Source organism: uncultured Algoriphagus sp. (assembly GCF_963974365.1).
GTDB lineage: Bacteria > Bacteroidota > Bacteroidia > Cytophagales > Cyclobacteriaceae > Algoriphagus.
The window spans coordinates 1-57,671 of the sequence record NZ_CAXBBX010000006.1 but is presented as its reverse complement, the minus strand read 5'-3'; the positions used below and the strand labels follow the sequence as shown (position 1 = coordinate 57,671).

Annotated in this window: 57 protein-coding genes (1 of these 57 running past the window's edge); 25 read left to right on the top strand and 32 right to left on the bottom strand. The window is 40.7% G+C overall.

From position 1 onward, the window contains the following. The 4 genes from AACZ87_RS09535 to pdhA all read right to left on the bottom strand — a co-directional run. Positions 1-231, bottom strand: partial view of an aspartate kinase gene (locus AACZ87_RS09535; protein ID WP_339866699.1) — the beginning only. Its footprint begins 1,089 nt before the window's first position; the window shows 231 of its 1,320 coding nt (coding positions 1-231); it begins with the start codon at positions 229-231; its stop codon lies beyond the left edge, outside the window. A gap of 28 nt (positions 232-259) precedes the next feature. Next, a complete protein-coding gene (ribH, locus tag AACZ87_RS09530) occupies positions 260-736 on the bottom strand; it encodes a 6,7-dimethyl-8-ribityllumazine synthase (RefSeq protein WP_339866698.1) in 477 nt (158 codons plus the stop codon). Positions 737-820: 84 nt separating this feature from the next. Beyond that, positions 821-1,534: a tetratricopeptide repeat protein gene (locus tag AACZ87_RS09525; protein WP_339866697.1), complete on the bottom strand. Its 714-nt coding sequence runs from the start codon at positions 1,532-1,534 to the stop codon at positions 821-823. A 115-nt stretch (positions 1,535-1,649) separates the two neighbouring features. After that, complete coding sequence (gene pdhA, locus AACZ87_RS09520; protein ID WP_339866696.1) at positions 1,650-2,669, bottom strand: pyruvate dehydrogenase (acetyl-transferring) E1 component subunit alpha; 1,020 nt, start codon at positions 2,667-2,669, stop codon at positions 1,650-1,652. Positions 2,670-2,761: 92 nt separating this feature from the next. On the opposite strand from pdhA, the gene recF reads away from it, so the two are divergent. Next, positions 2,762-3,871: a DNA replication and repair protein RecF gene (recF, locus tag AACZ87_RS09515; protein ID WP_339866695.1), complete on the top strand. Its 1,110-nt coding sequence runs from the start codon at positions 2,762-2,764 to the stop codon at positions 3,869-3,871. Between the two features lie 25 nt (positions 3,872-3,896). Here the strand turns inward: recF and AACZ87_RS09510 are convergent, their stop codons facing one another. Then, positions 3,897-4,802, bottom strand: a complete 906-nt coding sequence (locus AACZ87_RS09510) for a sugar phosphate nucleotidyltransferase (protein ID WP_339866694.1) — start codon at positions 4,800-4,802, stop codon at positions 3,897-3,899. 275 nt (positions 4,803-5,077) lie between these two features. On the opposite strand from AACZ87_RS09510, the gene AACZ87_RS09505 reads away from it, so the two are divergent. Together AACZ87_RS09505 and amt are read left to right on the top strand one after the other, a co-directional pair. After that, positions 5,078-5,416 (top strand): P-II family nitrogen regulator, encoded by a 339-nt coding sequence (locus AACZ87_RS09505; protein ID WP_339866693.1) that lies wholly within the window; start codon positions 5,078-5,080, stop codon positions 5,414-5,416. Positions 5,417-5,451: 35 nt separating this feature from the next. Beyond that, the gene (gene amt / locus AACZ87_RS09500; protein WP_339866691.1) at positions 5,452-6,681 is read left to right on the top strand and encodes an ammonium transporter; all 1,230 of its coding nucleotides are present in this window, start codon (positions 5,452-5,454) and stop codon (positions 6,679-6,681) included. Between the two features lie 64 nt (positions 6,682-6,745). Here the strand turns inward: amt and AACZ87_RS09495 are convergent, their stop codons facing one another. After that, positions 6,746-6,934 (bottom strand): hypothetical protein, encoded by a 189-nt coding sequence (locus AACZ87_RS09495; RefSeq protein WP_283412256.1) that lies wholly within the window; start codon positions 6,932-6,934, stop codon positions 6,746-6,748. A gap of 113 nt (positions 6,935-7,047) precedes the next feature. Between AACZ87_RS09495 and AACZ87_RS09490 the strand changes: the two genes are divergently transcribed. From AACZ87_RS09490 to AACZ87_RS09470, 5 genes are all read left to right on the top strand, one after another. Continuing rightward, positions 7,048-8,496: a BatD family protein gene (locus AACZ87_RS09490; protein WP_339866688.1), complete on the top strand. Its 1,449-nt coding sequence runs from the start codon at positions 7,048-7,050 to the stop codon at positions 8,494-8,496. Beyond that, positions 8,496-9,581, top strand: a complete 1,086-nt coding sequence (gene aroC / locus AACZ87_RS09485) for a chorismate synthase (RefSeq protein ID WP_339866686.1) — start codon at positions 8,496-8,498, stop codon at positions 9,579-9,581. The genes AACZ87_RS09490 and aroC overlap by 1 nt, the downstream gene beginning before the upstream one ends. A 10-nt stretch (positions 9,582-9,591) precedes the next feature. After that, on the top strand, positions 9,592-10,920 hold the full coding sequence (locus AACZ87_RS09480; protein ID WP_339866685.1) for a dicarboxylate/amino acid:cation symporter: 1,329 nt from the start codon (positions 9,592-9,594) through the stop codon (positions 10,918-10,920). Between the two features lie 182 nt (positions 10,921-11,102). After that, positions 11,103-11,312 (top strand): hypothetical protein, encoded by a 210-nt coding sequence (locus AACZ87_RS09475; protein WP_339866684.1) that lies wholly within the window; start codon positions 11,103-11,105, stop codon positions 11,310-11,312. Positions 11,313-11,314: 2 nt separating this feature from the next. Next, a complete protein-coding gene (locus tag AACZ87_RS09470) occupies positions 11,315-11,644 on the top strand; it encodes a type II toxin-antitoxin system RelE/ParE family toxin (protein ID WP_339866682.1) in 330 nt (109 codons plus the stop codon). A gap of 71 nt (positions 11,645-11,715) precedes the next feature. Here AACZ87_RS09470 and fumC read toward each other — a convergent pair whose 3' ends face one another. From fumC to mazG, 4 genes are all read right to left on the bottom strand, one after another. Further along, positions 11,716-13,116: a class II fumarate hydratase gene (gene fumC, locus AACZ87_RS09465; RefSeq protein ID WP_339866680.1), complete on the bottom strand. Its 1,401-nt coding sequence runs from the start codon at positions 13,114-13,116 to the stop codon at positions 11,716-11,718. Between the two features lie 74 nt (positions 13,117-13,190). Then, the gene (locus AACZ87_RS09460) at positions 13,191-13,676 is read right to left on the bottom strand and encodes a hypothetical protein (protein ID WP_339866678.1); all 486 of its coding nucleotides are present in this window, start codon (positions 13,674-13,676) and stop codon (positions 13,191-13,193) included. Between the two features lie 3 nt (positions 13,677-13,679). After that, entirely contained in the window at positions 13,680-14,060 is a 381-nt protein-coding gene (locus AACZ87_RS09455) for a RidA family protein (protein WP_339866676.1), read from the bottom strand. 82 nt (positions 14,061-14,142) lie between these two features. Continuing rightward, on the bottom strand, positions 14,143-14,946 hold the full coding sequence (gene mazG, locus AACZ87_RS09450; RefSeq protein WP_339866674.1) for a nucleoside triphosphate pyrophosphohydrolase: 804 nt from the start codon (positions 14,944-14,946) through the stop codon (positions 14,143-14,145). Between the two features lie 72 nt (positions 14,947-15,018). Here mazG and AACZ87_RS09445 point away from each other — a divergent pair, with 72 nt between their 5' ends. From AACZ87_RS09445 to AACZ87_RS09435, 3 genes are all read left to right on the top strand, one after another. Then, positions 15,019-15,249, top strand: coding sequence for a hypothetical protein (locus tag AACZ87_RS09445; RefSeq protein WP_339866672.1), 231 nt, complete (start codon positions 15,019-15,021; stop codon positions 15,247-15,249). A 58-nt stretch (positions 15,250-15,307) separates the two neighbouring features. Further along, positions 15,308-16,702, top strand: coding sequence for a phosphoglucosamine mutase (gene glmM, locus AACZ87_RS09440; protein ID WP_339866671.1), 1,395 nt, complete (start codon positions 15,308-15,310; stop codon positions 16,700-16,702). A gap of 170 nt (positions 16,703-16,872) precedes the next feature. After that, complete coding sequence (locus AACZ87_RS09435) at positions 16,873-18,015, top strand: cysteine desulfurase family protein (RefSeq protein ID WP_339866670.1); 1,143 nt, start codon at positions 16,873-16,875, stop codon at positions 18,013-18,015. A 65-nt stretch (positions 18,016-18,080) separates the two neighbouring features. On the opposite strand, the gene AACZ87_RS09430 is transcribed toward AACZ87_RS09435, so the two are convergent. Beyond that, a complete protein-coding gene (locus tag AACZ87_RS09430; protein ID WP_339866668.1) occupies positions 18,081-18,824 on the bottom strand; it encodes a hypothetical protein in 744 nt (247 codons plus the stop codon). A gap of 129 nt (positions 18,825-18,953) precedes the next feature. Between AACZ87_RS09430 and AACZ87_RS09425 the strand changes: the two genes are divergently transcribed. The 3 genes from AACZ87_RS09425 to AACZ87_RS09415 all read left to right on the top strand — a co-directional run bounded on the left by AACZ87_RS09425 (position 18,954) and on the right by AACZ87_RS09415 (position 22,931). After that, entirely contained in the window at positions 18,954-19,280 is a 327-nt protein-coding gene (locus AACZ87_RS09425) for a Rieske 2Fe-2S domain-containing protein (RefSeq protein WP_339866667.1), read from the top strand. A gap of 101 nt (positions 19,281-19,381) precedes the next feature. Then, positions 19,382-20,650, top strand: a complete 1,269-nt coding sequence (locus AACZ87_RS09420; protein WP_339866665.1) for an APC family permease — start codon at positions 19,382-19,384, stop codon at positions 20,648-20,650. 163 nt (positions 20,651-20,813) lie between these two features. Then, the gene (locus AACZ87_RS09415; protein ID WP_339866664.1) at positions 20,814-22,931 is read left to right on the top strand and encodes a PQQ-binding-like beta-propeller repeat protein; all 2,118 of its coding nucleotides are present in this window, start codon (positions 20,814-20,816) and stop codon (positions 22,929-22,931) included. 9 nt (positions 22,932-22,940) lie between these two features. Here AACZ87_RS09415 and AACZ87_RS09410 read toward each other — a convergent pair whose 3' ends face one another. The 10 genes from AACZ87_RS09410 to AACZ87_RS09365 all read right to left on the bottom strand — a co-directional run bounded on the left by AACZ87_RS09410 (position 22,941) and on the right by AACZ87_RS09365 (position 34,020). Further along, positions 22,941-23,351, bottom strand: a complete 411-nt coding sequence (locus tag AACZ87_RS09410) for a DoxX family protein (RefSeq protein ID WP_339866663.1) — start codon at positions 23,349-23,351, stop codon at positions 22,941-22,943. A gap of 155 nt (positions 23,352-23,506) precedes the next feature. Next, complete coding sequence (locus AACZ87_RS09405) at positions 23,507-24,226, bottom strand: sugar transferase (protein ID WP_339866662.1); 720 nt, start codon at positions 24,224-24,226, stop codon at positions 23,507-23,509. A gap of 167 nt (positions 24,227-24,393) precedes the next feature. Continuing rightward, on the bottom strand, positions 24,394-25,311 hold the full coding sequence (locus tag AACZ87_RS09400) for a glycosyltransferase family A protein (protein WP_339866660.1): 918 nt from the start codon (positions 25,309-25,311) through the stop codon (positions 24,394-24,396). 3 nt (positions 25,312-25,314) lie between these two features. Then, positions 25,315-27,015 (bottom strand): right-handed parallel beta-helix repeat-containing protein, encoded by a 1,701-nt coding sequence (locus AACZ87_RS09395; RefSeq protein ID WP_339866659.1) that lies wholly within the window; start codon positions 27,013-27,015, stop codon positions 25,315-25,317. Between the two features lie 8 nt (positions 27,016-27,023). Next, a complete protein-coding gene (locus AACZ87_RS09390) occupies positions 27,024-28,016 on the bottom strand; it encodes a glycosyltransferase family 1 protein (RefSeq protein ID WP_339866657.1) in 993 nt (330 codons plus the stop codon). Further along, entirely contained in the window at positions 28,013-29,230 is a 1,218-nt protein-coding gene (locus tag AACZ87_RS09385) for an O-antigen ligase family protein (protein ID WP_339866655.1), read from the bottom strand. The genes AACZ87_RS09390 and AACZ87_RS09385 overlap by 4 nt, the downstream gene beginning before the upstream one ends. Beyond that, positions 29,227-30,438, bottom strand: coding sequence for a glycosyltransferase family 4 protein (locus AACZ87_RS09380; protein WP_339866654.1), 1,212 nt, complete (start codon positions 30,436-30,438; stop codon positions 29,227-29,229). The genes AACZ87_RS09385 and AACZ87_RS09380 overlap by 4 nt, the downstream gene beginning before the upstream one ends. 27 nt (positions 30,439-30,465) lie before the next feature. Then, positions 30,466-31,536 carry a glycosyltransferase gene (locus AACZ87_RS09375; RefSeq protein WP_339866653.1) on the bottom strand — a complete coding sequence of 357 codons (1,071 nt, stop codon included), beginning with the start codon at positions 31,534-31,536 and terminating at the stop codon, positions 30,466-30,468. 5 nt (positions 31,537-31,541) lie between these two features. Next, positions 31,542-32,486 carry a glycosyltransferase family 2 protein gene (locus AACZ87_RS09370; RefSeq protein ID WP_339866652.1) on the bottom strand — a complete coding sequence of 315 codons (945 nt, stop codon included), beginning with the start codon at positions 32,484-32,486 and terminating at the stop codon, positions 31,542-31,544. After that, positions 32,473-34,020: a hypothetical protein gene (locus tag AACZ87_RS09365; protein ID WP_339866650.1), complete on the bottom strand. Its 1,548-nt coding sequence runs from the start codon at positions 34,018-34,020 to the stop codon at positions 32,473-32,475. Before AACZ87_RS09365 ends, AACZ87_RS09370 begins: the two co-directional genes overlap by 14 nt. 226 nt (positions 34,021-34,246) lie before the next feature. Here AACZ87_RS09365 and AACZ87_RS09360 point away from each other — a divergent pair, with 226 nt between their 5' ends. The 6 genes from AACZ87_RS09360 (at position 34,247) to argJ (ending at position 41,399) form a co-directional block, all read left to right on the top strand. Continuing rightward, on the top strand, positions 34,247-35,440 hold the full coding sequence (locus AACZ87_RS09360; protein WP_339866648.1) for a polysaccharide pyruvyl transferase family protein: 1,194 nt from the start codon (positions 34,247-34,249) through the stop codon (positions 35,438-35,440). 137 nt (positions 35,441-35,577) lie between these two features. After that, positions 35,578-36,723, top strand: coding sequence for an ATP-binding protein (locus AACZ87_RS09355; RefSeq protein ID WP_339866647.1), 1,146 nt, complete (start codon positions 35,578-35,580; stop codon positions 36,721-36,723). Between the two features lie 294 nt (positions 36,724-37,017). After that, on the top strand, positions 37,018-37,830 hold the full coding sequence (gene argB / locus AACZ87_RS09350; RefSeq protein WP_339866646.1) for an acetylglutamate kinase: 813 nt from the start codon (positions 37,018-37,020) through the stop codon (positions 37,828-37,830). 6 nt (positions 37,831-37,836) lie between these two features. Then, on the top strand, positions 37,837-39,030 hold the full coding sequence (locus AACZ87_RS09345; protein WP_339866645.1) for an aspartate aminotransferase family protein: 1,194 nt from the start codon (positions 37,837-37,839) through the stop codon (positions 39,028-39,030). A 1-nt stretch (position 39,031) separates the two neighbouring features. Further along, entirely contained in the window at positions 39,032-40,075 is a 1,044-nt protein-coding gene (gene argC, locus AACZ87_RS09340) for an N-acetyl-gamma-glutamyl-phosphate reductase (protein ID WP_339866644.1), read from the top strand. Between the two features lie 112 nt (positions 40,076-40,187). Further along, complete coding sequence (gene argJ, locus AACZ87_RS09335) at positions 40,188-41,399, top strand: bifunctional glutamate N-acetyltransferase/amino-acid acetyltransferase ArgJ (RefSeq protein ID WP_339866642.1); 1,212 nt, start codon at positions 40,188-40,190, stop codon at positions 41,397-41,399. A 66-nt stretch (positions 41,400-41,465) separates the two neighbouring features. Here the strand turns inward: argJ and AACZ87_RS09330 are convergent, their stop codons facing one another. From AACZ87_RS09330 to AACZ87_RS09310, 5 genes are all read right to left on the bottom strand, one after another. Beyond that, positions 41,466-42,074: a Uma2 family endonuclease gene (locus tag AACZ87_RS09330; RefSeq protein ID WP_339866641.1), complete on the bottom strand. Its 609-nt coding sequence runs from the start codon at positions 42,072-42,074 to the stop codon at positions 41,466-41,468. Between the two features lie 76 nt (positions 42,075-42,150). Further along, complete coding sequence (locus AACZ87_RS09325; protein ID WP_339866640.1) at positions 42,151-43,398, bottom strand: FAD-dependent oxidoreductase; 1,248 nt, start codon at positions 43,396-43,398, stop codon at positions 42,151-42,153. Positions 43,399-43,519: 121 nt separating this feature from the next. After that, entirely contained in the window at positions 43,520-44,524 is a 1,005-nt protein-coding gene (locus tag AACZ87_RS09320) for a 4-hydroxyproline epimerase (protein ID WP_339866639.1), read from the bottom strand. 150 nt (positions 44,525-44,674) lie between these two features. Next, a complete protein-coding gene (locus AACZ87_RS09315) occupies positions 44,675-46,129 on the bottom strand; it encodes an aldehyde dehydrogenase (NADP(+)) (RefSeq protein ID WP_339866638.1) in 1,455 nt (484 codons plus the stop codon). A 77-nt stretch (positions 46,130-46,206) separates the two neighbouring features. Next, entirely contained in the window at positions 46,207-47,097 is an 891-nt protein-coding gene (locus AACZ87_RS09310) for a dihydrodipicolinate synthase family protein (RefSeq protein WP_339866637.1), read from the bottom strand. Between the two features lie 130 nt (positions 47,098-47,227). On the opposite strand from AACZ87_RS09310, the gene AACZ87_RS09305 reads away from it, so the two are divergent. The 3 genes from AACZ87_RS09305 to AACZ87_RS09295 all read left to right on the top strand — a co-directional run bounded on the left by AACZ87_RS09305 (position 47,228) and on the right by AACZ87_RS09295 (position 49,053). Next, positions 47,228-48,094: an AraC family transcriptional regulator gene (locus AACZ87_RS09305; RefSeq protein ID WP_339866636.1), complete on the top strand. Its 867-nt coding sequence runs from the start codon at positions 47,228-47,230 to the stop codon at positions 48,092-48,094. A gap of 202 nt (positions 48,095-48,296) precedes the next feature. Next, entirely contained in the window at positions 48,297-48,830 is a 534-nt protein-coding gene (locus AACZ87_RS09300) for a hypothetical protein (RefSeq protein ID WP_339866635.1), read from the top strand. A gap of 13 nt (positions 48,831-48,843) precedes the next feature. Next, a complete protein-coding gene (locus AACZ87_RS09295; protein WP_339866634.1) occupies positions 48,844-49,053 on the top strand; it encodes a hypothetical protein in 210 nt (69 codons plus the stop codon). 132 nt (positions 49,054-49,185) lie between these two features. Here AACZ87_RS09295 and AACZ87_RS09290 read toward each other — a convergent pair whose 3' ends face one another. Further along, entirely contained in the window at positions 49,186-49,812 is a 627-nt protein-coding gene (locus AACZ87_RS09290) for a response regulator transcription factor (protein WP_339866633.1), read from the bottom strand. A gap of 90 nt (positions 49,813-49,902) precedes the next feature. Further along, positions 49,903-51,897: a sensor histidine kinase gene (locus AACZ87_RS09285; protein ID WP_339866632.1), complete on the bottom strand. Its 1,995-nt coding sequence runs from the start codon at positions 51,895-51,897 to the stop codon at positions 49,903-49,905. 121 nt (positions 51,898-52,018) lie between these two features. Here AACZ87_RS09285 and AACZ87_RS09280 point away from each other — a divergent pair, with 121 nt between their 5' ends. Together AACZ87_RS09280 and AACZ87_RS09275 are read left to right on the top strand one after the other, a co-directional pair. After that, positions 52,019-53,017, top strand: a complete 999-nt coding sequence (locus tag AACZ87_RS09280) for a hypothetical protein (RefSeq protein WP_339866631.1) — start codon at positions 52,019-52,021, stop codon at positions 53,015-53,017. Between the two features lie 363 nt (positions 53,018-53,380). After that, entirely contained in the window at positions 53,381-55,063 is a 1,683-nt protein-coding gene (locus AACZ87_RS09275) for a DUF885 family protein (protein WP_339866630.1), read from the top strand. Between the two features lie 92 nt (positions 55,064-55,155). On the opposite strand, the gene AACZ87_RS09270 is transcribed toward AACZ87_RS09275, so the two are convergent. The 4 genes from AACZ87_RS09270 to AACZ87_RS09255 form a co-directional block, all read right to left on the bottom strand. Then, entirely contained in the window at positions 55,156-55,950 is a 795-nt protein-coding gene (locus tag AACZ87_RS09270; protein WP_339866628.1) for a periplasmic heavy metal sensor, read from the bottom strand. An 8-nt stretch (positions 55,951-55,958) separates the two neighbouring features. Beyond that, on the bottom strand, positions 55,959-56,270 hold the full coding sequence (locus tag AACZ87_RS09265; protein ID WP_339866627.1) for a hypothetical protein: 312 nt from the start codon (positions 56,268-56,270) through the stop codon (positions 55,959-55,961). Continuing rightward, the gene (locus AACZ87_RS09260) at positions 56,260-56,754 is read right to left on the bottom strand and encodes an RNA polymerase sigma factor (protein ID WP_339866626.1); all 495 of its coding nucleotides are present in this window, start codon (positions 56,752-56,754) and stop codon (positions 56,260-56,262) included. The genes AACZ87_RS09265 and AACZ87_RS09260 overlap by 11 nt, the downstream gene beginning before the upstream one ends. Before the next feature lie 102 nt (positions 56,755-56,856). Next, the gene (locus AACZ87_RS09255; RefSeq protein WP_339866625.1) at positions 56,857-57,531 is read right to left on the bottom strand and encodes an outer membrane beta-barrel protein; all 675 of its coding nucleotides are present in this window, start codon (positions 57,529-57,531) and stop codon (positions 56,857-56,859) included. Positions 57,532-57,671 lie beyond the last annotated feature (140 nt).

Here is a 57,671-nt window from a genome sequence, read left to right as displayed (position 1 = left end):
TTTTGGATAAAAGTCATTGTAATGTGCATGAAGCTCATCTATCCTTGATTTAGCCAGCACTTTATCAGCTGAAGCCAGAGCCTCTCCGATACTTACCAACGAATTGGTTGTGCCAGAAAGAGCAGAAAGAACTACGATTTTCGATTCATCACCACGGGTGATCAGGTCTTTTACCTGATGCATGCGTTCTGGACGGCCCACAGAGGTGCCTCCAAATTTCATGATTTTCATATACTTAAAAGGTTAATAGGTTTTTGTCTTAGAATCCAAGCATTTTGACAGCGGTGATAGCCGCTTCGTCGCCTTTGTTACCATGCTTTCCTCCAGCACGATCCATGGCTTGCTGCTGAGTATTTGGGGTCAATACTCCAAAAATCACTGGCTTATTGTATTTCAAACTCACATTGGTAATACCATGAGCAACCGCGTCACAAATAAAATCAAAATGCTTAGTCTCACCTTGGATTACGCATCCGAGACAGATTACTGCATCAATGCTTTCTTCCTGAGCTAGCCATTGAGCAGCAAGAGTAAGCTCAAATGAACCAGGGACATTCTTGCGGATAATATTTTCTTTTTTCGCTCCGTTTTCGATAAGAGTCTGATAAGCACCAGAATAGAGTGCTTCAGTTACGTCTTCGTTCCATTCGGATACGATGATTCCAAATGTTTTATCGCTGATGTCCTGAACGTTTTTGGGGGAATGTGCACTAAGGCTTTTAAGTGAAGTTGCCATTGATAGGTTCTTTATAAAGTGTTGTAAACAAAAAAAGAGTAAGACCGCAGGGCCTTACTCTTCTAGTATGCTATAGAAAAAGCATTACTTAGAGGCAAGACCTTCTAAGCGAGCTTTATGTTTTCGTGCTGAAGAAAATTCGAAAGACTCGAAATACTTGTCTTCGATCTCACCATAGGCAGCAATTGCTTCAGGAATGTTGCCTGCAGCTTCGTATGCGATAGCCAATTTAGTCAAATACTTAGGTGTGAAATACTTATTTTCATCGTATTCAGCCGCTTTTTTGTAATTAGCGATAGCCTTATCAGTATTGCCAAGCTCCATATTTGCATCTCCGATTAGAGAATAAGCTTTAGCCTGTACCAAGAAATCATCTGCTGAGAATTGCTCCAATTCTGTAATTGCTTCTTCGTATTTTCTCTCAGAAAGGTAGATAGAGCCAATGTAGAAATGTGCAAGATTTGCTGCATCTGTTCTTGGGTAGTCATCTACAATGTTAAGTAAGCCAGCATTAATACCGTCACCTTCTAAAGCAAGTTGTACACTGTCTTGTTCGAAGAAATACACTGCCTGGAACATTTCCTTCTGTGCTTTCTCATTTTGGTTTTGATTATTGATTTGGAAAAATAGAATTCCACCGATCAAAATCACTGCTGCGATCAATACGCCAGCTAGTACCTTACTATTCTGCTTTAAAAAAGCCTCACCTTTACCTAATCTTGATGCTATCTCGGAAGGATCTTCCAAAAGATCATTGTGGTGGTCTGGGTGTACTCTTTTAGTTTGTTTCGTTGCCATGCTACTCAAATTTCAGCCGCAAATATACGGTTTTTATAATTTCTACAAAGCCCAATAAAAAAGCCATGAAAGCTTTCTGTCTTCATGGCTTTTAAGTGGTTATGTAATTATTGATTTATTCCATTACAAATGGATAGTCTTCCTGGATGTAAACATCCTTGAAAGCATCCTGTCCGTCAGGCCAAGGGGATTCTTCAGCGAATTTCACCGCATCGGTTACTTTTTGTTTTACGCCTTTTACGATTTCTTCTATCTCTTCTTCTGTAAGAATATTATTTTCTTTGATGGTAGCAAGCACTTGCTCCATTGGATCACGCTGCTTGTATTCTTCTACTTCCTCTTTGGTTCTGTATTTCTGAGGATCAGACATCGAGTGTCCTTTGTATCTGTAAGTTCTCATTTCAAGCAAGGTCGGCCCATCGCCTCTTCTTGCTCTATCAGCAGCTTCAGCTACTGCTTCGTGAACTGCTTCGACGTTCATTCCATCCACTGCGAATGATGGCATGTCATAAGATTCTCCCAAGGTAGAAAGATCCTCAACGTTGGATGATCTCTTTACAGCAGTGCCCATTGCATAGCCATTGTTTTCAATGACGAAAATCACAGGAGTCTTGTAAAGCATAGCCAAATTCAATGCTTCGTGAAAAGCACCTTGACGTACAGCACCATCGCCCATGTAGCAAATTGCTAGGTTTTTGGTGCCTTTATATTTTTCCGCGAAGCCCATTCCAAGCCCCATAGGAATTTGTGCTCCTACGATTCCGTGACCTCCCATAAAGTTTTTCTCTTTATCGAAAATGTGCATGGAACCACCTTTTCCTTTGGTAGTACCCGTTGCTTTACCGAAAAGCTCAGCCATTACAGCACCTGGATCAGTACCCAATCCAAGTGGGTGAGCGTGACAACGATAAGCTGTGATCCACTTGTCGTCTGGGGTCAAAGCTGAAATAGCTCCAGAAGCACATGCTTCCTGACCGATATATAAATGACAGAATCCTCTGATTTTTTGCTGACCGTAAAGTTGTCCAGCTTTCTCCTCGAACCTCCTCATTAAGAGCATGCTCTCGTACCAAAAGGTATAAGTTTCTTTTGAATATTTTACTTTAGACTTAGTCGCTGCAGTTTTCTTTGCCATATCGTAATGATGAAAATATGCTAATTTTAGGATCCAAATATAATCATCCCGCCCTAAATAACAGGCTCCCTTCGAAATAATTACCCAATCTCATGCACCTGAAGTCTCTCGAACTCTTACAATTTAAAAACCATGAGAAGACCCGACTCCAATTTTCCAGCGAGATCAATTGCTTTGTAGGCTTGAATGGAAGTGGAAAAACCAATGTGCTGGATGGGATACACTATCTGTCTTTGACCAAAAGCGCCGTGCAATCCAGCGATAGTCTGAATGTGCAGCATGAGAAAGATTTCTTTGCGATCAAGGGGCAATTTGAACTGGCAGAAGAAAAGCAGTTGGAGGTGAGATGCACGGTAGAATTGGGGAAAAAGAAGCAGATTTATCAAAATGGAAAGGCACTTGCCAAAACTTCGGAGCATGTAGGTCTGATTCCTTTGGTCCTCATAGCTCCTGATGACACGGAGTTGATCAAAGGTGGAAGCGACGGACGCAGAAAGTTTTTTGATGGATTGATTTCGCAGCTTGATCATACCTACCTCGATCAATTGATTAGATACCATCATTTTTTAAAGCAGCGAAATGCCTTGCTGAAGAAGTTTGCCGAAACTGGAAGACGTGATTTGACACTTTTGGACAATTACGATTCTGAGTTAATTGAACTAAGTATTGTCCTTGCTGCTAGAAGAAATGAGCTTCTGGCGGAAATGGCTCCCTTATTACAAAGTCATTATTCCGAAATTTCCCAAGGACAGGAATTGGTTAGTGTGATTTATGAAACCGAAGCTTTGCGACCGGACTTCGAAGATTATTTCAAAAGCCTTCGGAAAAAAGACCTGATCACCAAAAACAGTAATGCAGGAATTCATAAAGATGATTTTGGCTTTATGATTGGTGAGCACCCTATTCGAAAGATCGGTAGCCAAGGACAGCAGAAATCATACATCATAGCCCTGAAGCTTGCTCAATTCCAGATTTTCGAAAAAGAGAAGGGTGAAAAGCCAATTCTGCTACTGGATGATATCTTTGATAAGCTAGATGATCTGAGGATTGCCCAAATGATGCAGCTAATATCTCAGCATACCTTTGGGCAGATATTTTTGACCGATGCGCGACCTGAAAGGTCAAAGAAGATACTTTCAAAGTTGGATTCTGCAGTTTCTTTCTTTTCGTTGAAAGAAGGAGTTGTTTCTATCGAGACATAAAAAAAGGAGCCGAAGCTCCTTTATCTTATTTCCATAACTCAGCTGGATATTCTCCAGCATCATGTAGTTTCTTAAGTGAATCGATCACCACAGGTTTATCCTCTGTGTAGGTGACACCAAACCAAGTTTTCCCACCTTCTAAGATGTCAAAGGCAGCTTCATCTGCTTGAATGAGATTATTAGCTACCGTAGGAATGTAGAATTCAGATTTCAGGTTTTCGCGATTTGCAGGAAGAAACTCATTCCACATCTTCTCGATGTCAGCAAAAACATCTTGATGGAAGCCCCAGAAGTTCATACTTACTGGAGTTCCTTCAGCGATTTCCAAAACATCGTCTTCTCCTTTACTTAGGATTTTTCCGTTTTCGCGAGCAATAGAAGTTCTTTCTACCATTCCGATTAGATGACCTTTTTCATTGGTTTCGCAGACACCTCGACTTACAGTGCCGTTTTCAGAAAGTACATTTTGAACAGCATACCCAACCATTGCATGAAGGTCGGACTTGACTTCAGTTGTGAGAAATTTCCCGATCGCTTCAAAAGCTTCTTTTCCATAAAAATCATCTGCGTTGATCACCGCAAAAGGCTCTTTGATTACATCTTTGGCACAGAGCATAGCATGAGCTGTTCCGAATGGCTTCTTGCGATCTGCTTGCTTCAATTCGGCAGGCACAAAGCTATCAAGTGACTGAATCACAAAGTCAACTTCGATTTTACCTTCCAGTTTCGGGAGGAATTTCTCCTTTGCTACTTCAAGAATTTCTTCCCGCACGATAAAGACAACTTTGCCGAAGCCGGCTCTAATAGCATCAAAAATGGAATATTCAAGAATAGTCTCTCCGTTTGGGCCAAATCCATCGATTTGCTTATTTCCACCATATCGGCTTCCCATTCCTGCTGCAAGTAATAAAAGTGTTGGTCTCTGGTTCATAGTAGGTTTAATAAATCGTTGGCAAAAATAAGTTTTTATGTCAGGACGACAAGAGAACTATGCAGTTTTGCAAATAGCCTTTGGTTTTCAAAAGAACTAATAAATTGAAGGAGGTAGGAGATTTTTGGAAAATAAGGATTTTTTAATACTGAAATTTTAAATCAAAACTGTATTGAATAGAAACTATGGGTAAAATTTTACCCTATATATCAATTATTTTAATTTTCTGTTTAGTTTTATGCCATAATCTCAAAAAACCATGACCCATTGAAAAAATGAAAAAAATTGAAGCGATTATCAGAACTTCCCGCTTTGACCAGATCCACAGTTGTGTGGCAGCGCTTGGGGTGAAGTTTCTAACATTTTATGAAGTGAAAGGCATGGGCCTGGAGCATGCCAGACTTGAAATGTACCGTGGTGTTCCTTATGAGCCGGCATACATTCCAAGGACTAAAATCGAAATAGTCACTGTAGAAGAATTAGTGGAACCTGTGATTAACTGCATTCTTACTGAAGGCAAGACGGGTCAGGTAGGTGATGGGAAAATCTTCGTCTATGACGTATTGGAAGCCTACCGTGTCAGAAATACAGACACTGGCGAGCAGGCACTCTAATCTTATTCATTCAATCATCGAACCTATTCAAAAAAATGCAGGACTTATTTACCGTCAATAATTTATGGATGATGATCGCCACCACAATGGTTTTCATCATGCACTTGGGCTTTGCCAGCTTGGAAGCTGGGCTTACACGCTCAAAAAATACCGTTAACATTCTATTCAAAAACACTATTATCCCAGCGATTGGGCTTTTGACTTACGCCTTTGTAGGTTTCAACTTAATGTATCCAGGTGCAGAATATGCAGGTTCCTTCTTTGGATTTGCAGGTTTTGGTCTTAGCCTTCCAGAAGGCTGGGATACTAGTGAGTACAACGCAGGTTATACTTTCTTTACAGATTTTATTTTCCAGGCAATGTTTGCTGCTACGGCTGCAACGATTGTTTCTGGTGCTGTAGCTGAGCGAGTGAAGCTTGGGCCATTCATCTTTTTCTCCTTCTTATATGTAGGGATTTGTTATCCTATCGTAGGGATGTGGAAATGGGGCGGAGGATTCCTTAATACGTTGGAAACACCGTTCTATGATTTTGCTGGATCTACGATTGTCCACTCTGTAGGAGGCTGGGGAGCATTAATTGGAGCTGCACTTTTAGGCCCAAGAATCGGAAAATATACTTCTAGAGGTATGACTGCGATTCCTGGTCACAATATTCCACTAGCTACGCTTGGCGTGTTCTTGCTGTGGTTTGGATGGTTTGGTTTCAATGGCGGATCAGTGCTTAGCGCCGATCCTGGATTGGTTTCCAAAGTATTTGTAACTACTTCTATGGCCGCAGCTGCTGGCGCTTTTGGTGCATTGATCGTTTCCTATTTAATGTTTAAAACCTACGATATCACGATGGTATTGAACGGTATTTTGGCAGGCTTAGTGGGAATCACTGCTGGTGCTGACCAAATGGGCGTCAATTCTTCAATTATTATTGGCCTGATCGGTGGTGGATTAATTGTCCTTGCAGTTGTATTCTTTGACAAAATCAAAATTGATGATCCAGTTGGAGCAATTTCAGTTCACTTAGTAGGCGGTATCTGGGGTACTTTAGCAGTTGGTATTTTCGGAGATCTTGCTGGCGTAGGTCAGTTTGTTTCTCAGTTGATAGGAGTGGTTGCTGTGGGAGTGTTCTGTGTGATTTTCGCAGGTGTGATATTCTTTGTGATGAAAAAAACCATTGGAATCCGAGTGGATGAGGCTGAAGAAACGGAAGGTTTGGATATTAACGAACACAGCATGCGTGCATATCCGGATTTTGCGACAAAAGATTAATTAAAGACAACCAACTACCATAAATGAAAAAGCCCCGATCCAAATTTTGGTCGGGGCTTTTAGTTTAATATGCTGGCTCGAAATATCTATTGAGAATCACATGGTGGATTTTACCAAACATCTGGTAGCACCAGTCTTTGAATTCCTGAATTTCTGTGGGTGAAATTAATCTTAATCCTTTTCTCAGCTCACGTTCAAACAAATATTTTGAAAAGCTGACCTTTTGTAAGATAGTCTTCACATATTCGATCATAGTCTAAAGAGTTTAAGGTTTTAACTGATTTTAAGTTTCAATACGGAGGCATTTCTCCATATGTTGCGTTATTTTAGAAATCAAAGAGTAGAATATTCCCTATTTTCGCAACCATGATTAAAACGCTTGCCCGATTCATTTTCGTATGTGGCCTGTTCCTATTTTCTGGATTGGCTGTGGCTCAAGATGTTCAGATTGAGCTTGGACCTGCTGAGATCGGTTTGAATGAAACATTCACTATCAAAGTAACTCTCAGCAACGAGAAAATCAAATCTTACGATCAATTTCCCGAGATACCAAGTTTCCAAAAACAAGGAATCTCTCAATCTTCCTCGATGAACCTCATCAATGGACAGATGAGCAGTTCTAATAGCATCATCCAATACTATAAACCAAGTAAGAAGGGAGATTTTACTTTACCATCTTTTGAGCTTTCAATTAATGGTCAAGCATATTCTTCAGCGGGCAAAAAAATCACAGTCGGAGACGCATCAAGCTCTAATGGCGGTAGAAATGCCGCTGCTGATCCTTTCGCAGATTTCTTTGGAAGATCTGCAGTAGAAGATCCGGAGTATGTGGAGCTCGAGGATGATGCGTTTTTCTCAGTATCCGTGGATAAAGAAGAGGTTTACCAAGGTGAAGGAGTTAATGTTAGTTTAGCATTTTACATGTCTGAATCTAACCAAGCTCCTTTTAATTTTCATGAACCAGGTAGGCAGCTAGATGACATTTTGAAGAAAATAAAGCCTAGCAATGCCTGGGAAGAAAACTTTAACATCAGCAACATAGATCCGGAGCAAGTGACCATCAATGGTAAAAGATGGACAAAGTTTAAAGTATATGAAGCTACTTTCTTCCCTTTTTCCGAAGGAGAAATAGTTATTCCCAGAATTCCTTGGGAGATGATTAAGTATAAAATAGCTAAGAACCCGACTTTTTTTGGAGCTAATAGGCAAGAGGACTTCAAGACTTTCTATTCCAATCCAAAGACTATTAAGGTCAAGCCTCTTCCTCCCCATCCATTGAAAAATGAGGTTAGCGTTGGTCAATTTCAGCTAAGAGAGAATATCAAAAATATAGAAGTTGAGACTGGTCAGGGCTTTGATTATAATTTTGGTGTTAGCGGTGTGGGAAATATAAATGCGGTGTCTGCTCCAAAGAGGATTCCAATGGCCAATCTGAATACCTATGACCCAAATGTCCGACAGCAGATAAATCGAGGATATGGTAGAGTTTCAGGAATAAAAGAATTCAATTATTACATCACGATCAACGAAGCAGGAGAAGTAGACCTTGGGAAGAATTTTGAATGGGTTTATTTTGACCCGGACCGTGCGGTGTATGATACATTGAGACCGCAGGCTAAAATAACCGTGGTAGGAGAAAGTAAAGCAAATCAGGCGATTTCCTCTCAAAGATTAGGAGGGCTTTACGACCGCATTTCTACGGAGGATAATCGGTTTTTAAACGAGAAATATAAATACTATTTTACAATCGCAATCAACGTGTTGTTGCTGATAGCAGTGGCATTACTGGCTGTTTTGATAATTAGAAAGAGATAATGGGCAATTCATTTGGGAAGCTATTCAAGATCACCACATTCGGTGAATCACATGGGCTAGCTTTAGGGGTAATCATTGAAGGGTGCCCAGCAGGACTGAGAATAGATGAGGCAAAACTTATTGCAGAGATGCAACGCAGGAAGCCAGGACAGTCCAAAATCACCACACAACGTAAGGAAGAGGACGAATTTGAGATTAAATCCGGAGTTTTTGAAGGAGTAACGACAGGAACTCCAATCGGGATAGTGATCAATAATTCGGATCAAAAGAGTAAGGATTACTCTCATATCTCAGACAAATTCCGGCCTTCGCATGCGGACTTCACCTACTTTGAGAAGTATGGATTGAGAGATTATCGTGGAGGTGGGAGAAGTTCTGCCAGAGAAACTGCCGCACGTGTAGTAGCTGGAGCTATCGCAAAACAACTTTTAGAAACAAAAGGAATTGCTATCCAGGCTTATGTATCTCAGGTTGGTGATTTGAAGTTGAATAAAAGCCATGAAGAGCTTGACTTGTCAAAAGCAGAGGAGAATATTGTGAGATGTCCAGATCCAGTTGTTGCGGAGGAGATGATTGAATTGATCGATTCGGTACGGAAGGATCGTGATACTATCGGCGGTGTTGTAAGCTGTGTGATTAAAAATACTCCAGTAGGGATCGGAGAACCAGTATTTGACAGACTTCATGCAGAGCTAGGAAAAGCTATGCTGAGTATCAATGCTGTGAAAGGTTTTGAATACGGATCTGGCTTCGAGGGAGTGAAAATGCGTGGCTCTAAGCATAATGATGTGTTTTTCCAAGAAGGAGATAAAGTCAAAACCAAAACGAATTATTCTGGTGGAATCCAAGGCGGTATTTCCAACGGAGAAGATATTTATTTCAATGTGGCATTTAAGCCGGTAGCAACTATCATGACAGATCAGGCATCAGTGAATGAGGCTGGAGAAGAAGTAGTGGTTTCCGGAAAAGGACGCCATGACCCATGTGTAGTGCCTAGAGCAGTACCGATTGTGGAAGCAATGGCTGCATTAGTCATAGCTGATTATATTTTGTTAGCAAAAAGTAATAAACTGCAAGACTTCTAAACCAATTCCTATGTTTAAAAAGATACCCTTACATACCCAAATTATCATCGGACTTGTTCTGGGGTTGATTTTTGGTTTAGTAGTTATTAAAACTTCCATCCCCAATTCTGTTACTATTGATTACATCAAGCCATTTGGGACGATTTTCATTAATGGCTTGAAAATGATCGCTGTACCTCTGGTATTGGCCTCATTGATAGTAGGGGTTTCAAACTTGGGTGATGTTTCCAAGCTGAGTAGAATTGGTGGAAAGACGATAGGTACTTATCTGGTTACAACCGTTCTGGCTGTGACAATTGGTCTTTTGCTTGTGAATGTTTTTAAGCCAGGAAAAAGCCTACCTCCGGAGACTAGGGAAAATCTAATGAGTTTGTATGAAGGTGATGCGGGATCAAGAGTTGGTCAAGCTGCTGAACTTCAGAAACAAAGCCCTTTGCAACCTTTAGTGGACATAGTTCCTGATAACGTATTTAGAGCGACAACTGACAATGCAGCCATGCTACAGGTTGTTTTCTTCGCTATTCTCGTAGGAATTGCGCTTTTGCAAGTGCAAAAAAGTAAAGCGGCTCCTGTGATCGCGTTTTTCGACGGAATGAATGATGTAATTATCCAGATCGTGAATTACATCATGATGATTGCTCCTTTTGGAGTTTTTGCGCTCATGGCTTCCTTAATCGTGGAGATTGCCGGTGAAAATCCAGATTCTGCAGTCCAGTTATTAATGGCTTTGTTGAAATATAGCTTGGTAGTATTGGGAGGGTTATTTACCATGATCTTGGTTGTATATCCATTGATATTGATGGCATTCACTAAAGTGAAATACAAGGATTTTTTCAAGGCAATTAGACCGGCGCAATTGTTGGCTTTTTCCACAAGCTCAAGTTCTGCTACACTTCCTGTTACGATGAAACAAGTGGAGGAAGAGCTAGGGGTTTCTGAGGAGATATCCAGCTTCGTCCTACCATTGGGAGCTACCGTGAATATGGATGGGACTAGCCTTTACCAAGGGGTAGCAGCAGTATTTATTGCGCAAGCTTTAGGAATGGAATTGAGTTTGACACAGCAATTGATGATCGTATTAACCGCTACGCTTGCTTCAATCGGTTCTGCTGGTGTTCCTGGTGCTGGATTGATTATGTTGATTATTGTACTGGAATCAATTGGTGTTCCTGCGGCTGGTATCGCATTGATTATTGCTCCGGATCGTATTTTGGATATGTTCCGAACAGTGGTGAATGTCACTGGGGATGCCACTGTGTGTACAATTGTAGCAAGTACTGAAGGGGAGTTGCCGGATGGATTGATTAGAAAATCAAACCCATTGACGCCAAACGAATAGAAATAGAATTTTGGTTTTACATAAAAAGATGGTTTCGTCATTCTTGACGGAACCATCTTTTGGTTAGATAGGATTCTATTTTAAAAAATTTCCAATGATATTGGAATCGACTAAAGTTTACGATTCGTTGAATGTAATGAAGTAATTATTCAATACATCAAATTATTATTTAACTTAATAGCATGGAAACCATTGTAATAGAAGTGGAAAGTAGCGAGCGATCCAAGGAAATCAAGTCAGCTCTAAAGGCATTGAATGTGAAGTTTATTACATCCGAAGGAGTCGAAGAATCAAAGGAAATCGCAGAAAGTGTAGCTCAGGGCTATAAAGAAATGCTTGATGTAAAATCAGGCAAATTGAAAGCTAAAAATGCTAGAGATATAATTGACTGATTGTGACCTATAAAGTCAAATCTGTTCCTGAATTTGAGAAAGAGCTTAAAAAGCTTCTTAAGAAATATCATTCCCTACGATCAGAATATATAAAGCTCATCGAAAAACTTGAAATAAACCCAACCGAAGGAACCCCACTTTTTAAGAATTGCTACAAAATAAGATTGTCAATAGCTTCAAAGGGGAAAGGGAAGTCCGGCGGTGCGAGAGTAATAACTAACTTTGCTATTTCTGATGATACTGTTTATTTACTTTCCATCTATGATAAATCAGATCAAGAGAATATTACAGATTCCTACATAAAATCTTTACTTAGAGACCTTGATCAATGAAATTTCAGATCATAAAAAAATGGTCCCGTCATCTCTGACAGGACCATTTTTTCTTTTCAGGAAGCTAAATCTTACTTCAAGCTTCCTGTCATCTCTTCTGGTTTCACCCATTCGTCAAACTGCTCAGAAGTCAATAAGTTAAGCGCAATCGCAGCTTCTCTTAAACTTGTACCTTCCTTATGTGCTTTCTTAGCAATTGCAGCAGCATTTTCATAGCCGATATGTGGATTCAAAGCGGTCACGAGCATCAATGAATTCTCCAAATGTCTCTGGATCATAGCTGTGTTTGGCTCGATTCCTACTGCACAGTGATCGTTAAATGACACGCATGCATCACCAATTAGTCTAGCAGAAGTAAGGAAATTAGAAGCGATCAATGGCTTGAATACGTTCAATTCAAAATGACCATTTGAACCTCCAATAGAAATAGCTACATCATTTCCCATTACTTGAGCAGCTACCATTGTCAAGGCTTCTACTTGTGTTGGGTTTACTTTGCCCGGCATGATAGAAGATCCAGGCTCATTTTCAGGGATCAAAATCTCACCAATTCCAGATCTGGGACCAGAAGAAAGCATTCTTACATCATTGGCGATTTTCATCAGGGAAACTGCCAATTGCTTCAATGCACCATGAGTTTCTACCATGGCATCGTGAGCAGCAAGCGCTTCAAATTTATTCTCAGCAGTGACAAAAGGCTGTCCTGAAAGTTCAGCAATTTTCTTAGCCACTAACTCGGAATATCCCTTTGGCGTATTAAGACCAGTTCCTACGGCGGTTCCTCCTAGCGCTAATTCAGATAAATGTGAAAGGGTGTTTCTCAAGGCTTTTAAGCCATGATTAAGCTGTGCCACATAACCACTGAACTCTTGACCCAATGTAAGCGGTGTGGCATCCATAAAGTGTGTACGCCCGATTTTAACCACATCCTTGAATGCTTCTGCTTTCTCAGCAAGTGTATCTCTAAGTTTTTCAACTCCAGGAATCGTAGTCTCCATTACCATTTTGTATGCGGCGATATGCATAGCAGTCGGGTAGGTGTCGTTGGAAGATTGAGACTTGTTTACATCGTCATTTGGGTGGATTTTCTTTTTGGCATCTTCCAAAGAACCGCCAAGAAGCACATGAGCGCGGTAAGCGATCACCTCGTTAGAGTTCATATTAGACTGCGTACCTGAACCAGTTTGCCAGATTACCAAAGGAAATTGATCATCGTGCTGACCTGCCAAAATCTCATCACATACTTTTCCGATGATATCAGCTTTTTCCTGATCTAAAACTCCAAGTTCGGCATTGGTCTGTGCCGCCGCTTTTTTCAAAATCGCAAAAGCATGAGTGATTTCAACTGGCATGCGGTTTTTCTCACCACCGATTTTGAAATTGTTAATGGATCTTTGGGTCTGCGCGCCCCAGTATTTGTCAGCAGGCACCTCTACAGGCCCCATGGTGTCTTTTTCTATGCGGATGCTCATATTGTATGTTTTATTGAATCTTTTTTGCGGCGCTAAATTAACCCCAAAAGCCATTTTTCCCTAAGAAAGAAGGGCTAATCCTTCATTTGGAAGTTGATGAGCTTATGAAAGACTGCCCGTGAAGCTTTCACCTGCCGGTTGAAAAAATACAAGGCTACTGCGTAATTAATAATTCCCAGCACAAAACAGATGCTGGCATAGGCGTAATTGGGAAGTATAAAGCAATAAAATGCAGTAAAGGCTAGTAAAATGACAGACCAAAAAGCAATGAAAAAAAGTGCTCCTGGAAATAATCTGTAATTAATAAAAAGTATGCATCCCCGGGGAGTTGTTTCAATTTTCCCCAAAATCAAAGGCAGAAATGTGTCGGCCCTATCCACAACTTTAGAAATTCTGAATCCTTTTTGGCCGATCAGGCCATTGAAAAGAATATCTCCTTTGACCTGAGTTCTCGGATCCAAATAATTGACTTCCCTAGTCACACGATTCAAATGACTTAGCACCTCCTCTTTGGAAAGAGCGCTGACTAAGGTTTCGCTATCGTAGGGTAAGAGATTCAATTTTTATTTAACGGCGATGCATGAGATTTCCACATTTACGTTTTTAGGAAGTTTACTCACTTCTACAGTTTCCCGCGCCGGAGGATTGGATTTGAAGTACTGTCCATAGGCTTCATTGATTGTGCCAAACTCATTCATGTTTTTGATAAAAATGCTGCATTTGACGATATCGCTGAAAGTGAAATCCGCGGCTCTAAGAACAGCCTCTAGGTTTTTCATCACCGCATGAGTTTCCTCAGTGATATTCTCATTGATCAATTCGCCAGTCTCTGCATCCAAAGCGATCTGTCCGGAAACATAAAGCGTATTGCCTGCTAAAACTGCCTGAGAATAGGGGCCAATTGGCGCTGGAGCCTCATTGGTGAAGATAATGTGATTTGCCATTTATTTTTAATTTTCAAATTTGGGTACTAAGTCCAAAATAATCTTGTGGGTATGTCGAGCTTTTAGCTTTTTGATGTTAGCCTTAAGCCTTTAATTTCGCTTCATTCCAATAAACATCCATCTCAGCCAAAGTCATCTCGCTGAGGGTTTTACCAGATTCCTTTGCTGCTTCCTCCAAATACTGAAACCGTTTGATGAATTTCTTATTCGTTCGTTCTAAAGCTTCTTCCGGATTTATGTCAATAAATCGTGCATAGTTAATCAAAGAAAAGAGTAAGTCGCCAAATTCGCCGCTGGCTTTTTCCTGATCGATTTCCTTATCATCAATTACATTGAATTCTTCCTTGAATTCCTGCATTTCCTCTTCCACTTTCTCCCAAACCTGGCTTTTCTCTTCCCAATCAAAACCAACTCCTCGGGCTTTTTCCTGAATTCTCATTGCTTTGATTAAGGCTGGAAGTGATTTAGGCACACCCCCAAGAACCGATTTATTTCCTTTTTCGGTGAGTTTTATTTTCTCCCAGTTTTGCTTCACCGCCTCTTCATCCTCCACCTGGGTGTCACCATAAATATGAGGATGACGACGGATTAGCTTTTCGCAAAGCGAATCGATCATGGTAGTGATATCAAAATTGCCTTCTTCAGATCCGATTCTTGCATAGAAAACAATATGGAGGAGAATATCTCCCAATTCCTTTTTGATCTCGTCTGGATCTCCTTCGAGAATTGCATCTGAAAGCTCAAAAGTTTCTTCGATTGTCAAATGTCTTAGACTTTCTGTCGTTTGTTTTTTATCCCAAGGACATTGCTCCCTGAGTTCATCCATGATGGTAAGTAATCTATCAAAAGCTGCCAATTTCTCGGCTCGGGTACTCAAATTTGTCATGGGTGAGGAAACTATGCTAGGATTGTGGACGTTTTCGAAGTAAAGCCTTAAATTTGCGCAAATTTATCCGTTATGACAACCGTATTTCTAACACTTGGTTTCGTTGCTTTATTCTTCATTATGATGTCTGTAAGGCTAATATTCCTCAAAAACGGCGAATTCAAGGGCACTTGTGCCTCCCAAAGTCCTTATCTGAATAAAGAAGGAGCTACTTGTGGATTCTGTGGTAAAACCATGGATGGTGATACCACCTGTGGAAATCCCGACAATGAAGTGGACAAGGTCATGGCCAAATTCAAATAAAGTTAATCCTGTCGCCTGACGGGATTTATTAGTTTTTAATCAAATCAAATTACCATACGTGTCACTAATTAAATCAATCTCTGGCATCAGAGGTACTATCGGCGGAAAGGCTGGCGATGGACTTACTCCCATAGATATAGTCAAATTTGCTTCTGCATATGGAGCTTGGGTACTCGAAAAAACAAATAATCCTAAAGTAATCATTGGGAGAGACGCACGTCTTTCCGGTGAGATGGTTTCTGGATTAGTTTCGGCAACACTCCAAGGCATGGGGATCAATGTGATTGATCTTGGTTTGAGCACTACGCCTACTGTCGAATTTGCAGTTCCTTTGGAAAAAGCAGGTGGAGGAATCATCCTAACTGCAAGCCATAACCCAGTGCAGTGGAATGCCCTAAAGCTGCTCAATGCGAAGGGTGAATTTATTTCCGATGCAGAAGGAAAGGACATTTTGGAGAAAGCCGAAAAGGAAGATTTCTCTTTTGCTGAAGTGAAAAAATTAGGGAGCTATACGCAAATCACTGATTACATCGAGCGTCATGTTCAGCACGTGTTGGATCTTGAATTGGTAGATGTAGAAGCCATCAAAGCAAGAAATTTCAAAGTAGTAGTGGATGCAGTTAATTCCACTGGAGGAATAGCGGTTCCTATGCTTTTGAGAGCTTTGGGTGTGACAGAAATAGAGGAAATGTACTGTACTCCTGATGGTCATTTTCCACATAATCCCGAGCCACTTCCAGAAAACTTAAGAGATATTTCTCACAAGTTGGAAAGAGGAAGTTATGATTTAGGCATCGTTGTCGATCCTGATGTGGATAGACTAGCTTTTATTAATGAGGACGGGTCGGCCTTCGGTGAAGAATATACTTTAGTAGCAGTTGCCGATTATGTGCTGTCAAAGACTCCTGGAAACACTGTTTCCAACCTTAGCTCTACTCGCGCGCTACGTGACGTCACAGAAAAAAGAGGTGGAACTTACAAATCCTCAGCTGTAGGTGAAGTGAATGTAGTCAATCAAATGAAAGCTGTGGATGCAGTAATAGGTGGTGAAGGAAATGGAGGTATCATCTATCCTACTTCTCATTATGGTCGTGATGCCTTAGTAGGAATTGGTTTGTTTTTGACTCATTTAGCTTATTTTGGAAAGACAATTTCCAGACTCAGAGCTACTTACCCTAATTATCATATCTCAAAAAATAAAATCGAACTCACTCCTGAGATTGACGTCGATAAAATTTTGCTAGAGATCAAAAAGAAGTATAAAAACCATCCTATCAACGATATAGACGGAGTCAAAATCGAATTTGAAAAGGAATGGGTACATTTGCGGAAGTCAAATACTGAGCCGATCATTAGGATTTACTCAGAGTCTGAATCTGAAGCTACCGCAGAGCACTTAGCGAAAAAGCTTATTGCTGATATCAAAGAAGTAGTGAATGCTTCAATGATTTAAGCTCCACAGAATTAAAAATATATAAATTCAAAGTGAAAAGGTAACTCTAGCATTGAGGCAACTTCGGTCACCGGTCATCGGTCATCCGTCCAGCCAACCAAAAGGAAATACGATTATTGGCATACCTCCAGGTAATCGCTGTAAAGAATATACAACCCAACACGAGTACGATGAAAGTTTATTTAGACAATGCAGCCACCACTGCCATGGACGATCGGGTGATCGAAGCCATGATACCTTTTATGAGAAATCATTATGGCAATCCTTCTTCTGTCCATAGTTTTGGAAGAGAAGTTAGGACTGCTATTGAGAGATCCAGAAAGAAGGTTGCTGAATTGTTGAATGCTACTCCTGCTGAAATTTTCTTTACCTCAGGAGGGACCGAAGCTGATAATACAGCGATTGTTTGCGGAATAGAAAGCCACGGCATCACCCATGCGATTACATCTCCTCTTGAGCATCATGCAGTGTTACATACACTTGAGGTTTGTGAGAAAAAAGGACATATCAAGCTTAGTATTCTGGATGTAAATGAGAAAGGTGAATTGGATATGAATCAGCTGGAAGAATTGCTGAAAGCAAATCCAAAAAGCTTGGTTTCTCTGATGCATGCAAACAATGAGATAGGAAACCTGAACGACTTGAATCGTATCGGTTCTCTTGCCAAAGAGTATGATGCGTTTTTCCATTCTGACACAGTGCAGACTATGGGACATTATTTTCATGATTTAAAATCCCTTCCAGTAGATTCCATAGTCGCAGGTGGACATAAATTCCATGGGCCAAAAGGTTCAGGATTTCTTTATGTAAAAAAAGATAAGAAAATCCATCCTTTGATTCACGGCGGAGCTCAGGAGAGAAATATGCGTGGTGGAACGGAGAATGTGATTGGAATTATCGGAATCGCAAAAGCTTTGGAGATTGCCTATGAAGATATGGCTGAACATCAAGTTCATGTTGAAGCAATCAAAAAGCATTTTATCCAAAGCCTGACTCAGGAAATTCCTGGAGTAGAATTCAATGGACTTTCAGGAGATTTGGATAAGAGTTTATACACTGTTCTCAGCGTAAGCTTACCTCCATCCGAAGCGAACAGTGGTATGTTGCTTTTTAATCTTGATTTGGAAGGTGTATCTGCTTCAGGAGGGTCTGCTTGCAGTTCTGGAGCTACAGTTGGTTCGCATGTGCTAAGAGCAATCAATCACACACCAGAACGGGATGCGGTTAGATTTTCGTTCAGCCGATTTAATACAATAGAAGAAGTTGACTATACAGTCGGAAAGTTGAAAGAACTTTACACCGTCGAAGCATAATAAATAATAAAAAAGGAGCTCAGAAGGCTCCTTTTTTTAATTTCAGCTTTTAGAATTTTAGATTCCTATTTGCCTTGATATCCAATAGCATAAGGAGTCCATATCTCATAAATAGGGTCGCCTTTGGAACTTAGACCGCTATGATGCCATTCTCCGTCGATTACCTCATAATTGAAGTCTAAGTTGGCACCGACCCGGCTATCATCCCGGGAAAAGAAAGTGATGCTTTCCACATATTTACCATCCTTAGCAGTGTAAGTGCCTCCCCCCGTTCCGGAAAATTCTTTTGTTTCAGAGTTGAAAGCAATCCATTGAAATCTACCCCCGCTAAGGATTTTCACAGTTCTTCTAGCTCCCGGAGTTGATCTGGATATTTCTTCTCCTCTTTTTCTACCTGTTATCACCCAGTTTCCCGTAAGATCGTCTTCCGTGTCAGACACTTTTTCCCAGATTTCTACGAGCATTTTTCCATTGATATCCGATGAAATCACCATTTTCTCATTCACCCAATCAAGTTTGTATTTATTTGAAGTTCCAACTTGAAAAGGATCTAGGGTAAAGAAATCTAAAGTCTCCACATAATTACCATCATTATAGGCAAATGGACCTCCACCGGCACTGATAAAGTGATTGTCAGCGACCTGCTTAGCTCCAAATGCGAAATAATCATCTTGATAAATCTTGATGTATTCAATATCCTTTACTTCTTGACCATCTTGATGGGTAAGTTTCCAAGCGCCTTGCAGGCTTTGAGCCTCCGCCCAACTGAAGAATAATAAGGCTGTAAAAAAAAGTATAGTTGCTTTCATGGTCTTAACGGGTTTTATTCACCTATTAAATTCAACAAGATTCGGCAGAAAACCAATGCTTTATATATGTGATGGCTTGATTTCCTGATAAATGAGAGTTTTCGCCTTTGAAATTCATAGTTTAATAAAATGAAAGTTTTCTTGATTGGGGCATCTAAAAGTCAAGCGGAGCAAATGATTGCCGAAGACACCATTCACCAGATTGATTTGGACGGTCAGATTATCGCCTTGGTAAGGCAAAAGGATGAGTTTTTCGCATTTCAAAGTACCTGTCCGCATCGTGGAGCTTCCTTGCTACAGGGAGATCTGGATGCCGGGATAATCAGGTGTTCTTTGCACGGTTATTCTTTTGATTTGAAATCTGGAGAGGTCCAGCTCGGTTTATGCTCGGCTTTGAAAACCTATTCAGTGGAACTGACAGAGGAAGGCTTAAAGATCTCCGTTCCAAATGAATAGCATATCACCAATTATCAAGTTTTAAACTTGATAATTGAATTTGCACATTGACAATTGATTTTTCTAGCTACTTTAAGAATTCATTCACCCAAGTTCAAACTATGTTAAAGCGCGGAATTCGCAGATGGGATCTGGTTTTTTTGATTATTAATTCTGTGATTGGAGCAGGTATTTTTGGCCTGCCGGCAAAAGCATTTGCGCTTTCTGGACCGTATTCTTTGTTGGCTTTTGGTGTTTGTGCGGTAGTAATGCTGGTGCTCATCTTAGTCTTTATGGAAGTCAGTTCCAGGTTTGATAGAACTGGAGGACCCTACCTTTACATTAAGGAAGCATTTGGCAACCTTCCGGCTTTCGCTGTAGGTTGGGTCTTGATGCTAACCCGGCTTTTTAGCTATGCTACCTTGGTCAATTTGCTAGTCATTTACATGTCTTTTTTCTCTCCTGTTTTTCAAGAAGAATGGATGAGAATTCTGATGATAGTCGTAATTACAGGGATTTTGACTGGGATTAATCTACTTGGGATCAAAGATTCCACCCGCACCACAAATATCCTGACCGTCTCAAAATTGTTTCCGTTGACGATATTTATTGTCGTTGGACTTTTCTTTTTAAATGCTGATGCTTTTGATTTCAGTTCACCGCCAGAGATGCCTGAGTTCGCTAATTCTGCCTTGTTACTAATCTTTGCTTTTGGCGGATTTGAAGCTGGTTTGGTAATCTCTGGCGAGGTCCAAAATCCAAGAAAAAACCTTCCTTTTGCTTTGATGACAGGAGCGCTGATCATTACTGTTTTTTATGTTCTTATCCAGGTAGTGGCAATAGGAACACTTCCTGAATTAGCTACTTCGGACAAACCCCTAGCTGATGCTGCTTCCCGAATTATGGGTTATGGAGGAGGCTTGTTTATAACTATTGGAGCTATCGTTTCCATTTTGGGAACACTCAATGTACAGATCCTGAGTGGTTCCAGATTACCTTTTGCGCTCAGCGAATCCCAGCAATTCCCTAAGATATTTTCCTTTGTTCATCCCCGATTTCGCACGCCAACAGTTGCAGTTTTATTCTTTTCTGTTCTGATTATTATCGTCGCAACGGTCTGGGATTTTATGGGGTCACTGGCGATCTCTGTTATCGCTAGATTGTTGATTTACCTATTGGTTTGCGGAGCTTTGATTCGCTTGCGCAAAAGCCAACCAGATGCAGATTACTACAAGTTAAAGTTTGGAATACCCTTGGCAGTCGCGGGAATAGCTGCTACGATCTGGCTTCTCAGTAGCACTCAAATAGAGGAAATTACAGACATGGCACTCTGGACAGCTCTTGGATTTGTGATTTATGGAGTGCATAAAATTTTTGCGAGGAAAGAATAGCCTTGTAATTTGCTTACCTAGAAGCTGGATTTTTGGTTATAACCAGAAAGCATACGAATGAAGAGCAAAGTTCTAATCTGTTTTTCTCTAGATTATTGAATTTGAGAATTGTTACTTGAATTTTTCTAGATATTTTGCTTTCAAACCCAACTCAACCTATTCCATGAAAGCTTTCCTCCCTATTGCTTTTGGCTCTATTTTACTTTTTTCTGCCTGCCAGCAGAAAGCTTCAGAAATTGACTACTCCGATTGGTCGCACTATGGAGGCCCAGAAGATGGTTCAAGATATTCTTCTTTATCCCAAATCACTAAGGAAAATGTGTCCCAGCTGGAAGTGGCTTGGACATACCATACTGGAGATGCAACCGAGCGCTCGCAAATTCAATGTCAGCCGATAGTAGTAAATGGTTTACTTTATGGCTCCACGCCTACGTTAAATGTGTTCGCAGTAAATGCAGCCACAGGGCAGGAAGTTTGGAGATTTGATCCTTTTGAGGTGCTGGGAGGAGAAAATTCCTGGGCAGGAACAAATCGTGGTGTAAGCTATTGGGAGGATGGTGATGATAAACGAATTCTTTTTGGAGCGGGAAATTGGTTGATGGCAGTAAATGCAGAGACTGGCGAGCCAATTCCTGGTTTTGGAGATCAGGGTAAAGTTGATCTTCGCAAAGGATTAGATACAGAACGCGAGGATTTCCTGATAGTAGCAAATGCTCCTGGCGTAGTGTATGGTGATTTGTTGATTATTGGGATGCGACTTTCCGAAGGGTTGGATGCTGCACCAGGCCACATTCGTGCCTACAATATCAGAACTGGTGAGCGGGAATGGATTTTCCATACCATTCCTCAGGAAGGAGAACCTGGCTTCGAGACTTGGGATTCAGCGAATATAAAACAGATTGGCGGCGCCAATAACTGGGCTGGAATGACGGTGGATCAAGAGCGAGGAATCGTATTTGTGCCAACTGGCTCAGCTACCTATGATTTTTGGGGAGGCTATCGCAAAGGGGATAATCTTTATGCCAATTCTCTGATTGCACTGAATGCCCAAACAGGTGAAAGAATTTGGCATTTTCAGGCAGTTCATCACGATGTCTGGGACCGGGACTTTCCGGCAAATCCAAACCTGATTCGAATTCAGAAGGATGGAAAGTGGATAGATGCAGTCGCGCAGATTTCTAAGCAGGGGATGACTTATGTTTTTGATCGGGAAACTGGGGAGCCGGTTTGGCCCATTGTAGAAACACCTATGATTCAGTCTTCGATGCCGGGGGAGTATACTTCTCCGACTCAGCCTATTCCATCATTACCAGAGCCGTTTATGAATATGATTTTCGAGGACAAAAATATTTTAAACCTAAAACCTGAGTGGGAAGCTGACATCCGCGGGCAATTGGATAATGCGATTTATGGAGATACTTGGGCTCCTCCACATCCGACTAAACCTCTGGTTCTTTTCCCAGGAATGGACGGAGGTGGAGAATGGGGTGGAGCATCTTTTGACCCTACAAATCAGACGTTATATGTGAATGCGAATCAAATTCCTTGGATAATAGGAATGACTCCGAATGCGGATTTTGAAAATATTGGTAAATCTGTTTACACTAACTTTTGTGGGAATTGCCATGGATTAGATAGAAAAGGAAACCCTCCGGCGATTCCAAGTTTATTGGGAGTTAAGGAAAAATACACCTATGATTCATTGGCTATTTTGCTTCAAAAAGGAAGGGGAGCGATGCCCTCTTTTGCTCATATCGCTGATGAAAATAAGAAGGTTCTGTTAGACTATCTCTTGGATAAAGCCCCAGATGAAGGGGATAAGCAAGAAATGGAAGGTGCACCTTCACAGCTTTTTCCTCGCTATTATATGGATGGCTATAAAAAGTTGGTCACTAAAGATGGAATGTACGGATCAAATCCACCTTGGGGTCTTTTGACAGCCATTGACATGAGTACTGGGAAGAAAAAATGGCAGGTTACTTTAGGGGAAATTGATTCGTTAAGCGCCCAGGGATTTGCTCCTACCGGCACCGAAAATTATGGTGGTCCTGTAGCTACAGCTGGTGGTGTCCTTTTTATCGCAGCTACAAAGGATGAGAAAATCAGAGCTTTCGATAAGGAAACTGGTGAAATTCTTTGGGAAGCTAAACTTCCTGCTTCGGGACACGCTACCCCGGCAGTATACGAAATGAACGGAAAGCAATTTCTTGTAATCGCCTGCGGAGGTGGAAAAGGAACGAAGAGCGGGGATGCTTATATAGCTTTTGCTTTGCCAGACTAACGTGAGATTTTAACTTTTGTAATAAGCTGATTTATTATTCATTAGACCGTCAATGGAAAATTTTCCGCCTCCAAAAATCAGAATTCCCACGAAAATGGTAAAGTACAACAGGGGCAATTCTTTTCTGCCAAAAGGATCAGCTGCATGAGCTACAAAGGCAGCTGTGAGCATAGTTATCATGAGAGGAATGACTGCTAGTCTAGTTTTGAAACCTATAATCAAAAGAATAGAGCAAAGAAACTCTGCAAATACTGCCAGTGATAGAGAAGCTACAGGTCCAATTCCTATAAAATCCATGAATTTGATAGGTTCATCTCCGAAAAGGCGCGTGAGTTTAGGTATGCCATGAGTCAGCATCATACCTCCAGCTCCAATTCTCATTATTAAAAGTCCTAAGTCCTCTAGCAGTGTTTTTTTCATAAGTTTAGATCTTTCGGTTGGCTTAGTTCTAAACTATACTTTCTAGGTTATATGTCGATGTATTTTTACATAACCTGCGCTATAGCTTTATGACAAAAAAAATCGACAGCCAAATTGACTGTCGATTTTCCCTTAAAAGAGCAACTGTTACTATTTTATTTTCCTTTTTTGTTAATCATGGTCATTACAGTACCGCCGATAATCTTAAGATCGGTAAGTAAGTTCACCTGCGTCAAATACTTAAGATCCAGAAGGACTCTCTGACACATTTCTTCTACAGTCTCCGCATAGCCAAAATCAACTTGGCCAATAGAAGTAATCCCTGGACGCAAAGTCAATAGCTGGGCATATTGAGGCTGTCTTGCAACAATCTGCTTTATAAAATGAGCACGCTCGGGTCTAGGTCCAACTACTGACATATCACCCATCAGCACATTGAAGAATTGAGGAAGCTCATCGAGGTGAGTCTTTCTCATGAAATTACCCCATTTGGTAATTCTAGGATCATTGTCCGTAGTCAACTGTGGTCCATTCACCTCAGAGTCTACAATCATACTTCTATACTTAAGAATGTAGAATGGTTCGCCATTTCTACCAATTCTTTCCTGCTTATAAAAAACAGGGCCTTTTGAAGTAAGCTTCGTAATAACTGTCAAAGCAATAAATACTGGAAGCCCTGCAAGAATCGCGATGGTTGAAAACAAAATATCGAAAGATCTTTTTACAAATCTTGTAGTAAGTTCTATTCCCTCATTTACAGTCTGTGAAACAGAATTTCTGGAAATATTTGTTAAAGCAAAAAGGTCAGGGATAATCCTTCCCGACTGGTAGCCTTTAAAAACAATTTCTTGTTGGTTTGATTGATTACGTATCATTAGTCTAGTCTTTTAAGTCAATTATTGTGGTGCTTAGTCTTATCCAATTGGGATGCCAAGCACAAACATGCCTAGTTTGGCTGTTTGGGAGTTATTTGGGGGGTTGTTAACATTTATTATGTGGAGGCTATCCACAGATCGAGCGTTTTTTTCCTAGTGGAACTAGATTAGGAACGGCTCCAATAAGCCTTGGTCATAGAGAGTGACTTGGAAAGTCCAAGCGGGAGGGAGCGATAGTGAAGTCCCAGTTTATAGCCAACCAATTTCGCCCCAGTTGTAATCAGACATTTTGGGATCAATAATGGATTATGCTTAAGTGTGTAGGTGAGTTCTGATTTGAGATATTTGAATCCTTCACTTTCTGCCCGGCCAAAGTTTTCAAAGATCCAATGGTTGTTGATATGGAAGACTCCAATATCAAAATACCGCTTAAATTCTTCAATGGCCGAATAATCATGTGAGTGGTATATTTTGGAATGCGAAAGGTATGCCAATTTCCATCCATTCAATAACATTTTACCTGCAATTAATACGTCTTCACCTAAAATTGAGCCTGTTGGGAAGCCATTGACAGCAAAAAAGGCTGTTTTCCTATAGGCAGCGAAAGAATTGGAACAGGAAATTGTTCTAATTCCGTAACGGTCAGCATCTTCTAAACCCCGGATTTTTGATTCTGCGGGATAATTAAAAAGTCTGGCATGAGTTTCCAAAACCTTCGCATTCTTGTGGGGAAGCTGACGGCCATAGACCATCCCGAGCTCAGGGTTATTTGCTAAACTCTCTACCATCACGCGAATGGCATCTGGCTCTGCTAGAATTGCATCTTGGGTAAGAAATACAAAAATATCTGCATCGGGAAAAGTCTCAGCAGCCATTTGCCTAGTGCCGCCATGGTCAAAATTCTTTTTGTCGATTTGAATTAAATCGCAAGTTTCCTCATTGATCAGATCCAAAGTACCATCAGTACTACCCGAATCGATGATTACCAATCTTGAAATAGGATAGGTTTGCATTGCCACACCAGCAAGTACATCTTTCCAGATTTTGCCAGCATTCAGGGTTGGGATAAAAATATTGACTTGCATAGCTTAAAAATAAATTTCTGTGATTTCTACTCCACCATAATTGGCAGTGCCCGATACGAGTTTTTCCTTTCCGACCGACGCTTTTCCTTTTCCCACGAAAAGTACCGTTTCTGTATTTTTAATTCCTACATATTCATTTCCCTCTAAGGTGAGTTTGTTGGGGTAGTGACTACGAAAGGCCTGATTTTCTTTTCCTCCAACTATAGATGTGATTTTGTTGTTTTTGACGACTAGCTCTGTAGAGTTATCATCAAAAATTGCCGTGTTATAAGAATTGATCTGGTTACCGATTATTTGGACGTTTCTAGCTGTTTTTCGAAGAATAATAGCTGAAGAATTTTGACTGAGAATCTCATTGTTTTCTATAAGTGCACCATTGGCCTGTGTGATTAATATAGCCGGATTGCTCGATTTGTTTACAATCTTATTTTCCTTCAACTCTATTTTGCCCTTTAGGTTAAGATTGAAATTGGCATGAGAAAAGCTGTTTTTTTCGATAGTAAACTCAGCAATATGAATGTCATTGGGAAGGGAAAGTGAACCCAGCACATTATCCCGGAGATGAATTTTCTGTGCTTTTGTATTTGCGATCAAATTAATGCTGCTGAATCTATTTTTCTCTAGCAGCAATTCCTCTAAATCCAACGTAATCTCTACTTGATTGTCTGCCCAGTTTTCCTTCCCCAATATAACTCCACAGCTTTCCACGTATATAGCAGGTCGGTTATTTCGGTAAGCTTCATTTTTATAAATCAACACATTGGATACATTAATCAATGTGACTATTCCAGAGCCATCCGGAGTAGATTCTCCTTTCACAAAACCATTTCCACAAGTGATGTTTTCTGTAATCACACATTCTATATCCTTTGCTTTTTCTTTGGATCGGTTGTTAATATCTATTGCATCCGAAGCATTCCCTTCCAGAATATTATGGGAGAAAATGTAATCCTTTTCTTTGCCGGAGTTTCCAAAAGCTACCTGAATCGCGGACATTCCATTGTGCCGGATGACATTGTTGATGACTTCTACTTTGCGGCTTCCGTGAATAAAAACCCCATTTTCTCCATTTTGATAAATCTCGGAGTTATGAATGGAAATTGTATTGCTGGACATAATCCGAATCCCCGTTCCCGGCTGATAGCTGTGAGTTTCCGTCCTTGGCATTCCGAAATGATGAATTCTTGTATTTGCAATCTCAATTCCACTTGACTGAAACGTCATGATGCCTGGATAAGCTCTCAGTTTCGTGGAATCGCCCGTTAGTTCTGTATTATAAATGCGGATTTGATGGCTTTTTAATAGGTAGATGCCTTCATTTTTGGATTCGCCTCTCAGAGAAACACTTACATTTTTCACACCTTGTCCGAGAATCAGGGGATTTGGAGAGTTTTGTTTCTCAATGGAATATTCACCCACTTTAGCTGATGGATGATGTTTGAGAGTTCCTTCTGCAAGGATATTTACGCCCGATTTAAGTAGGATTGTGCGAACCTGGTATTCACCTTCCGGGAAAAATACAGTCTCACCTTCCTTTGCCTGATTGATCAACGCCTGAATTGCCTCAGTTTGATCTTCTTCGGAATTAGCCAAGATGCCAAAGTCAAGGACATTTGTGTACTCTCCAACTTGCAGAGAATCAGATTGGCAGATTCCGGATAAGGGAAAAGTAAAAAGCAGAAAGAATGAAAGGTATTTAAGCATGGTTTGATTTAGGAAAGAATAGTATCCCATGTTTCTGCAGCTGTTTTCTCCCAGCTAAATTCCTGTGCTCGCACCAATCCTTTTACCATGCAATCCACATAGAATTCTTCCTCGTTTACAAGTTTTTCTATGCCCACTGCTATTGCAGAAATGTCTGTTGGCTCAACACAAAGTGCTGCGCCACCTGCTATCTCAGGAAGAGAGCTGGTATTGGATGTCAAAACGGGCGTGCCTGAAGCCATGGACTCTATGATTGGTAAGCCAAAGCCTTCCATCAGCGAGGCGAACAAAGTCGCATGGGCGCCTTTATATATTTTGGGTAAATCTTGCTCTTCGATAAAACCCAAAAACCGAACCCTTTTTTGAATTCCTAGACTGCCAATCAAGACATCAAGTTCTGGGTCGCTGTTTCCGGATAGAAAGAACATGAACTCATTTGGGATTCTGGCTTTGGCAAAAGCTGAAAGCATGGCAGGCACATTCTTGTTTTTACGTCTATTTCCTACATAAAGGAAGTAAGGTCTCGCACTTTCAAATTCTTCTTCATTATGGAGGAAATGATGGTCTACTCCATTATAAATCACTTTTATGAGGTCTTCGGGAATCCCAAGTATATTTACTAGCTGGCTTTTGCTAAAATGTGAAACCGTTATGATTTTCTTTGCTTTTGGCGCTAGTCTCGCGATCACCTGCTCATAATAGATCTTGTGAAGCTTAGAATAATAAAACAAATGCATCAAATCATGCACGGTAAAAATAAATGGCGTTTTCGAAAAAGCAGGAGGCATAAAAGAAGGACTGTAGAATACCTCTGCACTTGACTTCTTAATTTCCTCACCCAGCATCAAAGGAGAAAGCAAACTTCCCAACCCCATTTTACTCTGAACGTATTCGCAGGAAGCTTCAGCTGGAGCGTATTTCATGACTTCCTGGTACAGTCTACCGATTCCTGTATTACCCGCCCAGCGGCTATCGATCAATATCTTTTTCTGTCGATTCATAGGCCGAGTTTTATGTTTTTGAAGTTGATTTCCTGAAGACTTCCAATCAGATAAATCAGGCAGAAGTACATTACCACATCGTTGTCATACCCTGAATACAGAATCATCATAATGGCCAGAATTGGCAGAAATAGTGAAAGCCAAAGTCGTGGATTTTCCATTTTGCGCCAGCATTCCTGTGCAAACCAGATTAAAAAAGCAACGAAGGAAAAAAATCCAACGACGCCCATCTGCAAGTAAGTGGACAAAAATGTATTATGAATGTGAGATTCTCCCCGGTAGAAATCCGCGTATGTTTCTAGAAAGCCCGGTGCGCTGAGGAAGCCATTACCAAGCGGAGAAATCGTATCGAAATGCTGGAAAAAAGCCTTCCAATAGACTAGTCTGATACCCATTCCATCATTTGAAGAAGTCAAGGAGTCTACCCTGATTACTTTTTGTAGTACAAATGGGAGTGAAATGGCGATCAAAATAACTAGCACTATTTTCCATTTTTTACTGACAGAGGACCAAATCAACATGAAAACTCCAAGTATCAGCGCAACAATCGGCGTACGTGAAAGACTGAGAAACGCGATCAGAAATACAAAGACAATTCTCCAGGTCGAAAGCTTATTTTTCAGAACTATAGGGATCACGATGAATGAAAAACCCATCAAGGCAATGCGAGCTCCGAACATGTTTTTATCATCCAAGCCCCAATAAAAAAGCGAATCTCGATATAAAGTACTTGCTTGTCCCGAAGAGTCACTGCCAAGGATTAGGCTGAAATCGTAAGCTTGGTGATAGATCAAAAGCTGCACGAGGGAAAGTGCCAAGACGATAAGTAGAACAATGTCCAGTTTATTAATCAGTGATTCGTTGTCCCGTGAGCCAAGCCAATTGATGCTCAAAAAGAGAAAGCAGAAGTTGATGACTAATTTTATGATATTGGTCAGGGCAAGAGGCTCGCCCGGGTAGTTAATCATATAACTGATTACTGCGTAGGCGCTAAAAACAGCCAGAGCTATAGACCAGTTTGGAAATTTTATCTGTGGAGTTTCTCTGTAAAAAAAGAATGAACTTACGAGGAAAATCACCGGATAAATTTTTGCCGGTAAAAACATGGAAATCAGCGAAAGCAAAAACAACGTCTCAGCAATGGAAATGGTTTTCCATTGGTTTCCTTCAAGGACTGTGGTCTGATTTGTTAACGTAATTTCCGGTGTGCTCATTTTGAAAAAACAGTTAGTGGTTTTTTCAATGCTTCTTTCAAAACAGTCTCATATTCCCCGATCAAGCGATCCGCATCCAAAATAGAAGCTACAGATTCCCGAGCAGCTTGACTAAACTGATTGTAAAGATGTGGCTCAAAATAGATCTGTCGCATCACCGCGCTCAAAGAACCCGGCTCACTGTCATAACAATAAAGCCCATTGATTCCGTCCTTTACCGTTTCCTGAAGTCCTCCTCTTTTGTTTGCGATCACCGGAACATGGTTTGCCAAGGCTTCGATAGCCACCATTCCCAGCGGCTCTTCCCAGAGTGATGGGACTATCAACACATCGATTTCAGCTAGAAATTCGGTAGAATTAACATAACCTACAAACTCTAAATTCGCTCCTGAGGAAATTTCTTTCAGATGCTTCTCGTATTGCACATCGCCTTTTCCTGCAATGCTCAACTTAGCCTCGAAGTCTAAGGTCTTGAATTGTTCGATTAGCCATTCCAATCCCTTTACTTTAGATAGTGTGCCTAAATAGCCATATCGAATTGGTTGCTCAGATTTTCTAGGAGCTTTTGGAGGTGGGTTTGGAATAGTTCGTGTGTTGTAAATAATGTTTCTGGAAGCATTTGAGAAATAGCCGAAATCAATAAAACGCTGCAAAATGCTATTGCTGATACCTACTACGGCGGACACTTGGGTTGACTTTTCAGCGTGATTGCTTCGCAGAAGTTTACAGCTCAAACACTGGTTTTTGCAGGTTTGCTCATTCTTGAACATGTTACTATTCGGGCAAAGCAAATACAGATCGTGTAGCACCTGAACGATTGGGATTCCTGCTTTGCGTATTGGTTTCCAGACTGCCGCAGACCAACCTGCGAGGTTATGACAGGAGACGATATCAGGTTTCTCTGTTATCAAAATTACCTTCACTACTTCAGCCATGGCCTCATTGGACTGGTCTCTGTGGTGCCAAGCTAGTCGTGAAATCTTGTTTTTCTTTGTTTTGGAATAAGGCCAATACCCGTTTTGCAAACCAGCCCTATATACTTTTACTCCATCAACATGCTCCTTCTTCAGGCCTTGTTCAGGCATTAGACTCAGCACTACGACTTCATGGCCCAAGGATTTCATTCCCTCCACGATCAGCTTTAGGGAAATCTCAGCGCCACCTTCGATCAGCGGGCTATAAAGAGAGTTGATGTATAGTATTTTCATTGAGTTGGACTAGCTGAAAAAAAGGTTTTAATTTAGAAGGCTTTCATATAGCTCGATTAGGCTATTAGTTACGACTTGTTCACTGTTTTTCTTTAAAACCAAATCTCTCATTCTATGACCTTTTTCGATCAGAGATTTGGGGTTGGTTTGATGAAGTGTTACTGCTTTGAGAATCTGCTTTTCCAAAGCTTTCAAGTGCTCAGACTCCTGCTGGTAACTATAATCAAAAACATCATCTCCTGCATTTAAGTCAGCAATAGTGCCAATTCTGGGGCAGATGACGGCTCTTCCGTAAGAAAAAGCTAGAATGACAGTTCCGGAGTTCAGGCTACTTTCCAAGGAATAAGGAAGTATCAATAAATCGGACTGATGAATATAGCTTGGTAATTCAGCGTCCGGAATGAATTTCAGTTCCAGGGAAATATTGGGCACTTTCTCTGCCAACTTCTGCAGTTCCACCCGGTAAGCTTCAGAATTTGGATTGCCGGCAATGGTCAAGTGTACTGAATCTGAAAAACCCTTTACCACTTCGATCAGCAACTCTATATTTTTATAAGGTTTGATCGCACCGATGAAAAGCAGCTTCAACTTTTCATTCTTATTCTCATTGCTTTCTGGCAGAATTTGACCATATACATCGACAAAATCAGGATGCGGAATATGGATAACCTTAGCTTTCAAATTTGGGTATTGACTGCGCAAAATATCTCTGCTTACCTCAGAATGTATTACAATGGCATCTGCTTGTGAGACGATTTTTCCCGTTAATGCCCGACTTAGCTTTCCGGATTTCTTCTCGTGAGAAAGCCTGTTGTGCATCGTCCAAACCAGCTTTTTCTTACCAAATCTAATTGCTGCTAGCACTACTAATTTTCGGAAATAGCTTTTCCACATACTGGTAGCGCTGCTGTCATCCAGATTTTCAAACCAATTCAGATGAAGCAATTTGATGGATTGATAATGCTTTTTTGAAGAAAGAAAATCATCCAGTCTGTTCACGTCATACCCATGCTTTTCCAGCCCCTTCACCAGAATAGCGATGTATTGATTTTCCTTGTTTTCGCAGGGATTGAAAATGATTTTAGTATGTGAATCCATATCCATTAAGAGCGGTTTGAATTCATACTTTTCGCCAGAGCTAATCCTATGTCCTTGATCGACAAACCGAATTTGTCCCGTGAATTCATCCAAGTTTTGGCTTTTTCGAATGGACTACTACGCATGGAAAGCATCATTGTATACAATTTCTTGTCATGCATGTATTTGTCCTTTTCCTTCAGTAAATGCTGATAAATCACTTTTTCTGAGGGATGTGGAGGGTTATCTTTCATGAATTCGCTAAGCCACTCTGAATAATCCACGTCCGCCATCATTTTGTGCAGGTCATTTCCTGTAGATGTGATCGAAAGGCGATTGCTACGATATTCGAATACTGGTTTGTTGCTATGAGCGATGCCCTTTTCAGCAGAAGCGACGAAGGCGGTGATATCATCCGAACCCCAGGCTAGTGGAAGTTTGTAAAAACCACCTTGGGCTTTTAGTGCGGAAGAATTGTATAAATAATCTGAAATATAATTTGAGCGAAGCTGACGCAAGCGATGCCATATCGAGTCATAGACATATTCGAAAGCAGGCAGGGCGGGTGTCAGAAGCACGTCATTTCCATCATCATCGATGATCTTGCTCCGGCAGTGGTACACGTTTAAGTTTGGGTACTGTGATATCAACTTTTCAAACTCGGCCAAATAATCTGCCGCTAAACGGTCATCATCACCCATTATGACGATATATTCCCCAGTGGAAAGGGATAGGCATTTATTCCAATTGTCCACCAGATCATAAGCACCAACATTCTTTTCGTTCTTGAAATAGCGGATTCTAGGATCCTTATTTTTCAGCGAAATTTCTTCTATTGGCTCCGGTGAGCAATCATTTAAAATGATCAGTTCGAAGTCCTCAACAGTCTGCGCAAGTATGCTGTCAATGCATTCTTGCAGGTATTTGCTCTTGTAAGCAGGAATACAAATCGAAAATTTATTCTTGCTCATTGGATACTTTTCTTTTCAAAAGTTTGGTGCGGAGAAATTCAATATCCGCTGATTTGATGATAAACAGAAAATGGAATGCGGCAAAAACCGTAGTGAAAATGGCTGATCTGATGATCATTCCCAGAATTCCTGCCGGCATCTCTATCCATTTCTCCAATCCAAAGGCAACTGCAAATGCGATCACAGCTCCTAGGACCGAAGGGGAAAAAGCACTGAAAAATATTTTCTTACTATCTAGCTTTAGCACTTTAGGAATATAATAAATATAGAAGAAACCGATCTGTATTAGCATGTAAGCTAAGTAACCGATTACTGCTGCGCCGACATTCAGTGTGGGTGCGAGGATAATTGTAATAGGCAAAGAAAGTATGCAGGCCGTAGCGGAAGAGTAAATTAGGAAGCGGGTTTTACCTGAGGAAAGGACTAGACTCGCCACTGGAGTATTGTGCATATTGAGTAGCACAGTGAGTAGCCAGATGTTCAACCAGACCGCCAGATGGAGGTAATCTTTCCCCATATAGAGGAGGAGGATGGCTTCAGAATTCAGCACAAGTAGAAAAACAATAAAACTTAGAAAAATTGAAATAAAGCGAGTGGCTGTAAAGACCATCTTCTCCATTTTAGGATGATTCCCTTCTTGGTAGACTTTGGAAGCCGAAGGTAGAAGCACCTGCAAGAAAATTGTTCCAAAGGAAATAATCAGCATCGCAATCGTCTGAATCACACGATAATCCGTCAACACATCGATGCCCGAAGCAAATTTGGCTAGCAAAATAGGTCGAAGTTCATTTGCAGTGAGTTGGAATAAACCCATCAAAAAGATCGCGGAACTGTAGCCAATAATCTCCCTGAAAATTTTTCCATCCCATTTCGGATTAAGTAATTGTCCTAAGGGAATTGGGAAAACTCTCAGTTTTAAAATATTAAGGGGAATCGGGACAAGCGTAGAAATGGTATAGAACAGAAAATACAATGGCAGCGACCATTTGAAATGAATGGCTGCTATAGCTACAAGGAAATTCAAAACACTACTGACTACTGTCACCCGATTCACATATCCCAGTTCATCCTTTGCACTGAGCAGCTGAATGATCACATTCGAAAGCCAGTTTAAAACTGTACTTGCCGAAAGTATGTACATCATGATCCTGTAAGTCGGAATCTGATCAGGTTTAAGGTTGAAGAAAAACTGGCCGTAATTGGCCATAAACATGAAAATCAAGGCGTTAATGAGGCCAATGGTTCCATAGAAAATAATGCTTGAGCGTGATGCTTTTCCAATATTTTCCCAGTCGGATTTCGCTTCCCACATGGAGAAAAAACGGACTGATCCCACATTCATCCCCAAATCCATTAATCTTAGATAAGCATTGAGCGAGAAAGCCAAGGCAATCAATCCGTAGTCGGCTTTGCCATAATAGCCCACCAACAGAGGGATGGTCACGAACTTGGCAGCGGCATCGAGAATTTTGGCTAAAATCCCCCAGACTGAACCTGAAAAAATACGATGGACTGCAACTGGTTTGGAGCTCAAAATAGTCTTTTAATGATTTTGTATTGAATTTACGTCCATCTTACCAAAAATAGTTCCTCAGCTTAATTTCTCTGGATTTAAAATCAAGTATCTTTTTTGCAAGGAGTTCGTCGAACTTCTTCAAGAGACCTTGGGCAGATGAAAAATTCAATGCACCTAAGCGCTCAAAGTTCAGTTTTACCGGCTGTGGACTATGGTCTATGGGCAATCGACTAAAATGAAAAACATGACAAAAGTCTTAATTATAGGTGCCTTCGACCGATACAATTACGGAGATTTACTTTTTCCACTGGTGATCGAACGGCAATTGAGCTCATATGGCAAGGATTTCGAATTTGAATATTTTGGTTTGGTAGAAAGCGATCTTTCCAGCGTGGGAGGTTTGCCTACCAAAGGATTACAGAAGTTTTATAAAGCCTGTAGTGATCCAACTAATCCTGTGCATGTGATTATCGCGGGCGGTGAGGCTCTGGGCGTGACATGGAATTCGTTGTATGCAGCTCTGAACCCACTATTTCAGCGCATTAATAAAAGGCATGTGCGAGTCAATAAATTGTTGGATCTGAATGCCTGGACAAAGAAAATTCTGAAAGGAAAAACGACTCTTCCATTTGTATTTGATAAATCAGATTTCGCAGGCGTACAATCTGTGACATTGAATTCATTGGGCGGCTCAGGACTAAGCCCAGACACTTTTGCGAAGTATGATTTCTTGAAAGAGAAGCTTCAGAACGCAGATTACTTTGCTGTTCGTGATCAGTTGACTGTAGACAACTTAATGAAAAATGGAGTAAATGCTGACCTTTTTCCAGATTCGGCCATTCTGATGTCGGAATTTTACCCACTGAATTTTCTTCATAAGAACGTGACTCAGGATGTCGCCGGCTATGTGGCGGAGCACTCTGGAAAGTATGTTTTTGCTCAAATAAATAAGAAAACTACCAGAGGTCATGAACAGACTATCGCGGATGGTTTGGATGAGATTTATCAAAAAGGGAATACTGAAATCTGCCTATGTCCAATAGGAAAAGCTTTGGATCATGACGATCATGAGGCGTTGCAGGAGATAGGGTCACTTTTGAAAAGCCCATACACTTATTTTGATGCGGATAATATCTGGGACATTATGTACCTGATCGCAAACTCAAAGTGTTATGTAGGTACGAGTTTGCATGGGGCGATTACGGCGTTGAGCTATGCTGTACCGCATGTAGGCTTAAAAGTAGAAAAGCTAGGTGCATATTTGGCAACTTGGGGCTTGAATGGGAATCAGCGCTCCGTTGAGTTTTCGGAGATTTACGAGCAATTCAAAGTGGCGACAAATGCCACTAAGGAAGATCTGGAAGCATCCAGAGATCGACAATTTACTGAAATCAAAAAGGGATTTGATAAGATGGTGAAGGTATTGGAGTCAAATTAAGAGCGTTTATACAGATTTTAGATGATTTCAAACTAAATATTATCCGTGATTTTTGTGATTACAATCACAAATAATAGCTATATTTTGTGATTTAAATCACAAAAATTATATTAAATTTGTGATTCATATTCTTAACTATGTCACAAACTGCGATAAATAGAAACATTCTCCCTTCCATTAAAGAGCGTTTGTTCCGAAATAAAGCGATCCTGATTTTGGGGCCTAGGCAGGTTGGGAAAAGCACGCTTTGTGAAAAGTTATTGGAGGGAACTGGCCATACCTGGTTGTATCTAAATGGAGATGAGGCGGATGTGAGGTCTGAACTAACAGACACTACTGCTTCTCGGTTAAAAAATTTGTTGGGGGATCATAAGATCCTGTTTATTGATGAAGCGCAGCGAATTCCCGGCATAGGTATAACACTGAAAATAGTCGTAGATCAGCTCAAAGATGTGCAAGTTATTGCTACAGGTTCATCTGCATTTGACTTGGTGAATTTGTCGAATGAGCCTTTGACCGGCAGAAAATTTGAATTCTTTCTATTCCCTCTAAGTTTTGGAGAAATGGTAAATCATCATGGCTTATTGGCTGAAAAACGCCTGATCGAGCATCGTATGATTTATGGCTATTATCCAGAAATTGTGACGCATGCTGGTGAAGAAAAGGAGTTATTAAAACTTCTGGCGGGAAGCTATCTCTACAAAGATTTGTTGATGCTGGAACAAATCAAAAAGCCAATTTTACTTGAGAAATTGCTTAAAGCTCTAGCGCTACAGCTTGGCAGTGAAGTTAATTACCATGAGTTAGGGCAATTAGTCGAAGCTGATAAGACCACCGTAGAAAAATATATAGATCTGCTGGAAAAGGCCTATGTCATCTTTAGGGTTCCCGCGTACAATAGAAATATTAGAACTGAATTAAAGAAGGGGAAGAAAATTTACTTCTATGATTGCGGGATCAGAAATGCGATTTTAGGGAACTTCAATCCTTTTATAAACAGGACAGATGTGGGGGCTCTATGGGAAAATTACTATATCGTAGAACGGATGAAGTATCAGGCATATAACAACTCGGATGCTAACTATTATTTCTGGAGGACTACGGCACAGCAGGAAATTGATTTTATAGAAGAGTCAGAAGAAGGTATGAAAGCCATAGAATGTAAGTGGAGCGAAAAATCCAAAGCCAGATTTCCCTCTACATTTACAGCTGCATACCCTGAGTCAACCCTAGGCCTAGTTACTCCTAAAAATATTGAAGAGATGTTAGGGTTTGATAGATAGGTTTTTACTGTAAATCTGCCAGCTTGTCACCCTTTCGTACCAAAGAATTATTTGTCGTTTGACTTTTAAGAGTTTTAAGTTTCATTATTCTAACAACATTCCGACAATCTGCGAAATATCCTCTTTCGGTACGAAGGTTGTTTTAAAAATGTCAGGTTAACTAAGTTAAACCTGTATATATCAAGTTATCAACATTAAAAAGCTGTAATTCAATTCTGATTTGTTTCCATTTCTGTCCCTCCACACGGGAGAGCCAGTTTCGGAAAAAATCAATTTAATATAAAAAAAGTAGAAATGTCTAAGCAAAGAATTCTCATCAAATATGGTGGGAATGCGATGATCAATCCCCAGTTGCAGCAAGAAATTGCAGCACAGATTTTTAAACTTCAGGAAGCGGGATTTGAAGTCATCATGGTACACGGAGGTGGGCCATTTATAAATAAAGCACTAGAAAAAGCAGCCATCAAATCACAATTCGTGGATGGCCTCAGAGTGACGGAAGCCATTGCTTTCGCAGAAATCCAAAAAGCTCTGATAGGAGAAGTCAATGCTGACTTAATCTCTACGCTCAATCATAATAAGTTAAAAGCTATCGGTCTTTCCGGTAAAGATGGAGGGATGGTGCTGGCGAAAAAATATCAGCACAAAACTGCTGATGGAAGCACTGTGGATTTGGGTTTGGTAGGTGAGATCACACATATTGATGATAGCCTAATTAATTTGCTTTGCGAAGCTGGCTATGTTCCCGTGGTTGCTTGTGTGGCTGATGGCCTAGATGGAAATTCTTATAATATTAACGCAGATACGTTTGCGGGGAAACTTTCGGCAGCGGTGAACGCTGATCAGCTTATTGTCCTCACTGACGTGGATGGACTTTTCCTCAACTATCCTGATCCTGCATCGATCATCCGCGAACTCAATGAAAGCGCTGTAAATGAACACATGGGATCGACGATTCAAGGCGGAATGATCCCTAAAATTCAATCTTGTATGCTGGCTTTGCAGGAAGGAGTGAAAAAAGCAATCATTCTAAATGGCACCAAGCCTGAGCAGATTGCACAGTATGTGATTGAAAATAAACAAATTGGAACCACTTTGACCCTATAAAACACTATGACAAATCAAGATTTATACACCAAAGACAGAGAGAATTACTTACCCACCTTTAATCGCTTTCCATTAGCTTTTATCAAAGGCAAAGGAAGTCGGCTCTGGGATGCAGATGGTAAGGAATACATTGATTTATTGGCTGGTATAGCCGTGAATAACGTTGGGCATTGCCATCCTAAAGTCGTGAAAGCGATTCAGGAGCAAGCAGCTCAATTGATGCATATTTCTAATTTTTTCGTGAGTCCTCAACAAGTTGCGCTGAGCGAATTGCTGGTGAAAATCTCAGGATTGGATCGTGTTTTCCTGACCAATTCGGGAGCAGAATCCGTGGAGGGCGCCATTAAAATTGCCCGTAGATATGCGCATAAGCAGGGTAAAGGCGGAAAAATTATTTCCATGCACAATTCCTTTCATGGAAGAACTTTAGCAACGATCGCTACTGGCCAAGAGAAATATCAGCAAGGATTTGGACCTATTCCTACAGGTTTTACTCAAGTCCCTTTTAATGATCTTGCAGCTATTGAGGCTGCCATTGATGAGCAAACTGCAGCAGTGATCCTAGAGCCAATTCAAGGTGAAGGTGGGGTTGTTCCTGCGGAAAAAGCATATTTGGAAGGATTGAGAAAGTTGTGTGACGAAAAAGGAGTTTTGCTGATTTTTGATGAGATTCAATGTGGTATTGGCCGAACAGGAAAATGGTTTGCCAAAGACCATTTTGGAGTACAACCAGATATCATGACTTTGGCCAAAGGCCTAGGTGGAGGAGCTCCAATTGGAGCAGTTCTATGTAATGAGAAGGTGGCAAGTGCTATTGAGTTTGGCGATCACGGAACGACTTTCGGTGGAAATCCACTTGTAGCGGCTTCAGCGATTGCGACTATAGAAGTCATTAATGAAGAACAGCTTTGCAAAAAAGCAACTGAAACCAGCGAATGGCTGCAAGGAAAGTTGGCTGAGTTGATAGCTAAGCACGATGAACTTGAATCTGTGAGAGGATTAGGTTTGATGCTTGGCGTAAAAATGAAATCTGAAGCCAAGCCATATGTTTTGAAATTACTCGAAGAAGGAATTGTCGCCAATGCTACCGCAGGAAATATTTTGAGACTCGTACCGGCATTGAATATCAGCAGAGAGGAGCTGAATATTTTCTTAGAGAAACTTGACGAAATTTTAACCGAAACCCCTGTATCCGCCTAATATGAGCACGCAAAAATTAAAAGTAGCCATAGTTGGAGCATCTGGATTTACAGGTTCTGAGTTGGCGAGATTACTTCTGAATCACGAAGGAGTAACTATAGAAATGATCACTTCTGAGTCACATATTGGCAAGCCATTTTCTGATTTGCACCCGCAATTTGTGGATAGATTAGATATTCCTTTGGTAAGTGCAGAGGAAGTGAGTAATAAAAATTTGGATGTGATTTACCTGGCTTTGCCTCATGGGGTTTCCATGGATTTTGTGGCAAAATGGAAAGATTCAGGAGCGAAGATTATTGACCTTTCGGGAGATTTTAGACTTTCTAGCAAGGAAGTTTATGAAGAATGGTACAATAAAAAGCATAGCTATCCAGAAGGATTTGCTACAGCAGTATATGGTTTGCCAGAGCTTTTTGCTGATAAAATCAAGTCTGCAAATCTCGTTGCTAACCCAGGTTGCTATCCAACAGCATCTATTTTAAGCATGGCTCCGCTTTTTGCAAAGCAGCTGGTAGAAGAGAAGTCTTTGATCATCGACGCTAAGTCGGGTCTAACGGGAGCCGGGATTAAAGCCAGTGCAACTACGCATTTTTCCAATGTAAATGAGAATTTCAAAGCCTACGGAATTGCAGGTCATAGACATACTATTGAAATTGAGGAGCAACTAGGAGGATTGGCAGGAAGCCAAACGTCTGTTCAGTTTACTCCGCATTTATTACCTGTGGATAGAGGTATTTTGGTGACGGCTTACGCCAAAATCAAAGGCGAAATGAATCAGGCGAAATTGACTGAGATCTACCGTGATTTTTACAAAGACAAGCCATTTGTCAGATTGAGAAACCAAGCTCCAGGAATCAAAGATGTGCGCGGAAGTCATTTTTGCGATGTGTTTCCAGTTTGGGATGCTAGGACTGAGCGTGTGATTGTGATCTCGGTAATTGATAACTTGCTAAAAGGCGCCGCTAGTCAGGCGGTTCACAATATGAATTTAATGTTTGGTTTGTCAGAGGCAGAAGGTTTGAACCAAGTGCCATTAAAACCATAAGGATACAGAAGACTGGTGACCGAAGTCGCCTTAATGCTAGAGTTTAGGTGTTCCTATGATTAGTTAGTTTACCGGCAATAAAAAGGATGTAAATAATCTTAATTTAAAAAAGATGATTAAAAATATTACTAATGTACGCGGCATTAAATGCTGGGGTGCTCATACTGGAGTAAAATCCATGAAAAGGGATTTGGCGATTATTTATTCGGAAGTTCCGGCGGCAGCTGCTGGTACTTTGACTCAGAATAAAGTGCGTGCAGAGCCTATCAAAATCACAGAGAAAAACCTTGAAAACAACCGAGCTCAGGTAATCATCTGTAATGCAGGTAATGCCAATGCCTGTACAGGAGACCAAGGACGTGAAGGCGCAGAGGCGATGGTTCGCACGACTGCTGAGGCTTTGGGGATTCCTGAAGATGATGTGATCGTAGCTTCTACCGGTATCATCGGAGTCGAATTTCCTACCGAAGATGTAGTGGAAGGTCTGAAAGTCAATATTCCAAAACTAAGTGGAGAAATTAAGGCTGGGTCCTTTGTGGCTAATGCCATTTTGACGACAGATACTTTCGCAAAGGAAGGATTTATTGAGTTTGAATATGAAGGAGTAAAGATCAATATGGGTGGTGTCGCCAAGGGGTCAGGAATGATTCATCCAAATATGGCAACCATGCTGGCTTTCGTGGTAACTGACTTCAATATAGACGAGAAACTTCTCCAAGAAGCTGTTTCTTATTGCGTAGATCGTTCTTTTAATATGATCACTGTAGATGGAGATACTTCTACAAATGATATGGTCGCTGTGATGGCAAATGGATTGGCTGGCAATAGAAAAGTAAACAGCAAGGAAGATCCGGGATTTGCCGTCTTCCAAGAGAAATTATTGGAAATCTTAACTCACCTAGCAAAGCTCATCGTGTCCGATGGTGAAGGAGCTTCCAAGTTTATCGAATATAGAGTGACTAATGCTAGAACTGAGGCGATTGCCAGAACTATAATTCGAGCTATTTCCGACTCCACTTTGGTGAAAACTGCCATGTTTGGACGAGACCCTAATTGGGGTAGAATTATAGCTGCAGCTGGTAATGCAGGTGTTTCATTTAACTATAAGAAGGTGAATCTTTTCATTGGTGATCAAAACCATCTGGTTCAGGTCTTGGATAAAGGGAATCCTGTAAATTTTGAGAAGTCTTACATGAAAAAGCTACTTCGTGAATCCCACATACGAGTTAAACTAGAACTCAATACTGGTGACGAAGAAGGGATAGGTTGGGGCTCTGATTTAACCACGGATTACGTGATGTTCAATTCAGTTTATACGACTTGATAAGTATTTTTCCTCAGTGTTAAAAGTTATCCTGCTTCTCCTGAAGCAGGATTTTTTTATGTTCTTCTAATCAATTTTCTCAAAAAACGCTTCTAGGTCTAGCTCAAAACCGGGGATACAGGCTGAGCTTATTATATCACCATGAGAAAAGAGTCGCGAAGGCTGATATTTTCCATCTATTAAACTATAAATTATCATGGTCTCTTCAGATGGATGAATAATCCAGTATTCCTTGACACCGGACTCTTCATACACTTCATATTTGTTTCTTAACTCCTTCTTATTATTTCCTGGGGAAAGCACTTCTACTATCAGATCCGGCGCCCCGACACATCCTGCTTCATCCAATTTGGAACGGTCACAAACCACACAGACATCTGGCTGGACTACTGTGAATATGTCTTCATTCTTTCTGGACTTAACGGGTAGGCGCACATCAAAAGGAGCGATAAATACTTCGCATGATTTCTTCTCCAGGAAGTTTAAAAGCTCTGAGCCTAATCGAAGCACAATTTTCTGATGCTTCATTCTTGGCGCAGCTGCAGCAGAACGAAACACTTTACCCTTGATGAGTTCGACCATTTCATCAATTTCCCAAGTCAGATAGTCTGCATAGGAATATATGCCGTATTCTGTAAACGGCTCTTTTACAAGATCTTTCTCCTCAGAATCCATAGGAGCAATTTAATGAAATGGCTTGAAAAAAACAGTAACTATAAAAGTCCATCGAGATTCTTAAAACTCAAAGGGCTCACATGTACCTCCCCACTTCAAACCCTTTCAATTCCAAAGTGGTGTCTTTTTGCTGGTGCAATTCACTGATGATTTTTCCGGAAGCTGGAGCTAAACTTACACCCATCATCGAGTGCCCTGAGTTCACCATGACATTGGAGTAGCCAGGAGCAAAACCTATATAGGGAAGTCCATCAGGCGAGCAGGGTCTTAAACCTTTCCAAATTTTGTTTTCTTCAGGAAATTTGGCTTCAAACCCAGGGTAATAGCGATTGATGGATTCGAAGATTCCCTTCACACGATTCAGATTTATTTTTTGGTTAGTACCGGCGATTTCCATCGTTCCGCCAAAACGAATTTGCTCGCCATACGGGCTTACAGCTACTTTCATCTCAGTGAGAATTGATGATTGCATGATCTCAGGCTTGTTTTCTTGTAGAAAAGAATAACCCTTTCCTCCCATCATAGGAAGGTTGAAACCTAATAAATCTGCCAATTCTCCCGACCAAGATCCTCCACAAAGGATAACTTTCTCAGCTTCAATTTTTCCTTGATCTGTAAGCACAGCACTCACTGAGTTTCCACTTTTTTCAAAACCAGTCACTTGTGTATTTGGGAGAAAATTGACTCCTTTTTCCAGTAAGTAACTTTTCAGGAACCCATACAATTTCCCTGGGTCTAAATGTGCATCGCCAGGAAATCGAACAGCACCACGTGCTTTTACTTCTAGGTTTGGCTCAAAGCTTCGGATATCTTCAGGTGTAAGAATATCAGCCTGCAAGCCATTTGCATTTGCCAGGTGTGCAAATTCGATTTCCTCTTTCTCAATTGCCTCAGTCTGATAGATCATCATCAACCCTTTCTCTTGCAAAGCAATCTGAGAGCCTGGATGCTCATCCCGAAATTCCTGGTATAACGCTTTACTGAGTAAGCTTAGGTTTTTTAGAACAGGAACAGATCGCTCTACGTGCGCAGGACTAGAAGCTTTATAAAACTGGTAGCACCATTTCAGCAGTTTAGCATCGAGTCGAGGGTGGATGTAGAATGGGCTTTTTGAAGAAAACATCCAAGAAATACCCTTGCTAATCATGCCTGGAGCGGCCAAAGGAATTATATGGCTGGGTACGATCATGCCAGCATTGCCAGTGGAGCAATTCACCTGCATGTCGCCTTGATCAATTACTTGAACTTCAATTCCTTCTTTTTGAAGAAAATAGGCTGTAAAAAGGCCGATTACTCCTCCGCCGATGATGATGGTTGGTTTCATATTTAGAGCACAACCTTTGAGGTTTATAAAACCTCGAAGGTTTAGTTAATAAGTACTTTTCAGAAAAGACCTTCGAGGAGATTATTCGCTCCTTTGTCGCTCATAATGACACCTCAAAGGGCTAAATCACTTGGAATCCATGTACATAGGGATCATCGTCATCAAGAATGATGGTGTTATATCCGTAAACTTTTGCCCAGCCTTCTATGCTTGGGATAATGGCTGGTTTACCAGCTATTTCTGTTTCTTCTTCGATTCTTCCGATGAATTTGGAACCAATGAAGCTCTCGTGAATGAAATCTTTTCCCGGTTTCAAGAGTCCTTTAGCATACCATTGAGCTAGTCTTGCGGAGGTTCCAGTTCCACAAGGAGATCGGTCAATAGCTTTGTCTCCATAGAATACCGCATTGCGAGCTGTACTCGTAGGATCGAGCGTTTTTCCAGTCCAAAGCACATGGGAAAGTCCTTTGATCGCGGGATGCTCAGGATGCACGAACTCATATTTCTCATTCATCTTTTTTCGAAGCGAGCGAGCCATTGAGATCAATTGTTCAGCTTTGAAATGCTCCAATCCAGGAAAATTCTCCTGAGGATCCACGATGCAATAAAAGTTGCCACCATAAGAAACATCCACTGTCAATTTTCCCAATTCGTCAGATTCTATTTCCAAACCCTCATTTGCAAGGAAGCTTTTGACATTCGTCAGCTTGACGGACTTGACTTTTCTTCCGTCTTGCTTGTACTCCACGAGAACTAATCCGGCGGGAGTCTCCAGTCTAAGCTTCCCTGGAGTTTTAGGGTAAATCAATCCTTCCTCAATAGCAATCGTCACCGTGCCGATCGTACCATGTCCACACATGGGTAGGCAACCGCTAGTTTCTATGAATAGCACTGCTACGTCATTCTCAGGATTGTGTGGAGGGAAAAGCATCGACCCAGACATCATATCGTGACCTCGAGGTTCGAACATCAATCCCGTCCTGATCCAATCCAGATTATCCAGAAAATACTGGCGCTTTTCCAGCATATTGTCTCCTTTCAAAAAGGGAACTCCGCCCGAAACTACCCGCACCGGATTGCCACAAGTATGGGCATCGATGCAGGAGAAAGTGTGTCGTGTTGACATTTAGTAATTCAAAATTGAAATATTTGAAGATTGGAAAATTGGGCTATCGAGTTGCGAAATGATAAGGGTGAATTTGGGTTTAGACCCACATTTATTCGATGAGATATGGGGCAAGTATACAGCTGTAAATCTCAACTCTTAAATCCCCAATTATTTAATCTTCTCTACCGTAAACTTCCCATTCACTTGTCTTACAATTTTCATAGGGTTTTCATTCTTCAAAGCGTCAGGCAGTAAATCATGATGCATGTCCTGGAAGGCAATTGGTCGCGCAAATCGCTTGATAGCACCGGCTCCTACGGAAGTAGATCTAGGATCAGTAGTTGAAGGATAAGGACCACCATGTTGCATGGCATAACCCACTTCTACACCTGTAGGTACTCCGGCGAATAATAATCTACCGCATTTTTCTTCTAATAGATTAATCAAGGCAGTATTCTGCTTTAATTCAGGAATGTCTCCCCACATAGTAATAGTCAATTGACCGTGAAGTTTCTTAGCTACTTCTATCAATTCATTTGGAGAATCATAGACGACCATCAGCGCAAAAGCTCCGAAAACTTCTTTTTGGAAAGCATCATCCGCAACCCAGTCTGATGCATTGATCAGCCCCAATGCCGGACTTCCGTTAATCAAGTGTTTAGGGTCTGCGACTTTTATCCATCGTAGCTCTTCTCGAGTTTGGTAATATGCGATAGAGTCATAATATGCACTGGCGATTCCAGGATGAAGCATAGGTGAGCCTGCAATATCTTTGATTGCGTTTGCTATAGCCGCTTCAAATGCAGTAGCATGAGAGCTTGGCACGAATATCAATCCTGGATTTGTGCAGAATTGGCCTGAGCCCATGGTAAGGGAACTTACGTAGGATTGAGCAAGAGGTACTAATTCGTTACTTAATTTCTCTGGGAAGGTGAATACAGGGTTAACTGACCCCATTTCTGCATATACAGGAATAGGTTCTTCACGCTTGCTTGCCAAATCGAAGAGTGCTTTTCCACCAGCATGTGAACCGGTAAAAGCAACTGCTTTTGCCAGCGGGTGCTGTACCAAAGCCTGTCCTATTTCAATCCCTCCTTCTACATGAATGAAAACCCCTTCAGGCAAACCTGAGCTGATAACAGCTTTATGAATGCATTCGGCTACAAACCTTGAAGTTTCTGGATGGGCAGGATGACCTTTATAAATCACAGGACAGCCCGCTGCCAATGCCGAAATAGTATCTCCACCAGCCGTAGAAAAAGCTAAGGGAAAATTACTAGCTCCAAATACGACTACTGGGCCGATAGGAATTAGCATTTTTCTGATATCTGCCTTCGGTAGTGGTTCCCGATGTGAGTCTCCAGGGTCAATAGTCGCTTCCAGCCAACTTCCTTCCCGCACCATGTTGGCGAACAGTTTGATTTGACCAGTGGTTCTTCCAAGTTCACCATTTATTCTACCTTCTGGAAGGTTAGACTCTTTCACTGCTACAGGTACTATATTAGAACGGTTTGCTTCTAAAATCTCAGCTATTTTATCCAGAAAGTCAGCTTTTAAACTAGCCGGGAGATTTTTGTAGTGTAAGAAGGCCTCGTGTGCTGCGTTGAAAATTTCGTCAATCATAGGAATTGTAGGTTTAAAAGGTTAATAATTTGAAGATAGTGAAAAACGTGCAAGTCAAATGCCATTTGCCTTAAAGCTTATAGCTTAGGTCTTTTTGCAATTCCATCTGTAATGATTTTCTCAACACGTGTCCGCTCTTCCCCTATCAAAGTCAACCTTGGAGCTCTGACATGCTCACTTCCAATACCGCAATGTTGCTCAGCAAGCTTGATATATTGTACGAGCTTAGGATGAATATCAAGTTCCAATAGAGGCAGGAACCAACGATAGATCTCTCTTGCTTCCTCATTTTTGCCTTCATTTACTAAATTAAAAATAGTAACTGTTTCCTTCGGGAAGGCACAAACCAAACCGGCAACCCAGCCATCTGCTCCCATGACCAATTCTTCCATGGCAAGCGTGTCCACGCCGCAAAGCAATTTGAAACGGTCACCAAATTTATTTCTCATTCGAGTCACATTTGAAATGTCACGGGTTGATTCTTTGATCGCCTGAATATTTGAACATTCTGCGAGTTCAGCAAACATATCTATGGTTACCAGAGTTTTATAATCTACAGGATTATTATAAATCATGATTGGGAGATCAGTGCTGCCTGCTACAGTTTTGAAATAAGCCACTACTTCTCTTGCGTCAGCAGCATATCTCATTGGAGGTAAGATCATCAGGCCCGCAGCCCCAAGTTCCTTAGCTTTTGCAGCCCAGAAAAGCGCTTCTTGCGTTGCCCCTTCAGCGATATTCAAAATCACTGGGACTTTACCATCAAGGTAGTTGACAGTTTCACGGGTTAACGTGATCTTTTCCTCTTGGGTAAGTACGGAGCTTTCACCGAGAGTACCTCCTAGAATGATTCCGTGAACGCCGGATTCCAGTTGGAAATCAATGTTTTTGAAAAATAGATCCATATCCAGACTTCCGTCAGCATGGAATTTAGTCGTTACCGCGGGGAATACTCCTTTCCAGTTCATAGCTTTTTTCTTTCAAAATTAGATTATGTATCAGGTGAATGAAAGTTATCATTTAGTAAATAATGATTCTATTTTGATCAATAAACGGGCTTTATTTATTTTATTTACTAATTCAAGCCTATTATGACATATGAGTAAGGTAATATCCTTTCAGATTCCAAAGTCTGAAAACTCGTTTATTCAATACCAAGAAGACCGTGGGAAGCACTTTTACGATAATCTTCATCAGCATCCTCAAGCTCAATTGACACTTATTATAGAAGGTCGAGGACAACTTCTGGTTGGTGATTATGTGGGAAGATTTGGACCAGGAGATATTTTTCTATTAGCGGAAAGCATCCCTCATGTTTTCCGCAGCGATCCGGATTATTTCCATGAGCAGAGTGAACTTAACATAGCAGGCAACACTATTTTTTTTGATTTCAAAGCCATGAGTAAGGCTTTTATAGAGGTGGAGGATTTTATTGAGCTTGTTCACCTTAACGAAAAAATCACGGGTTGTTTTAAGATAGTGGGGGATCAGCGAGAGGAACTCGAGAAGTTACTTACCAGGTTTGGTGAATTTTCAGGACTTACGAGGCTGAGCAATTGCCTCCATATTTTATCTCTACTGGATTTTAATTCTGAAGAATTGGTAGCATTAAATAAGATACCTGTTCTACGGAAAATGACCGAACGAGATGGAAGGAGAATGGATCAAGTAATGAGATTCATTTTAGACAATAGTTCGAGACAAATTAGCTTGGAGGAAGTAGCTGAACATGCTTTCATGAGTAAAGAAGCTTTTTGCAGATTTTTTAAGGTCCGAACGAGAAGGACATTTACTCAGTATGTACAGCAGCTTAGAATCACAGAAGCCAAAAAGTTATTGATAGAAACAGATATGAGTATTTCTCAGATTTCTTTCCAGGTAGGTTTTCAGACCTTATCTCATTTCAACAAGACTTTTAAAAGTCTGACGGAAATGACACCAAAAGACTGGCGGAAGTTGGAATAACGATGAGCTAAGAAGGTTTGAGCTGAGCAAGTATTTACCCAAATGTGGGCGCAAGAGATTTGGTATTTCCCAGATTCTACTAGGTGTAAATTCAAGTTAAAACCTGTTAAATAGCTTTGAATGAGGATTTAGGCGATTCATCAGGAGGACTTCCGGTTTCATGGCATTGGGTTTGGCTATACAGAGGAAAAACAAACCAACTATGAAAAAATTACTCTTATCATTCGTTTTGACAATGGCAATAGTTGCCACGTATGCACAAGCCACCCGAGATATTGAAGATATCAATGAAGATAATTCATGGCTGAAACTAGGGCTTAATATGGGTGTTCCCGTAGGCGATATTGGTGACTATTCATCTTTTGCCTTTGGACTTGACGTTGCAGGACAATTTATGAGAACCGATAATTTCGGTCTTGGGGTAGTCTCAGGTTATACCAATTATTTTAAAAAATCAGATGTGGTGGGAGCACAGGATTTCGGAGCTATCCCACTTGGACTTATGCTAAGATATTATCCTCAGCCTTCTGGATTCTTTGCAGGAACTGATGTGGGATATACCTTTTTGACAGGGGATATTGCTACAGATGGGGGATTTTATATTCGTCCGCAGGTAGGTTACCATAACTACGATTGGAATATCTTTGCTTTTTATAATCAGGTATTTACATCTGATCCAGCAGCTGATATTCAGAGTATAGGTGTGGCTGCCACATACAATATTAGATTCAAATAAAAACTAAAAAACCATGAAAGACCAATTGAAAAAGTACTCGCAGAACGCACTTTTATTTATGATGACAATGCTATTTTCTGTAGTAGCATTCGCGCAAGATGGAGGATTAGATATCGACGTGAATATCGGTAAAAAGGAATGGTACCAACAGCCTTGGGCTTGGGTAATCGGCGGCGCTGTATTTGTTTTGATACTGGTCGCTCTTCTGAGAAAAAGAAAGTAAAAACAAAGAGGTCGTTTCTATCAGGGACGACCTTTTTTTGTGTAACACCTATTCAGGATTAGTCAGTCTTGCTTCAACGTGTAAATTACCTGGGGAAAAAGGCTCACTTGTGTTGGGCCTTGGTCTCATCTTTTATACAAGGTTATGCGCGTAAGCGTAATTGACCAAACTAACTAAGCTAGAACAGTCAGTTTTTCTGAGAATATTTTTCCGATGGGTTTCAACAGTCTTTTCACTGATAAATAACACCTCCGCGATCTGTTTGGTAGAAAAGTCCCGCACCACCAATTTAATTATTTCCGTTTCTCGCGGGGAGAGGTCACTTTTTTCCTGAGGGGTGTTAATTGTTCTTACCAAGATTTCGGAGATTTCGTCTGAGAAATATTTTTTACCACAACTTACCTTTTCCAATGCTTGTACTAGTGACGAATGGGCGTCGTTCTTTAACACAAAGCTGTCAATGTTCTCCTTAAGCAATTCTTTAACTACCGAGCGGTCATCATGCATGCTGAGCACGATTACTTTGATCTCAGGATTGATTGATCTTGCTACGCGGATGATATCAAGACCGGAAAAATCAGGAAGTTCATAGTCAGTCACCAGAATATCAAAATCTCTGGTCTTGAGCAATTCGATTGCATCCTTTCCACTACTGGCAGTTGCTGCCACGGTATATGGGTCAAGGCTGCTCAAGAGGCTGGCCGTGCCCTCTAATACTATCTTATGGTCATCTATTAAAAGTATCTGGATCTTAGGCATTGCTATTTTGTCAACCTTACTTTTAAATAAACGCAACATTTTTTTTATTACAAATTACGCTGCGAATAAAGTCTCTTTCAATACCTATGATTAGGTATTCCTCACTACCTGACCTGTTCTTACCGCCATAGCTGCATCTATACTGATGGTGATAGTGGTGTTCTTTCGACCAGCTTGGGTATCTATGTCCAGCTTTCCTTTAATCAAATTAAGCCGGGTAGTAATATTTCTCCAGCCATTTCCTTTGCTGTTTTCGAAGGTGCTTAAGTCAAAACCAGATCCGTCGTCCTCTACTGTAATAATTATTTCATTGTGATGAGAAGTGAACTGAATCAAAATTTCTGTAGCATCGGAATATTTCAGGACATTGGAAATCCATTCTTGTAAAATGCGATAAAGAGAGACTTCAAACACTTCAATTAGTCGAGCATTCATTCCAAAGGTCTGAATGCTAGCTGATACCTGATTTGATTTGGAGATCCTCACACAGAGTTCTTCCAAAGCTGGGATTAGACCTTCCTTCGTGAGGACTTGAGGCATTAAGTTAAAAGCGATATTTCTGATTTCCCGCTGAATATCGTGGAGCAAAACTGTAGAATTATCCACGATTTCATTACGTACCAGAGGATCATTGCTGGCGTTTTTCAAGCCTTGAATATTCATACTCAAGGCACTTACCAACTGCCCCATGCTGTCATGAAGATCCGATGCAAAACGTTTCCGTTCCTTCTCCTCGCTGGAAATCACAGCTTGTATCTGAGCTTCTCTGAGTCTAGTTTTTTGCTCACTTAATACTTTTTGCTGGCTGATGCTAGACTGTCTTCTCCAAAGAATAAACACCAAAAGCAATAGGAATAAGATTAACATTAGCCCCAAAATCAGTAAGGTATTCCTATCATTTTTTGCTTTTTGGATACTGTTCTCTTGATCCAATAGCACAATTTGCTGGTCTTTTTTCTCTGTATCGTATTTGGTTTCTAGCTCCGCGATCTTCTCGTTGGTCTCAATGTTGAGTAGACTGTCTTTGTAAATTCTATGAAATTTATGTGCCTGCAAGGCTGGGCCAAACTGATTATCGGCTTCATACACTTTCGCCAAAAGTTCATAACTATCACGAAGTCGATTCAGATTTTCAATTTTTTTGGAGAGGGCAAGACTTTGCTCAGCTAGCTTGACAGCAGCGGATATATTGTTTCGGCGAAGTTCATTTTCAGCCGAAGACCAAAGCAGGATTGACTGGTCATAGTCATTTTCGTACTTGCCTTCAGTATAAACTGCCAATGCTTTTGAGAAGAATTCTGTTGCTTGGTTGTATGCCTCCTTTTTAGAATAAGCGTGTCCAAGGTCTGTGTAGATCAAGGCTTGACTTTTGGAATCATTGGATTTGATTGCAAAAGGAAGAGCTTCTTGGTAGTAATAAATCGCTGAATCCTGAGCTTCAAGCCTTCCATACACATTTCCAATGTTCAATAAAGTCTTGTGAATGTTTTGCCTGAAATCATCATCAGGTAATGATTTCTTTAAGTTTAGTGCTTCAAAATAGTAGCTTTTAGCTTTATCGAATTTTTCATTTAGAAAATGTACATTTCCAATATTGGTCAGAACGCTTCCTTCTATGCCTTTGTCCTCTATTTTTTTAACAATTCGAAGTGCTTCTAATTGATATTCCAGAGATCCATCATAATCCCCTTTGTTTTGAAGGATGAGGCCCAGATTAACGGAAGTCACTGCGACTCCTCGTTCATTGGCAAGAGACTGATATAGTGCGCGCGTTTGATCCAGATAATGAACTGCCGAATCGTAATCTGAACTCGCCCAGAATACCACTCCAACATTATTTGAGGCATAAGCCTGAAGCGCTTCATAGCCATTTGCTTTGGAGATTTGAATCGCTTCATGACCGTACTCCAAAGCTTTTGGGGGATCTGAGTATTTCAGATGCCAGCAAAGATCACCCATGACCGAAGCTTTGGTAGAATCATCTGGTTGCTGAAGAAGTATGTTTTGGAGACTATCTAAAAGCGCATTCTGTCCAAAAGAAACACTGCTGAGTAGGCAAAAAGCAATTGTGTAAACTAGTCTCAAGTCTTTAGAGTAACGCGTGTATACCTACCATTAGGTATGCCAAAATACCTAATCAATGGTATTGAAACAAGTGTCTGTCTTGCAGTTATTTGTATAAATAAGAATGTAAAATTCCTGAACTATGAAAAACACTTTATTAATCTTAGCCTTTTTTATCTGCATCTTAGCCCATGGGCAAATAGTCACAAGTAAGAATACGAGTGACAACAGCTATGGTGAGAAAAAACTAAAAGATGCTCCCAAACAGATTTATCTAAATCAGTTCTTTGTGAACTATCAATTAATAGCTGCTAGCTCTGAAGCTAGTGCCGGTGGAAAAACCAGAGCAGAAATGGCTGTTGGGATGGCCGGTGTTGATTTAGCAGTGATGCAAGAAATCACGAACAATGCATATGCAATGGTTGTAAAGAGATTTCAGGATGCTGGAATCGAAATTATTGGTTTTGATAAAGGAGCACAGACTGAGTTTTATAGCGACTGGATCAAAATGAGTGGAGGCACTCCATCTAAAGCACAACTTTTAGGATATGTATCGACCGCTCCTTCAGGATTTGATTTTTTTGTTAAAAAAGTGGATAGCAAAGGGAAGACCAAAGGTACTTTTTTAGATACAACCCCAGCTTTGTCAAAAGATTTGGGAGATATTCCGGTTTTTGAAGCAAATGTCAGCTTTCAGTTTGTAACTATTGAGGGAAATAGTTCCTATGTCACAGATGCTACCAAAATGAAAGGTGTCGTTGAATATCAAATGCCAGAGGTAGCGATCGCTAAATCTGCAGAAGGAATTCTTGGCTCCAAAATCGAAACTAACAGAGCAAACGTTCGCGTAGTATGGAAAGGTGGAATGAATGGGGCTGGGGCAAATACTATTTTATCGTTCACTCCAAAGGGCGGCGTGGAGATTCCAGGAGTAATGGAAGAGAAGAAGTTTAAAGAGTATGTTGCACCAGATGTAAGTTACAATACGACGTATGCAGGAGTTGCATATACTAACGATAAAGAAGTACAAGTATCTCATCAAGTAAAAGCTGATCCTGTAGCTTATAAAGCAAAAACGCAACAAGCGCTAAATGAGTATTTGAGTTTAGTAGTTGATAAATTTATCGCAAATCTCAATTGATATAGACAAAGCATATAAGGTTGGTTTACTAACCTTTGAATTTGGTTGATTGAATAGTAATTTTTAACACTACTGTCCGACTATTCTATTTAGTCTGACAGTAGTGGTTTTTAATAATTAATTCCATTAGTTGTGAGGTTAGGATTAGAAAAAAATGATATGGCAAGCAAGTCTGCTTGGTTAAATAGCCTTTCTTGCACTTTCAAGATAACAAATTGTTTTATGACAGTTTGCATGTAGTCACTAGAGAGGTTTTTGCTTTTAAACACTTGTTTCTGCTGTCTTTAACAAGCCTTTTTCTAACTATGCTTTCTAATTGAATTTGTTCTATTTTGGGATTCCATCAACCATTTCGAGCTTAGTATGAGAAAATCTATTTTAGTTTTAATTTTATTCCTCACAACATTTTTGGCTCAAGCCACTGAACTGATCCAGATGATCACTACCTACCAGGCCGATTACGGTGCTTTGAGGAGGTTATATTCTAATTCCTTATCGGATGAATATTTTTCTAGAATCGAGAAATTAAATCAGGGATACTTAAGTGATCTTAGGAAGGTGAACTATAATTCCTTAGCCGAGGATGGAAAAATTGACTATGTGCTTTTCAGAAATTACCTGGAAAAAGAACTTGCCGAACTTGCGATAGAGAAAGCTTCATTTGACCAAGTTTCAGGTGTACTGGCATTTTCTAAGCCTTTGGAAGAATTTTATCAAGGAAGAAGAAGAGCCAAAAAACCTGAACCACAACTACTCGCTGCATCATGGAATGAAGTTGCCAAGCAAGTTGATGCTCAATTGAAGAACTTGGCTTCCACGCCAAAGTATAACAGTTGGCAAAAAGCAGAGCTAGCCGCAAGTGCTGTAGAAGCGATGAATAGAGTGACTGAAGAAGCATATTCTTACTATTTCGATTTCGATCCAATGTTCACTTGGTGGATGCCTGAGCCCTGGAAAAAGCTGGATGAAAGCATGAAAGCATATGCCAAAGCACTGCGGGAGCATTATGCCAATTCAGTGAAGGACGATGGAAGTGGGATTATAGGAAGACCGATCGGAAGGGATGCGTTGGAAAAGCAATTGGATTTTGAAATGATCGCTTATTCTCCAGAAGAATTGATAGCTGAGGCTGAGAAGCAATTTGCCTGGTGCGAAAAGGAAATGCTGAAAGCATCCAATGAACTTGGCTTTGGAGATGACTGGAAAGCTGCACTGGAAATGGTGAAAGAAGCTTATTTCCCAGCCGGAGAATGGCCTGCAGAAGTGATCCGATTGGCAGAGGAAGCTACTGATTATGTTGAATCGAATGACTTGATCACCGTGCCGCCTTTGGCAAAAGAAACTTGGAGAACAGTGATGATCTCAGCAGAGCGGCAGCGTATCAGTCCATTCTTTTTGGGAGGTGAATCCATACAGATTGCTTATCCCACATCAGAAATGAGTCATGAGGACAAGATGATGAGCATGCGTGGGAATAATCCGCATTTTTCAAGAGCAACAGTACAGCATGAGCTGATTCCTGGGCATCATTTGCAGCAGTTTATGAATCAGCGGAATATGACTCATCGCCGTATGTTTGGAACTCCATTTTGGACAGAAGGCTGGGCGCTTTATTGGGAATTTGTGTTGTGGGATAAGAATTTTCCTAGAGATGCAAAGGATAAAGTGGGAATGCTTTTCTGGAGAATGCACCGCTGTGCTCGGATTATTTTCTCCCTGAATTATCACCTGGAAAAAATGACTCCGCAAGAATGTATTGACTTATTAGTAGACAAAGTTGGTCATGAGCGTGCCAATGCAGAAGCCGAAGTAAGAAGATCATTTGAAGGAAACTATGGGCCATTGTACCAAATCGCCTATATGATCGGAGCGCTGGAATTTTATGCTATGAGAGAAGAAATGGTAGATTCTGGAAAGATGACAGAGAAGGAATACCATGATTTGGTAATGAGCCAGAATGCTATGCCTGTAGAAATACTTAGAGCAAAAGTCACTGGAAATCCTCTGAAGAAAGATCATAAAGCGAGCTGGAGGTTTTTGGATTAAAATGAGTTTATAGCTCAGCGTTTTATCAGCAGAAAGCATAAAAAAAGGAGTCCGAATTCGGACTCCTTTTTTCAAATATGAAACCAAAAATGTTACTTTTTAGGGTCTTCTTTAAGCTTAATAATGATTACCCCATTCTTTCCTTTTTCACCAAAAAGATCTACAGCAGATTTGTCTTTAAGGACCTCAATACTTTGGATGTTTTCAGGATCAATATTAGAAAAATCCTTTAGTTGTTTCATTCCGTCTTTTGTGTCGATGTAGTATAATGGAGGAGCTGAATTGCTGCTCGTTCCAGCTACTCTCAAGGCTACTTTTGGGCTAGAAGAGGAGCTAGAAGTTGAAGTGCCGTAAAGCGGTTTTCCAACTTTGAAATTTTGAGGATACCCTAAGTCACTCGCAGACTTAAATGAGCTAGTTCCGTAGCCCGTCACACTCACTCCATTGATAGTCTGTACTTTCGGTGACTGTAATATTCCCTGCTGCTCTGGACTAAGCTCATTTTTGATGGAGACCATCGTACTAAGCTGCTGCTTTTTAAGCGAGTTCTCCAAAGCTAAGACCTTGTCCATTTGTTTTTGAACTGCGACTTCATCGATTTTAGAGACATCCAGAAGAGCTTTAAGTTTAGCGGTTTCATCATCCAGATCCCATTTCATTGCGCTGAATTTTCCAGCATTTTCACTGTGGATTTTTTTGATTTGTGCTGCTTGAGACTCTGAAAGATCGAGTTCTTTTCGCATTTCCATCACTTTGTCAGCTGAGTAGAGATTTCTCTGAAAAATATCCTGATCGGAAGATTTCAGATTTTGCACATATACTTGGGATTTTTGCCCGTAAGCCAGTCCAGAAAGACAAATCAGATAGACGATTAGTATTTTTTTCATGTTTTTTTTTAATAGTCGGTCAATAAAGAAGCAGTAGGCGATTCCCAGGTGTCTAGGAATGTGGTTTCTTCTATAGTGAAATGTTGATTTTGATTTTCATCCTCCTGAAGGGTAATAATTACAATTTCAGGTGGGGCACTTTCTACTGTGGCAGGTTCTTGCATGAAGAGAAAGGCAAATCCCATAGACGCAGCTATCCCTGCTGGAATCCAAAAACTGAATTTGCGTATTTTGACTTCTGGGAAAGCTGGGATTTCAATCTGCTCATCCTGCTTTTTCATCTGATCAAAAAACCGTTCTAATTGTTCGTTATTTTCCATATTCTTCTTGGATTTGAACTTTCGTAATTAATTCTTTGAGTCTCTTTTTCCCGCGATCGTAATGAGTTCTCGCAGTTCCTAAGCCGATTTGAAGGATTTCGGCACTTTGCGCGATAGTCATCTGATGATAAAACACCATCAAAATCACCTCGCGCTGCATCTCTGGTAAGTGCTTGATTATTTCCTCATAATCAGTTGAGTCCACTTCTTCAGTAAGCTCTACAGGATCATAGGAATCTGAAAGTGAAACGACCTTTCCAGCCTTTCGTATCTCGTCAATCGCCGTATATCTGATGATAGAAAAAAGCCAAGTTTTAGCTTTTGATGCATCCTTAAGCTTTGCTTGCCCCTCCAGAATCTTCAAATAGGCCTGCTGAAGCACGTCCTTTGCCATTTCATCCTCAAAAGAGCAACATTGCCTTGCCCAGAGGTATGCATCCCTGTGGTGGGCTTTTAAGATATGATCAAGCTGGTTGCGATTCATTTACATCCATTAGTCGGGGAATGAATCTAATATATGACAAGTAGGTTGAAAAAGTTTTAATGTTAGTTGGAAGGTTGGAAAGTTGATAAGCTTACAACTTTCTTACTTTACAACATTTGAGGTCTTTGAATCTCTAATTCTAAACAAGTAAGCCAATGTAAATTCCAGATTAGTGGAGTTCATGTCGAAAATACGTTCTTGTCCTTCTGGATTGGTGAAGTCATAGGCAAATCGCACTTCCCCAGTCAAAGTGCTTTTACCAAAAAGTTTGGAAATCCCTGCTCCAGCAGTAAGTCCGTACATGATTTTTCGAGGCTTATCATCCAAACCTCCATATGTTGGGATTTCCGGCGGACTTGCATCAGCAAATTCTCGCTTGATGTCTTTTGCTTGAAGCATATAGCCAAGATGTGGACCTGCTTTGATCTGAAATCTTCCTGATCTCCCGATGAAAAAGCTGGAAAGAATTGGGACTTTCAGGTAGTTGAACTGAGTTTCATTTGTTCTGATGGGATCAGATTCCTCTTCTATTTGGGAAAATCCAAGTTGAAGGAATTGCACATTTACTTCAATTCCGGCATTTTTTGCATTGAAATGTTCAAAAACCAAGGCAAATGTAGGCGCTCCGATTCCATCAACTGAAATCCCACGGGTGCTGGGTGTGGGCCGATAGGAATAGGTGGAGGTAGTATAGCCTCCGCGGATTCCGACACTTGTTTGCGCAAGCGCAGCTAATGATGATAAAATGAAAATGCCCGTCAGCAAAACTCTGTTCATGTCCAAAAGTAACTAATTATCGATTTTGTCAGGTTTTATTTAACGTTTTCTCAGATACACGGGCTGAGAGGAGATAGATCTAACCAAAAGAGGCTGTCTCATATTGATTTTCATAATTTAAAATAGCCTTTTCTATTCAA

Excerpts from the sequence above, each read along its gene's own strand:
- ribH (WP_339866698.1), bottom strand. The coding sequence starts at position 736 with ATGGCAACTTCACTTAAAAGCCTTAGTGCACATTCCCCCAAAAACGTT.
- AACZ87_RS09525 (WP_339866697.1), bottom strand. The coding sequence starts at position 1,534 with ATGGCAACGAAACAAACTAAAAGAGTACACCCAGACCACCACAATGAT.
- pdhA (WP_339866696.1), bottom strand. The coding sequence starts at position 2,669 with ATGGCAAAGAAAACTGCAGCGACTAAGTCTAAAGTAAAATATTCAAAA.
- recF (WP_339866695.1), top strand. The coding sequence starts at position 2,762 with ATGCACCTGAAGTCTCTCGAACTCTTACAATTTAAAAACCATGAGAAG.
- AACZ87_RS09510 (WP_339866694.1), bottom strand. The coding sequence starts at position 4,802 with ATGAACCAGAGACCAACACTTTTATTACTTGCAGCAGGAATGGGAAGC.
- AACZ87_RS09505 (WP_339866693.1), top strand. The coding sequence starts at position 5,078 with ATGAAAAAAATTGAAGCGATTATCAGAACTTCCCGCTTTGACCAGATC.
- amt (WP_339866691.1), top strand. The coding sequence starts at position 5,452 with ATGCAGGACTTATTTACCGTCAATAATTTATGGATGATGATCGCCACC.
- AACZ87_RS09495 (WP_283412256.1), bottom strand. The coding sequence starts at position 6,934 with ATGATCGAATATGTGAAGACTATCTTACAAAAGGTCAGCTTTTCAAAA.
- AACZ87_RS09490 (WP_339866688.1), top strand. The coding sequence starts at position 7,048 with ATGATTAAAACGCTTGCCCGATTCATTTTCGTATGTGGCCTGTTCCTA.
- aroC (WP_339866686.1), top strand. The coding sequence starts at position 8,496 with ATGGGCAATTCATTTGGGAAGCTATTCAAGATCACCACATTCGGTGAA.
- AACZ87_RS09480 (WP_339866685.1), top strand. The coding sequence starts at position 9,592 with ATGTTTAAAAAGATACCCTTACATACCCAAATTATCATCGGACTTGTT.
- AACZ87_RS09475 (WP_339866684.1), top strand. The coding sequence starts at position 11,103 with ATGGAAACCATTGTAATAGAAGTGGAAAGTAGCGAGCGATCCAAGGAA.
- fumC (WP_339866680.1), bottom strand. The coding sequence starts at position 13,116 with ATGAGCATCCGCATAGAAAAAGACACCATGGGGCCTGTAGAGGTGCCT.
- AACZ87_RS09455 (WP_339866676.1), bottom strand. The coding sequence starts at position 14,060 with ATGGCAAATCACATTATCTTCACCAATGAGGCTCCAGCGCCAATTGGC.
- mazG (WP_339866674.1), bottom strand. The coding sequence starts at position 14,946 with ATGACAAATTTGAGTACCCGAGCCGAGAAATTGGCAGCTTTTGATAGA.
- AACZ87_RS09445 (WP_339866672.1), top strand. The coding sequence starts at position 15,019 with ATGACAACCGTATTTCTAACACTTGGTTTCGTTGCTTTATTCTTCATT.
- AACZ87_RS09435 (WP_339866670.1), top strand. The coding sequence starts at position 16,873 with ATGAAAGTTTATTTAGACAATGCAGCCACCACTGCCATGGACGATCGG.
- AACZ87_RS09430 (WP_339866668.1), bottom strand. The coding sequence starts at position 18,824 with ATGAAAGCAACTATACTTTTTTTTACAGCCTTATTATTCTTCAGTTGG.
- AACZ87_RS09425 (WP_339866667.1), top strand. The coding sequence starts at position 18,954 with ATGAAAGTTTTCTTGATTGGGGCATCTAAAAGTCAAGCGGAGCAAATG.
- AACZ87_RS09420 (WP_339866665.1), top strand. The coding sequence starts at position 19,382 with ATGTTAAAGCGCGGAATTCGCAGATGGGATCTGGTTTTTTTGATTATT.
- AACZ87_RS09415 (WP_339866664.1), top strand. The coding sequence starts at position 20,814 with ATGAAAGCTTTCCTCCCTATTGCTTTTGGCTCTATTTTACTTTTTTCT.
- AACZ87_RS09410 (WP_339866663.1), bottom strand. The coding sequence starts at position 23,351 with ATGAAAAAAACACTGCTAGAGGACTTAGGACTTTTAATAATGAGAATT.
- AACZ87_RS09405 (WP_339866662.1), bottom strand. The coding sequence starts at position 24,226 with ATGATACGTAATCAATCAAACCAACAAGAAATTGTTTTTAAAGGCTAC.
- AACZ87_RS09400 (WP_339866660.1), bottom strand. The coding sequence starts at position 25,311 with ATGCAAGTCAATATTTTTATCCCAACCCTGAATGCTGGCAAAATCTGG.
- AACZ87_RS09395 (WP_339866659.1), bottom strand. The coding sequence starts at position 27,015 with ATGCTTAAATACCTTTCATTCTTTCTGCTTTTTACTTTTCCCTTATCC.
- AACZ87_RS09390 (WP_339866657.1), bottom strand. The coding sequence starts at position 28,016 with ATGAATCGACAGAAAAAGATATTGATCGATAGCCGCTGGGCGGGTAAT.
- AACZ87_RS09385 (WP_339866655.1), bottom strand. The coding sequence starts at position 29,230 with ATGAGCACACCGGAAATTACGTTAACAAATCAGACCACAGTCCTTGAA.
- AACZ87_RS09380 (WP_339866654.1), bottom strand. The coding sequence starts at position 30,438 with ATGAAAATACTATACATCAACTCTCTTTATAGCCCGCTGATCGAAGGT.
- AACZ87_RS09375 (WP_339866653.1), bottom strand. The coding sequence starts at position 31,536 with ATGGATTCACATACTAAAATCATTTTCAATCCCTGCGAAAACAAGGAA.
- AACZ87_RS09370 (WP_339866652.1), bottom strand. The coding sequence starts at position 32,486 with ATGAGCAAGAATAAATTTTCGATTTGTATTCCTGCTTACAAGAGCAAA.
- AACZ87_RS09360 (WP_339866648.1), top strand. The coding sequence starts at position 34,247 with ATGACAAAAGTCTTAATTATAGGTGCCTTCGACCGATACAATTACGGA.
- AACZ87_RS09355 (WP_339866647.1), top strand. The coding sequence starts at position 35,578 with ATGTCACAAACTGCGATAAATAGAAACATTCTCCCTTCCATTAAAGAG.
- argB (WP_339866646.1), top strand. The coding sequence starts at position 37,018 with ATGTCTAAGCAAAGAATTCTCATCAAATATGGTGGGAATGCGATGATC.
- AACZ87_RS09345 (WP_339866645.1), top strand. The coding sequence starts at position 37,837 with ATGACAAATCAAGATTTATACACCAAAGACAGAGAGAATTACTTACCC.
- argC (WP_339866644.1), top strand. The coding sequence starts at position 39,032 with ATGAGCACGCAAAAATTAAAAGTAGCCATAGTTGGAGCATCTGGATTT.
- argJ (WP_339866642.1), top strand. The coding sequence starts at position 40,188 with ATGATTAAAAATATTACTAATGTACGCGGCATTAAATGCTGGGGTGCT.
- AACZ87_RS09330 (WP_339866641.1), bottom strand. The coding sequence starts at position 42,074 with ATGGATTCTGAGGAGAAAGATCTTGTAAAAGAGCCGTTTACAGAATAC.
- AACZ87_RS09325 (WP_339866640.1), bottom strand. The coding sequence starts at position 43,398 with ATGAAACCAACCATCATCATCGGCGGAGGAGTAATCGGCCTTTTTACA.
- AACZ87_RS09320 (WP_339866639.1), bottom strand. The coding sequence starts at position 44,524 with ATGTCAACACGACACACTTTCTCCTGCATCGATGCCCATACTTGTGGC.
- AACZ87_RS09315 (WP_339866638.1), bottom strand. The coding sequence starts at position 46,129 with ATGATTGACGAAATTTTCAACGCAGCACACGAGGCCTTCTTACACTAC.
- AACZ87_RS09310 (WP_339866637.1), bottom strand. The coding sequence starts at position 47,097 with ATGAACTGGAAAGGAGTATTCCCCGCGGTAACGACTAAATTCCATGCT.
- AACZ87_RS09305 (WP_339866636.1), top strand. The coding sequence starts at position 47,228 with ATGAGTAAGGTAATATCCTTTCAGATTCCAAAGTCTGAAAACTCGTTT.
- AACZ87_RS09300 (WP_339866635.1), top strand. The coding sequence starts at position 48,297 with ATGAAAAAATTACTCTTATCATTCGTTTTGACAATGGCAATAGTTGCC.
- AACZ87_RS09295 (WP_339866634.1), top strand. The coding sequence starts at position 48,844 with ATGAAAGACCAATTGAAAAAGTACTCGCAGAACGCACTTTTATTTATG.
- AACZ87_RS09290 (WP_339866633.1), bottom strand. The coding sequence starts at position 49,812 with ATGCCTAAGATCCAGATACTTTTAATAGATGACCATAAGATAGTATTA.
- AACZ87_RS09280 (WP_339866631.1), top strand. The coding sequence starts at position 52,019 with ATGAAAAACACTTTATTAATCTTAGCCTTTTTTATCTGCATCTTAGCC.
- AACZ87_RS09275 (WP_339866630.1), top strand. The coding sequence starts at position 53,381 with ATGAGAAAATCTATTTTAGTTTTAATTTTATTCCTCACAACATTTTTG.
- AACZ87_RS09270 (WP_339866628.1), bottom strand. The coding sequence starts at position 55,950 with ATGAAAAAAATACTAATCGTCTATCTGATTTGTCTTTCTGGACTGGCT.
- AACZ87_RS09265 (WP_339866627.1), bottom strand. The coding sequence starts at position 56,270 with ATGGAAAATAACGAACAATTAGAACGGTTTTTTGATCAGATGAAAAAG.
- AACZ87_RS09260 (WP_339866626.1), bottom strand. The coding sequence starts at position 56,754 with ATGAATCGCAACCAGCTTGATCATATCTTAAAAGCCCACCACAGGGAT.
- AACZ87_RS09255 (WP_339866625.1), bottom strand. The coding sequence starts at position 57,531 with ATGAACAGAGTTTTGCTGACGGGCATTTTCATTTTATCATCATTAGCT.